The following is a 56,342-nucleotide window of genomic DNA, read 5'->3' on the forward strand; positions in this document are numbered from 1 at the left end:
CGTAACGATACGTTCGTCTTCAGCGATGTATTGAGACAAAGCGTTGAGCAACGTGGTTTTACCTGAGCCAGTACCGCCAGAGATCAATACATTAATTCGACAGCGCGAAGCGATCATCAGCACTCTTGCCATGTCTGGAGACATCGACCCAAAGCCAATCAAATCTTCAAAACCGATGTTCTGCTCTCTGAACTTACGAATGGAGATCGATGTGCCATCCAAAGAAATTGGAGGAATTACGATGTTCACACGACTACCGTCTTCCAACCGAGCGTCGACCGTTGGAGAGAGTTCATCGACACGTCTCCCGACGCGGGATGCAATACGCTTGGCAATAGCGAGCAGCTGCTCCTCATTCACAAACGAAACTTCGGATTTTTTGACCTTGCCGTGTCGTTCGAAAAAGATGTTGTTTGGCCCGTTCACCATGATGTCGGAGATAGACTGGTCTTCAACCAAAGGCTGTAAAGGGCCCAAACCAAACAGTTCATCGATAAGGCTTTTCACCAATCCCGACTTCATCATTGAAGTGATAGGTCTTTGATAGCTGTTCGCCAACAAATCTACCGCTGCTTGTATCTGAGATTCGAGGTCTCGACGGCTCATTTTCTGAACCGCTTCTGCGTCTAGGGCTTCAAATATCTGACCACGAAACGCGAGGTATAAGTCTTTATTAGAACTCATTTAGCACGCACCTTTTTCAGCCAAGAATTCATGCCCTTCTGATCCATAGGTTGACCATTAATCAGCTTCACCAGCTGCTCCATAGAACGACTGATATGGCGGTCGTGCTTGTGCCCGCGTTTACCATCAATAATGATGTGCGCTAACGCTTTGCAGTAATCCACTTCTAGATCGACATTGGCACCCAAATACTTGGTCAGGTCGGGCTTTTGTAAAACGTAAGCATTTTCCGGGCGGTGATAGTTCACCACTGTTATCACGCGCGTGCGTGAAGATAACGAAAGCTGTAAGTTGGACACTTTCTCAAACAATCGCTTCGCACTTCTTACCGAAGACACCGACGCATCTAAAACCAGTACCACCACATCAAAGTTTTCTACCAAGAGTTGAGGTTCAACTTTGAAGTCCACCCCACCTGAAAAGTCTTCAATAATGAAGTTAGCGTTACGCGCTAACAACTCACACAAAGTCTGGTTGTAATTAAGAACATCGGTTTGACTCATGTCGCCATCAATCGCCAACAGACGTAAATTCTTGCGAGCGTTAATTAAGTAACTCAGCGCTCCTTCTTCATCCATTTCATGCAATGGCGCAGTAAACTCATCAATGGTTCTCGGCTTAAAGTCTTTTAGCCCAAGCAAAACGTCAATATTGGTATCGGCATATTGATGGTCGACAAGAATCGTGTCCGAGCCTTGAGTCGACAACAGTGAACCCAACTCAGTAGTGATAAACGACGCACCTACGCCACCTTTAGCGCCGACAATCGCGACTCGCTTAGCTTTACGTTTTTGGCTCACACCAGAGAAAGTCTTAAGGTTCTTGCTCACGTGAGTTAAGAAGTCCGCAAACTCCTGCTTGTTCACCGGCCAGAAAACGTAGTAAAAACCCATGTCTTTGAGCGAACGCAGCGTAGAAATGGCGTCCTCTTTGCCAATCACCACGACCCCTTTGTGTGTAGGCAGTTTGCTAGCAAAGGATTTAGCATCTTCAACAACATTGGTTGATTCGTTTAGCTCTAGAATCACAATGTGGCTGCTTTGTTGCTCTGTCAGTTTGGTTAAACCGGCTTTGGCTTTGACACAAGCAGGATCATTCCATCCTTCAAATCGAAAGACTTCTTGAACAAGGTCTAAACACTCTTGAGATTGATAGAACAATGTACATCCGGCAACACCTGTCGCTCCGGTCTGAACTGGCTTGGCCTTGGTTGTTAATGCTTTCGTTAGGTCAAACATTATTGCTCTCCTACCAAACGAGACTTGTAAGCCACTTGCTTCAAACGCATCGATTCAGCAAAGCAATCTTGCTGCCTCAACCGAACGTGAATCTGCGCTGGTTTGCATTCTTGAGTCTTCAAACGCGTTAACGTCACCTGAATATTGAGATCAGTAGGCAACAATTGAGCGCTTCGATACGTCACTCTTTGTGGCGCGATAAGGTGTGAAGGATATTGTTTAAAGATCGCCTGCAACATCTGTTTGGTGCGGGGAGATTTGTAATCCACGACATAGGTCGCTTCTTTGTCCATCGACTCAATATCTTGAATTAAAGCAGTAATCTGTTTGGTCGTTTCAGCGCGGTTTTTCATCGCAAACTCAAAACTGTGGTGCTCTTTGTACACCAAGGCTTCAGAACCCTGTCCGACAAAGTATTGCTCAGAGGTGCAGCCGAAAAGTGACGTGGTAAATAACGCCATCAATAATAATTTCTTCATTGGATAAACCCTCCTTGCGACAACAGGCGAATCGTTGCATCAGATGACGTCACCGACTTGCCATCCCATTCGACGTTAAGCCAACGCGCCAATGTAGAGGTCTTTTTGATGTAAGGCAGCTGAATGTCTTTCGGCTTAATTGGTTCGACGAGATTCACGGTAGCAACGATGATCAGCTCAGTTCGCTTTCTTTCTGTGGTTGCTTTTCTGAATGCAGCACCAAGTACTGGAATATCGCCAACGAAAGGGATTTTTTGCATTTTTTCCAAATCAGCACTGCTCATCAAGCCACCAAGAACGAAGCTGTCGCCATCGGCCAGTTCAACGGTTGTCATGGCACGTCGTGAAGCCAATTGTGGGACTTTGATTCCTGCCGCTTCAACATAACCTTCGACTTCGCTCACTTCAGGCGCTAACTGCATTCGGATTTTGTCCTGGCTAAGCACTTTTGCAGTAAGGCCGAGTTTGATGCCGAACTCTTTGAATGAAATGTTGACGTTGCTGCTGGTAGACACGATAACGGGAACTTCGCCACCTACTAGAAAGCTTGCCGACTCACCGGATAACACGGTCAAGTTAGGCTCAGCCAATACCTCTGCAATCTGATCATTGCCTAACGCTGTGATTAACGTGCTGAGGTTTGCCGCATCGAACTGATCGAAAACAAACTCACCAACACTTGAGCCTACTGAGCTCCAATCAACCCCAACGGTTTGTCCAAACGATTCCGTTACCTGAGCGACTGAGATTTTGACATTGACTTGCTGAGTGGTCGCAACTTCAATACGTTCGATGATCCCTTCCCATGTCATATTGCGGGCAAATACCATGCTTTCGGGTTCTTCGTAATTTGAGCTATCAGATTTAAACTCTAACTTCTGAGTTTTGTCCCATTTCTCGGTTTTTTCGCGTCCCAATAGAGTCGCAACCAAACGATAGATGTCGTCACGAGTCGCTTCGGAATCAACAAGACCACTTACGGCGACTTGCTCGCCTACAGACTGAACCTTGACCTCAGCGTCAGGGAAATGAAATTTGAGTTGGCGCCTAATATCCGTTAGATCCAAATCAACAATAATGCGATCGGACAGCAATACATCGTCGTCAATTCCATAGACAATCAAACGCGATTGCCCAATGCTATTGGCGAAGACGACCAAGGTGTTGTCGTTGATCACTTTGTAGTCAACGATATCAGGATTGTTAATGAACACTCGACCAATCGGGCTTTTGAATTTGATGTGCTGACCATCGTTGAGCGTGATAGAACGATCGGCGGCAAAAGTGTTTGTTATAGAAAGAAAGCCAATCAACGCTGCTAAGATGGAAACACGCAGTGCTTGCTTGATTCGATGATGGAGCATCATTACAAAGCCTCTCTAGAGTTATTCTCATTACCACGTAGCTCAGCAATACCGGTATAGTTATCGATAATGTTGCGTACCTCCGCGACCTCAGGTTGCGTATAGGTTTGGCTTCGATAGATTTCGATGTGCATCGTGCGTTGTGCTAGCGCGAGTTTTGGTAATTCATCAGGCTTAACTTCGATGACCACCGTAGTCAGACCGTCCTCTTTGCTCGGCGCTCGAGCGGTAATTGAACTGTCGCCAGTTTCGTCATTTCCAATGTTGAGAACTTTGACATTTTTAAGAAACATCGAGGCCTTCACTCCTCGAAAGCGCTTCGGCTTATCGATATTTCCAGCCAAGTTAGCATTAGGAGAACTCACTGTGAGGATATCGATGTGCGAACCTGGTCGGATGTAATCGTTGATCAGGTTTTTGTCACTGACTTTAAGTGGGTATAACGTCATGCCTTCTGTTATCAAGAGATCAACATATCCAGGCTGACCTGGTGTTACTTGGTATTCAGGCAGTACTACCTCACTGGCGTTAAGGTCGCGATTTAGCAAAGTGGAAGGAGCAAAGCTGATTTGAGCATCTTCTCTAACACCCAGCGTTAAAGCTTCACTTAAAGGAAGTTGTTGTTTAACGACACCTTGTGCATCAATTGCACGCCCTTTTTCGTAGGCTTTGGTGGTCATCCAAACGGCAACATGTTCTTCATTTTTTTCAACGACCGTTTCAGCCGCTACTTTCGGTTGCGGCTCACTTTTGAATAGGTCGATAACGCCTAGTGCACCCACGATTAAGGCAGCAATGGCCACAAGTAATACCAGTCGGGATCTCATAATGTGCTCATTTTTTGGAGGTTTATATATGTGGCGTAGATTGAGTTAAAATTACTAAGTAAAATCCAATGCTAATTGCTATTCCATATGGAATACCCTCTTGCTTATGGGCATTTCCTCTTATTAATTTTTTACTTATTAGATAAGCAAGCGCTAAAATACCACCAGCAAAAGCCGTCAGAATATACGCCAATAATAAGTCATTAACAGGGATGGTAAGTGACAAAATAACGACGTATTTAATATCACCCGCGCCAATCCAAATCAGCTTATATAGAATAAGTCCTCCACCTAAAATCAGTAAGAAACTCATAATTTGGATATCTAATGGGGATATGAAACACTGCAAGAAGAGTAGTACGAACAAGGCATAATTTTGTATCTTACGATAGAGAAAATCAGTAGCCGACACATATATACTCAATATTGCCAAAGTCACTAAATACAATTCATGACTAAAAATTGGAAATACCACCTAAGTTTGGTTAAAACAAATCTTATTTCACATTGTAAATTAACCATGCCAGACCAATGTGGACATAGGTCTGGCATGAATATCTTTCGACATCGTTTACATAGAAAACCTATGGTGTCGGAGCGGCGCCAGCAGATTTTATCGTATCGGCAATCGTATCAAACGCATTTCCTAATTCCGTAATGAAGCCACCGCTCCCCACAGCTACACTGACTAATACAGCCATTGCAACACCGATTAGACCATATTCAATCGCAGTTACGCCGCGCTCATCGTTCTTGAATTGTGATAAAAACATGTTTGTTTTCACGTATAGCTTAGTAATCATTATTTGTTCCTATAAGGGCTGTTGAAAATTCGTCGCCATTATAATTAGCCCACCTACTCAGGGGAAAATACCCCCTATCGACTTTATCAATAGGTAGAACAAAAATTGATCAAAATAAAAATAGTGAAATTAATCAAAAAGATAATAAATCTATGTTAAACAATGAGTTACAGCCAAAATCACTATCAAAAATCTATATTAATTTAAATTTATAAACTTAAAAAGTAAGATGTAGCTCAATCTTTTTTGTTATATACGACTTATATAACCTTTAGATATAACCCAATTGATAATTTATTAGGCTTTATTATTCATTATAAAACTTGTTGAAATACAAGTATCATCACGCTATTGTTCTTCGAATCAACAGACAATAATAAATATAATTTCTTTGTCTCAAAGGTTAGTCGAATCATGAAACTACATTTCGAAAATATTGTTTCGTTCATAGCAGTAGTTGAAGAAGGTTCATTTAGCTCTGCTGCACGCAAGCTTGGAAAATCACAGTCAACAGTTAGCACAGCTGTTCAAAATCTTGAGTCAGACTTAGGTTTCAACGTATTTAATAGAGAGCACTCTAAAGTCTGGTTAACAAAGAAAGGAGAACGCCTATTCCAATTATCTTTACCTGTGGTATCAAAATATCGGGAATTAATCACCGTTGCGCAGCAGATGAATATATCTGACCAGATAGTTTACCGCGTGGGTATCGATCCATTGGTGTTCAATAAAAATGTAAAGAAGACACTACTAGCATTCTCGGAAGCATTCCCGAATGTCGACTTACTTGTAGTGACGAAACCCAGCTTCGTGTTAGGTAACTATATAAATGAAGGGAAGATAGACCTAGCGTTGGGTAATCCGTACCACAAGACCAATTACGACTTCAACATCGAGGAGCTATTCCACGTTAACTGCTGGTGGGTGGCCCATGAAGACTTAGTCACCTTGAAGTCTCAAGCACCGTCACAGCGAGTGCTATTAATGGACGGTTGTGAAGAGTTGCTTAACTTATCTAACATCGCAGCATACAACCTATGGCGACTGGATGATTTAGGAACCATCATCGATTTATGTAAAGCTCAAAAAGGCATCGCTTTTGTACCGGGGTTTCTTATTGAAGGTAATATCAAAGAACATAAACTTAAGGTTATTACCGATCACCCCGACTTTTTTGGTAAACGAGTTATTGCATCCCTTTTCTGGCAAATACATTCTGACTTTAGCTTGTTTAATCAGTGGATCAAAAAGGAGTTACAAACCAGTACTCAATATAAACAAACATTTGTTGCTGATTTAGCTCAATAACGCTCTCTTAAAATCTGGCAATCACGTTCTGGTACATTAGCCAACTTCGGGATTGATACTAATAAAAACATACATCTTGATATAGTTCCGAAACAAATTATAGATAATAAATATAATTGACGTCGTTATATTTTGTTTATTTTATAGCTCACCAATTAAAACTTAACGACAGCTATAACCTCTCATTGCTTCGATTTAATTGATAAAAATAACTTCAGAGTATTTATCGCCTTACTCGTCATTTGCTGACCGCGAAATCTAGGTTTAACTGCTTGGTAGTAAATCAAAGAGAGGGATTGTCGAATGGCCGTCCACAAGCTCACTAAGGGGGCTTAGGTAGATACGCATCTCTAGTCTGTCTGAGGCGACTTAGCTTTCGCGTAACCTCATACAGCGATATAGACGAGTAAAACTAGGCTGATTGGTTATTGACTATATTCATCCCTTTAATGCAGATACACACGAAGCCTCATTAGGTCTACAACGCCGTTTGGCAAGACACACAGGGACTCATAAGAACTGGAAGGTTGTATAGGAGTTATGAGAGGAATTTCAGGCACAAAAAAGCCCACGCTAGGTGGGCTCTTTCGTATAATGTGGTGCCCGCTACTGGACTCGAACCAGTGACACCTTGCATGTCATGCAAGTACTCTAACCAACTGAGCTAAGCGGGCAATGTTCTAATTTCTTATTACTACCATTGTGACAAACTCAATAGTTATGCAATAAAAATTAAAGAAGGAATGGTGCGTCCGAGTGAACTCGAATCACCGACCCCCGCCATGTCAAGGCGGTACTCTAACCAACTGAGCTACGGACGCATTCCTTTAGAACGAGGAAGATATTAACGACTGATTTATTGTGGCGCAAGTAGAAATTACACTTGAATCAACCGTTTGCTCTTATTCGCATCAATACGTTGAATTTTTAGACGTGAAACGTAAATAAAGTTGAGTTATATCACACTCAGAGATGCGCCCTACTTTACGCTATTCGTCATCCACATCGAATACAACGTTATAGTTTTCGGTATAAGTACAGTTAGGTTGGCGGCTACACGTAAAGAAACGTCGACCTTTATAATCACCTTGGCTTGCAAGCTTGATGATCATCGGGCTGCCACACTTCTTACAGAATCGAACCTCTTTGGCGGGCTCGATCAGATCGATGTGTGTCGCGAGCAGTCTCTTCAAACGACTTACTTGGTAACTGTGTTTTACTGACGCGCCAATGAGCGGCAAGCCCGCAGACTTACATACATGAATAAGCAGTTTTTCGCGGTCAACTTTGCCTTTGTTTAACTCTTTGCCGTTATCCAGTTCGATGATCACTCGTGGTTCTAATGTTCTTGGGTCGCAGACCACAAAATCAAAATAGCTACGCGATATCTTGTTGTTGGCAATAAACCAGTTCTTCTTGGTGTTTGTCTTGGCCGGCGCGAGTACATTCGCCATATTCACTTTAGCAAACACAACACCATGATTACCTACGGCCGAGGTCAAGGCATTGTAAAAAGTGGCTTGCTGCATATTGAGCAACGCCCCTTTCTTTTGATAGGCATGGTCTTTAGTGTCGTCATGTTTGAATACGTACTTCTGGATGAAGTAAAAGAAGACAACAAGCACTACTACAACGATAAAAATATTAGTCATTAATGAACACGGTCGCGTAAATAGGGAGATAGAAATAGTTTGTAGCGTAAGTAGAAAACGACCAAGTGGCAAGAAAAAGAGAATCAGTTGTTAACGCTAATCACGCCCTTTGGACAATACCAGTTCGCTAAGTGCTTGATTGTGAGTTTTGAGATCTAGACGTAGCTCTCCAATTTGAACACTCTTCGATGATTTAACCACCAAATTGATTTAGATCAAATTACGTTAATTTGTAATCAATTAGCCTAAAAACGTTAGCCAAATGTTAATAAGGACATTGATATGGAACTCAAACAAGACCCAAGATGTTATACCGACGTATGTGTAGATGGTAAGTGGTTCCACTATGACCACTGCGGAACTCAAGCTTATATGTTAAAGGGCGGATCTTCTGCGGTGATTGAACTCGCGAAAGAGCCTGCAACAGAAGGTGAACTGGTTGAGTTGCTGCAAGGTATTGCTAAGTAATTTAAATCAACAAGTACGAAAAGCGCTTAGGGACACGGCTAATCAAAATACCACGGTTAGCACAGAAGACACACCAAACAGCAACTAATACAGAACAAGTTGGCTCTCTGTTATTAGGCTAACATCGCCCTCTAGAAGTTAGCTGCCTTTTTATTCTGACTAGTTAGTTCTTATTCGCTCTATTCGTTATTTCTTAAAAGACACAACTTGGTTTCGACCTGATTCTTTCGCTTCATAAAGCGCATCATCTGCGGCTTTCAGGTGCTTTTATAGGTATCACTATTGAGTTGCTCAGGAGTGATATTGATCGAAGCCCCTATCGAGGTAGTAATGCTTAGGGGTTTAGATGACGTATCCACCGGTGTTTGAGCAATCGCTGCACGAATAATTTCTAGCTGCTGTTCAGGGTCTAGCGCTCCCGACAGCAGTAAAACAAATTCTTCTCCGCCCCAACGAGCGACAACATCATTGGGGAACAAATGTTGTTGAATGCGCCTTGCCACCTCAACCAACACTTGGTCACCCACATCGTGCCCATAGGTATCATTAACTTGCTTAAAGTAATCAAGGTCGAGAATAGCTAGGCTAATGCCAAACGATGTATCGTTGAAAGGCATAGGGTCAGCCAGCAATTGCTCCAAGTAGCGTCTATTGTACAACCCTGTTAACTCACATGTTGTCGATTGAGCCAACAACGCCTTGTTAGTCCTCTGTATAGACCGTAAACTAACAATCAATAACGCAGCGCTTAACTTTGGAAGCTTGTTAAGCTCTTTTGAGGCAAAAAGAGGATCACTGTGTGACAATTCGAGGAGATGAGTCAGCTTTTTCCCATATTCTGTTTGGGAAAGCTCTTTTTCTGGTGTGTAGACAGAGGTGTCATGAACTTGAGGCTTGCTCAAATCAACCTCATTTAAAGGATACAAAAGATAAAGACCAAGCACGGCACTCATTGTAACAACGAGCAGAAACGATCCTAAAACGTTGTTTTTATTCACATATCAATGCCACCATAGATTGCATGCTTATCTTAAGGCTCACTTATTGAAATGGGTTATGCAGTATACCCGAGCAATATACAGATTAAAATGTTGTCTATTGGTCGAACTGAATCGTGTTTTTCTCATTAATTGGAATAATCAGGCGACTTTCTTGATTTAACTCAGACAATCATCCTACAAAAAGGCGTTATAGTGATTTTCCTGTTCCTATAGCCGTGACTTCTAAGGAAAGAGCGGAACCATAATGAGAATTAACAATGACCCAAATTAATGAACAACGTCTTGTCGACCATTTCTGCGATCTTGTGAAAATCGATAGTGAATCACGCAACGAAAAAGCTATCGCTGAAGCGCTGGCTGAGCAGCTAGGCGAACTAGGCTTTGACGTACATAAACTGGCAGTTCCAGAAGAAGTATCAAACGGTTTCAACATCTACGCGCGTTTAGATGGCACACTTCCAGGTAGCACAGTATTCAGCTGCCACATGGACACAGTAACGCCAGGTATCGGCATTGAGCCAATCATCGAAGACGGTATCATCCGTTCAAAAGGCAACACGATCCTAGGCGGTGACGACAAGTCTGGTATTGCGGCTATCATGGAAGCGGTTCGCGTAATCCAAGCTGAAGGCCAAGCACACAAAACTATCGAAATCGCATTCACAGTATTCGAAGAAGGCGGTCTATTTGGTTCTTTGAACTTCGATATGTCTTACATCCAATCTGAGCACGCTATTGTACTAGATACAGGCGGTCCGATTGGCACTATCGTAAATGCAGCACCTGGCCAACAGAAAATCGTTGCGAAGATCAAAGGTCGCCCTGCTCACGCTGGTCTAGCACCAGAAGAAGGCATCAGCGCGATTCAAGTGGCAGCAGACGCTATCACTAAGATGAACCTGCTTCGCATCGATGAAGAAACAACAGCAAACGTAGGTATTGTTGAAGGCGGTCAAGCGACTAACATCGTAATGCCAGAGCTTAAAGTGGTTGCTGAAGCACGTTCTCTTAACGGCGAAAAGCTAACGGCACAAGTTGAGCACATGATCTCGACATTCGAAGAAAGCGCGAAGCAATTCGGTGCTGAGGTAGAAATCGAATCAACTCGTGCTTACGATGCATTCGTTATTGCTGATGATCACCCGCATATTCTTTCGATCAAATCGGCATTCGAGAAACTTGGCGTAACGGCAAACACCAAACGCACTGGTGGCGGTAGTGATGCAAACAACTTCAATGCTAAAGGTCTAACAACCGTTAACCTATCGACTGGTATGGCAAAAGTTCATACCACTGAAGAATACATCGCAGTGAAAGACATGGTCGCGATCACTGAGTTTGTTGTGGCTTACGTAACACAATAATCTTACTTGTGAGCTAGGTGGTCACTACCATTTAGCTGATATCAAAAAACCGAGTCTAGTATGGACTCGGTTTTTTTGTGCCTGTACTTAGACAAAAGTTCGAATCTAGAAACCCCTACGCTTCCAAAATTGCCCTTCATCTTTTGCTACTAAGTCGAATGTCTTGTCTGCAACAATGTTGCCCTTTAGTTCGACTGTCATACGCCATTTACCAAGCTTGTTTGAGACAGGAGCCCAAATAGTGTCGCCTAGGTAGAAATCCCAGTCATTGTTGCCAACGTATTCTTCGCCATCGAACGGTTCAAGTACTTCGCCTTTGTCGGTGGTGATGTTCGGGTGGTAGATGCAGTAACGAATCTTTTCGCCTTTGGCTTTTTTAATATTCAAGATATAGCCAAACTCAACGTCAATTTCAGCATCAACCGTTGTGGTAAATTCTTGGATTTTTGGAAGATCTTTAGATTTAGAATCCCATGTGGAGTAAATACCATAAGAAGTCATGTCGACCACAACAGAGCGCTTTGCCATTTGAATCGTTACCTTGGAGTTGTTCTATTAATTTAATCTATACGCCATTAAGCCACGCAAGCACGAGGCTATTCTTGCCAATCTTTCGCCATTCGCTTAATCACTGAAGGTTCAATATCGTGAATGCTGCCATATTGCTCTCGGCATACTTCAATAATCAAGTCCGCTTTGTATTTGAGTACAAGTTGGCGATAGGCTTTCATTTCCCACTGTTTGATGAAGGTATTTGAGACCACCACATCAAGACCTTGCTTTAGACCATCTTCAGCCGTGTTCTGACACCACTCATGAGCCTGCTGCAACTGCCTCGGATCGAAACGATACTCACCTTGTTCATTCACATAATACATGTCCGCCTCGACATGCAATGCATCGTAGGTTTTCGCTTTTGTGGACTTACCCGAACCGGGCAACCCTCGAATGAGTATTAACTTCATCAATCACTTTACAGACTTATTTTAAAACATGAGTTTATCTTAAATACTAACGGGCTGCTCTGAAAACTGCCCCTATCCTAACCACTTATACAACTCTCTAAGCATTATCCGAATCGACAAACAACGTGATGATCTGCCCTAAAAACCGATGTGTTGCTTCTGATAAAAAACACAAATAATTTACAACTATCCATTTTGTATATCGACAAGCGTATTAAACTACTATAGATTTAGATGTATAGACGTCTACATATCTAGCTTAGGGAGAAAGCTTTGCCTATTCGCATTCCAGACCAATTGCCAGCGTCCGATGTTCTTCGTGAAGAAAACATCTTTGTTATGCCGCTATCAAGAGCATCGACACAGGAAATTCGTCCACTTCGAGTCTTGATCCTCAACCTAATGCCGAAGAAGATTGAAACTGAAACTCAATTCTTACGCCTACTATCAAATAGCCCATTGCAAGTGGATGTTGAGCTGTTACGCATTGATGATCGACCAAGTAAAAACACACCAACTGAACACTTAGATAACTTTTACCGCCAATTTGAGATGGTAAAAAACCGTAACTTTGATGGACTGATCATCACGGGTGCGCCATTAGGTTTGGTTCAGTTTGAAGATGTTATCTACTGGGATCATCTGAAAACCATCATGGAGTGGGCTAACAAGCACGTTACTTCCACACTCTATGTATGCTGGGCTGCTCAAGCGGGCTTGAAGTTGCTGTATGATTTGCCAAAACGTACTCGTAAAGAGAAGCTGTCTGGTGTTTACAACCACGAGATTCATAACCCTTACCACCCTATTTTGCGTGGTTTTGATGATACCTTCTTAGCACCACACTCTCGCTATGCAGATTTCTCACCAGAGTATCTAGCAGAGCATACCGACCTTGATGTGCTTGCGACTTCCGACGTGGCTGGTGTGTATCTGGCGGCAACCAAAGACAAACGAAACGTGTTTGTAACAGGTCACCCTGAATACGATGCTCATACGCTTCACAACGAATACATTCGTGATTTGGGTGAAGGCATGGAGCCTGTGATTCCAATTAACTACTACCCAAACAACAATCCAGACAACAAACCTGTTGCGAGCTGGCGAAGCCATGGACACTTGCTGTTCTCAAACTGGCTAAACTACTGCGTTTACCAACAAACGCCTTACGATTTGGATCACTTCAGCGAAGAGAACTTCACTAAAGACGATTAATAACCGACTTTTAATCAGTCCCTTAAAGCTGCGCTCGGTAAGCTATTGATTAGTCGAACTATAACAATAGCCTATCGGACGCAGTTTTTTTATGGTGAGTGGGTCGCATTCCACCATTGATTTACCACCTTATGTTAGCCAATTTCATATGATTGTCTGGTGTTCATAAGGAGCTTCACATGTCTGCCAAGTCATTGTTTTCATATTCCCGATTATCAACAAGTGTTGCACTACTCGCCTCTCTATCCATCGTTGGCTGTGTTTCTGTCACCGAAGGCCCGCCCAAAATAGAAAGTGACCCTATCGCTATGTCTGAATCTCGTATTGAATTAGGCTTAGGCTATATGGGGCAAGGAAATATGGTAAGAGCGCGTGAGAACCTAGAGCTTGCCATCCAACACGCACCCAGCTATTACCGCGCTCGCCTCTCCATGGCGCATTATTATGAAAAAGTAGGCGAAGTCGATGAAGCGAGATCTACTTACCGAAAGGCGCTGAGTTTAGATTCAAGAAACGGAAATGTATTGAATAACTACGGCACGTTTTTGTGTAAACAAGGCGAGTATGAGCAGGCTGACAAATACTTCAACCGAGCCATCGACCAACCCTATTACTATTTAGTCTCTGCCAGTTATGAGAATGCGGCCTTTTGCGCGTTTAAAGCCGGGAATACTGACCAAGCAAAGTATTACTTCACACGTGCTATTGACCACGATCCGAATCGAGCAAAGTCGATATTGCAGCTATCAAAAATTGAAGTAAGTGAAGCAGATTATAACGACGCAAGGCTTCGTCTGTTCAAGTTCCACCAGCGCTATGGCTATCAAATTCCATCCCTTCAAATATTGGTAGAACTGGAAAACAAAGCCGGAAACAGTGCACTTGAGAAGAAGTACCAAACCAAGTTAGATGAGTTGCTCTCTACTTAGACTCACTAGAACATAAAGAACGGGCTTGTTGAATGAACAACAAGCCCGTTTTCTTATGTAAGCTATTAGATACTTTCTGGTATTGAAGTGTTATTTAAGTGCAATCCACTCTTGTCTTTGCTCGTCGTCCATAAAGGTCCACGCAACAAAGCGACTCACCTTTTGGCCTTGCGACATCTCTACCACTTTCACTTGTTTCGCTCTCAGCTTACCCAGCTCTGAACGAATCATGTCTACGTTGTCTTTCTTAGAAATCAGAGTGGTGAACCACAACACTTGAGTGGCAAACAGTTGGCTCTCTCTCGCCATTTTCATAATGAAAGCCGCTTCACCACCCGGACACCATAATTCCGCTTTTTGACCACCAAAGTTTAAGGTTGGCTTATCTTGCTTAGCCTGCGATTTTTTAGATTCTGGCTTGAATGACTTACCTGCTTTCTTAGCTCGGTTTGCCGCTAGATTATCAAGTTTACGTTGCGACCCTTTTTCCGCTTCTTCTAAAGAACCGTGGAATGGAGGGTTACAAATAGTGACATCGTAACGTTCATTATCCTTAATCACACCTTTAAAGATAGCTTCTGAGTCTGCTTGCAGGCGCGCTCGTATCTTACCTTTTAGGTTCACGTTACTTTCTGCAATGAAGTTTGCCGTTTTGATGGAAACAGGGTCAACATCTGTGCCCGTACAACGCCATTTGTATTCTGTGGTACCAATGATTGGGTAGATACAGTTTGCGCCAACACCAATATCCAACGCCTTCACAGAAGCGTGATGATAAGGTTCGCCTTGACCATCGCTGTTAAGGATGTCTGCCACTCTATGAATATAATCTGCTCGGCCTGGAATTGGCGGACATAGGTAACCCACGGGAATGTCCCAATGCTTAACACCATAGTGATGTGCTAGTAGTGCCTTGTTAAGTAGCTTAACCGCCAATGGGTCCGAGAAGTTGATCGTATCTTCATCAACAGGGTTCTTAATCAAGTGCTCTTTCAACTCAGGTAACGCAGCAACTAATAACTCGAAGTCGTAGCGACCTGTGTGCTGGTTTCTAGGGTGCAATCCGCCCGCAGGCTTAGCCATATTCTTGTTACGCTGTGAACCACCCGTTCGTTTCGAGCCAGAGGGCTTTTGCGAACCGCTCGATCTTTTTGGTGCGCTCTTATTCGAAGTGCCTTTATTAAACGGTGCTTTACCCGCTCCGCCTTTATTATTGGTTGGTTTACCAGAAACTCGCTTGGCTTTATCCTGTCCATCCGCTTTTGAATCCGCATTGTTACGGTTTTTATCAGAAGCGCTGTTTTTCGACAGGCTTAGCGTGGTTCTATTTTGTGATTGGCTCATTGGGCTACTTCTTTAAATCTAAATATATCATGAATAAACGGGCATCCAACTCAAGTTGGTGATAATCCGGTTCCATGTGACAGCATAGTTGGTAAAAGGCTTTGTCATGCTCTTTCTCTTTGATGTGCGCCAGTTCATGCACGACCAGCATTCGAAGCAAAGGTTCTGGTGCATTTCTAAAAACACTGGCAATACGAATCTCATTCTTCGACTTAATCTTTCCACCGTGGTTCTTGGCAACGTAAGAGTGAAGGCCTAATGCGTTATTGATTAGGTGTATCTTCCCGTCGTAAATCACTTTGCTGATCGGTGGTGTTTTCTTCATGTAGCGATTTTTAATCTCAATCGCATAATCAAACAGGGCCTTCTCGCTTTTTATTTCATGATTATTTGGATAGCGAGCTTCAAACCAAGGCACCAATTTACCCGACTCTACAAGTTGAGTTACAGGGTCGACAATGTGCTTAGGATAGCCTTGAATATAGCGTAAAGAAGGATGCATTCTGAAAGACCGTACAAGTTACGCCACGACAATACGTTGTGGTCTAGAAAATTGAGCCGCATAGTGTAACTGATCACACTTTTCTAATCACCTAGGATTCGTTACACTTTAGCGAGATTCACCAAGAGAATGAAAAAATGAAACGTGTTGTATTGTACGTCGCAGACAAATGCCCACACTGTAAAGATGCCCAACGCTATTTGGACTCTAAGAAAATTGTTTACCGCCTAACGAATGCAAAAATGCAGCGTGGCCGTAAAGAGTTACAGGCAATGGGTGCTCGCTCTATCCCTGTACTGAAAATCGGCGACCAAGTCATGGTCGGATGGAATCAGAAGAACTTCGATAAGATGTATAACTCTAAGAATACCTAACGTGTTCTAAGCCAGTCATACTTCTATACAACAAAGCCCGCAGCTCCGAATAAGGATCTGCAGGCTTTGTTTTATCTACTTCATCTTACTTAATTACACATACTGCTTCACAAAATCAATAAAGGTTCGGTCTGCTTTCGACAGATACCCTTCCTTTCTCCAAGCCAAAGATAGATTGAGTTTCACAGGATCTTTGAATGGCACGCCGACCACGTCTTCTTCGTACTCTGTGACCAAGCTGAGTAGTGCTGTTATGGCAAATTCTCGCTTCACGATAGATAAAATCATCGGTAGCAAATTGGTTTCGAATGCGATGGTCATATCTAGATTGTATTTCTTGCAGGTCGCATCAATAAAATCACGGTGGAAATAACCTGACTTGAACATGATCAGCTCTTGAGCGAAAAACTCTTCAAAGGTGATGGACGGTTGCGATGCTAGTGGGTGTTCTTTGCCTACAACAGCTAACATCTCAGAACTAAGTAGGTGGTCGGTTTCGAGATCATCTGGCACATTTTCATGATTGATAACCCCAATATCGAGTTCGCCGTTTAATAGCATCTCCCTAATTGACGCCGTACCCGCATCAATCAGCGTTAGCTTCAGGTTTGGGTACTGGCTTTTGAACGCCATAACGACTTGAGGAAAGAAGTAACTCCCCATCATACTTGGCGCCCCTAACCGCACTTCTCCTTTCTCTAACCCCTTTAACTCGTTCATCGCAAGCTGAGCATCATCAAACTGCTGGGCTATTCGCTTCGCATGCTCGAACAACACCTTACCCTCTTCGGTTAGGGTTACGGATTTGTCTCCGCGACGAAATAGAACTAACTCCAACGTTTGTTCGAGTTTTTTTATGGAGATACTCAATGCAGGCTGTGCAATATGCAGCGCTTTAGCCGCTTGCGTAAAGTTACCGAACTGAGCTACGGCAAGAAAATGTCGAAGGGGTTTTGATTCAAGCATGTCGATATATGAAATATATAGAGGTGATAATTTTAATATATTTCTTTAATCACGCTTGTACTGATAACTTGTTCACAAATAGCTTAATTACTCGCACAGGCGCTACGTAAATGTTTGATAAAGGCAGTTCTCAATACAAACGAATCACCCAATCATTGGCGATTGGTTCGTTTATCATTTTTTGCAACCTCTACCTTTTTCAACCTATCTTGCCGCACATGGCAGAACACTTCCAAGTATCAGAAACCCAAATAAACTGGTTGTTTGCTGCTACAACACTCGGCCTTTCGATTAGCTTGGTACCTTGGGCGATCGCCTCTGAAACCTTTGGTCGTAAACCCATTATTCTGTTCAGTCTGTTCGCTATACCATTAATAGGGTTAAGTATGGTGTTCACGACTACCTTGCTACAACTCGTAATTGCGCGCGCGTTCATGGGCATCGCAGTAGCAGCGTTTGCTGGAGTTGCAGTGGCTTATATGGTCGAAGAATTAACACCCAAAGCCTTTGCTGTCGCGATTGGCGGTTATATTGCGGCCAACTCATTGGGTGGTATCTTCGGTCGTGTATTAGGCGGCTTAATCACAGACTATTTCGATTGGCATGCAACTGTACTGTTTTTCGTTGTCGGTTCATTGCTTGGTGCACTCTTTATTGCCTATCGCCTACCTAACCAACAGAACTTCAAACCTCAAAAAGGGTTGTTCTTTCATCACAATCGTTCAGTCGTAATGCACTTAAGAAATCGTACTTTGTGGCTTGCTATGTTGATTGGCGGCGCTAACTTCGCCCTGTTTGTTAACCTGTACTCTGTAATGGGCTTTAGACTGGTATCCGAACCGCACTCAGTACCTGTTGGTTTGGCTTCACTCATATTCCTTTGTTACTTGGCTGGTACGGTAAGCTCTAAGCTATCCAACAAATGGACACTTCGTTTTGATCCTTTAAACGGAATTTTAATGGGTGTGTGTATCAGCCTAATTGGAATGCTGGTTTCTGCTTTTAATAAGGTTCCATTCATGCTCGCAGGTTTATTACTGATTAGTGGCGGAGCCTTCTTCGCGCATACCCTTGCCTACTCTTGGGTGAGTCAAAAAGCCCCGAGCGCTAAGGCTACAGCGACCGCGCTCTATCTGGTTCACTATTATATTGGCGGTAGTTTAGGTGGATTCTTGCTCTTGTACTGCTGGCAGTTATTTGGCTGGAACGGCGTGATTGCGGGCGGTTCTATCTTCTATGGCGCGATATTTGCTTGGGTCTATCAGTTAAAACAGCTTCAAGTATCGACCTCTAAGCTAGCTGAAGCTTAACTAAGACAAGGTATCCAGTGAATTATTGCTTTTGATTGACGTTCGTTCTGATATCCTACGCAAAATTTCATTTCGGAACCTGTTATGTCGAACACTCAAAACACAGATCTTCAAACCATCCATGACCAAGTAAAACAATGGTTAGACGATGTCGTTATTGGCCTAAACCTGTGTCCATTCGCAGCCAAGCCACAGCGTAATAAACAGATTAAGATCTTTGTGAGTGAAGCGAATACGGAAGAAGCGTTACTGGAAGACATCATGACGCATTTCGTAGAGTTAGATAACACGCCAGTCGCTGAATTAGAGACGACCTTGGTCGTGGTTCCTAACATGCTGCAAGATTTCTTTGACTACAACATGTTCATTGATTGGGTTGAAGCGTTGATCAAACAGCAAGACTGGGAAGGCGTTTACCAAGTGGCAACGTTCCACCCTGACTATTGCTTTGGTGGTGCGGCTCCAGAAGACGATGAAAACCTAACCAATCGATCTCCATATCCGGTTTACCATTTGATTCGAGAAGCAAGCATGGAAAAGGTACTGAAGCACTACCCTAACCCTGAAGCGATCCCAGATACCAACATCGCGAGAGTCGAATCTTTAACGCCAGAAGAGCGTCGTAAACTGTTCCCTTACCTATTTAGTTAAGCGATTCCGAATCGGAAAATGCAATACGTTTCCGTATTTACGAACTTGCACGTTCTTGATGATATGGACGAGATACAAACTGATCTCGTCCATTTTGTTTAGCGATATATAAACATTCGTCAGCCACTTTAATCAGAGAATCGAGCGCCGACATCCTTTCCCCTTTGCTATCACCTGTACTCAACTCAAAATGACACGCCCCAATTGATATCGTAACAGGCTTGCGATCGAGTGTAATTTTCTTCATATCTTCCAAAAGCGATCTGAACTTATCTTCAACACCACTTGGGTCACTATTTAGGTACCAAAGAATGAATTCCTCTCCGCCAAAACGTGCAACAAGCTCTCCTTCTTGAATGTTGTTACTCAGAACATTGGCCACTTTCTTCAACACAACGTCACCCATTTGGTGACCATATGTATCATTAACTTGTTTAAAGAAATCGATATCGACAACAGCCAAAGTGCCCTTTCCTAAAAATCCTTTGAGCTGCTCGACTTCTGCGTTGAGCGTTTTGAACAAACAACGCCTATTCGGTAAATGTGTGAGAGGGTCATATAAAGCTTGGTATTCTAGCTTCTCGTTCAGCTCTTGCAGCTTGTGCTCTTGTTGTCTTCGAACCAATTCCACCTCAATCCATGAGGCCATCAACTTCATTACATCAATATCAAACTCTTTGAACTCGCGATAATACGGATTACCACTCGAGAAATTTAGAGTGCCATAGAGCTCGTCGTCGACGAAAATTGGAATACCAATGTAAGATTCTAAGCCGAAGGAGTGGTAAGCAGGATGTCTCGCGTAGGTTTTGTGTTTACCACAATGTTCAATGCAGATAGGGCCACTCGATTTGCAAGTAATCTCGCAATAAGTCGAACAATATTCGAAGGTATCACCGCGATGGAGATCAACACCTTCAGGTTTAACACAGTGTTCAACAAAGTAAGTGTTACCATCAATTTTAGATAAGATACCAATATCTAAGTTGAAGCGTTCAAGGCCCATATTAAGCAACTGAGCAATCTGATTATCGAAGCCCTTTCGATAATCGTTGGTGATTTGATACAAGCGGCGTATAACAACTTCGCTTTCACTAGCTTGGTGCATAATGATATCCCACTGCTGCCGAAGTTAGTGACAACATTTACATTTCTAATATAAACAGAGTAAAAGGGAGAAAAGTATAATAATCAATGAATTTGTGTACAAAATGCCTCATTGATCCAATGAATAAAGGTCGAGTTCTTCGACTTTGCGTTAGCACCCTATTCCCAGCTTTGGTAAAATACCCCATTAACGAAACAGAATGGATAGGAAAATGAACCTTTCTCAACTAAGCCAAGAAATCTACGATCACCTTTACCGCGACATTGAAGAGTTCCGCAGTACTTTTGATCTGCCTGTTGCTGCTCCTGAAACAATGGACGAAAAAGGCGATACGCTACATACCTCTCTAGCGATCGAAGAACTGACAGAACTTGCAGAAGCTGACTCTAAAATCGAACAAGCGGACGCTATTGTAGACAGCGTTTACGTTTTGATGGGACGTTTGGTTCACCTTGGCCAAGCTAAGGTAGAAGATAACCTAGCAATCAGCTACCTGATCGACCTACTGTTGAATGTTTCTAAAAACCGTTCAATCGACTTTCTGCCTTGCTGGGACGAAGTACACTCAAGCAACATGAGCAAAGTGTGCCGTAACGAAACAGAATACGCAGAAACTGAAGCTTTCTATGCTGAGCAAAACATCAAGCTGATGGCTGTTCAGAAAGGCGAATACATCATTGCTAAGTGTGCGGAAGATTTCGTATCTGAAGGTAAGACAGTTCGCCAAGGTAAAGTACTAAAATCGGTACACTACCGTCCTGCGAACCTTGAGCCTCTAACGGCTTAAGTAAGGTTATAACTGAAGCGCTTTAAAACATCAGTTGACTGAAATAGAAAACGCCACGTTCTTGTCACGTGGCGTTTTATTATCTATTCGAGAACTCTAGCTGTGTTAGCTGTAGCCGTGTGTTAGAAACCGAGCGCTATACCAGTCGAGCCATGTGATAAGCCGCCACATATTCACCATTTCTAAAGGCAAACCCTGCTGACTCCCCTTCAATAACGAAACCAAACTTCTTATACAGGCTGATCGCTCTCTCGTTATCTGTATAGACCGTTAATTCCAGTCGTTTGATGTTAATCCAGTTATCACACAAGTCGATTGCGGTCGCAAGTAGCTGACTGCCGACACCTTTGCCTAATACATCGTCTTTAACACCCATACCAAATGAAGCAACATGACGCCTTCTTGGGTTTACACACACTTCCATTCCTAAATTACCGACAATTTCTCCATCAATTAACGCGACATAGGAGTACACGTTATCAGGGATATTGGAGATTCGTTTCTGCCAGCTTTCTAGAGACGGATTTGGGAGTTGCAGCGTACCGGTATAAGCATTAGTGCATTCGTAGATTTCTTTTATTCCCTTCGCATCTGACGGTTCAGACCGTCTCACTATAATACTCATCGCAACTCCTACTATTATTCTTCACTAATTGTGATGCACATCCTCAATGTGCATCTAGACACACTATCAAATAGTAAATATTTAACAATAGGTTAGATGAAATTGTTTTTATTTAACAATTTAGTAAGTATGGGCATAAACAAGGCGAGACAATGACTTTGAATGGGGCATTAATGATTGATGCTAAGGAGTTAAACTCAGGAAGGCTAAAGTGTGTTAATGATATATACACAGATGCTGCAACAAGGGCACAACTCTCTGTGCCCAGTTCTTGATTATGTATTGAGCTAGTCACGCTCACATTGAACTTGCATGACTTTTAAATCGGTAGTGTTTAACTTCTTAGCTAGAGCTGCACCTTCTTGGTTACATTCTTCAAGGCTCGTGAATTGTGTGTTCACCTCCATTTCAGCCGTACTTGGTGCGCCAGCCATCATTAAGCTAAGAATCAGTGTTAGTTCGTACATTATTAGTCCTCTTTCGAGTTAAATAAGCATCCATTCAAATAAGATAAGGTGACTCGTGTTTTTCCTATGCACTTGTCGCGTTTGAAATAATTCTAATCAATCCCCCAGTGAGTTTTACCATTTCGTGCCACGAGACGATAAACACCTTAAACAAAAAATGACGCTACATCTCTGTAGCGCCATTTACGCGGTAATAAACTCAACCCAAATGGAATCACCAGGTTGACAGTTAACAGGCCTTAGTTAGCTGGACGCCAAACGCCCCATTTGTCGTTTTCGTAGGTCGCTTCAGGGTTTGTACCGCCCTGAACCCACCATTGTGCTTTCCATGACTGGTTAGAGTAAGTCACGATTTCACCACCAAGGTAAACCTTAGACGAGTCCCACGTGCCTAGATCTGGGTCTGGAGTCGGATCTGGATCCGGCGTTGGATCTGGTTCTGGTGTTACGCCACTATCATCAGCAATCACTTCAAATGTGAAGGTTTCAACGCTCTCACTTTCAATAGAGCTAGCAATGAAAGACAATGTTTCGTTCGCTGTGATCGCTGTAGTATCAACCACAATTGAAGCCGTACCATGGTTTTGGATGCTTACTGCAGAACCTTGTGTTTGCGTAAGGTTTGCGGCTTCACTCGTGGCAATCACAACTTTGTCGCCCGCATTCACTACATTGTCACTCTTCACTAATTCGTATATGTCGCCTTTCAACGGCTCAACACCGCCGTCGCCACCGTCAATCAGCGTTAACTGACCTGAAGCACGGCTATCTTTTGAGTTAAAGAAGTTACGTGATGGATTGTTTTGGAAGTACATGTAGTGTTCCATTTCGGCATGCCAGTCACCGATGAAGATCGCACCGTCTTTAAACTCTTCGTGCCAACCGTTGATTTCAGAAGCGAGCAGACGAGCCCAATCGTTCACGTTGCTCGAATTAATCACTATGTCGAAGCTACGCGCGATTTCACCATACTTGTTGATGATGTCGTACTTAACTGTGTCGCCAATTTCTGGTGTACCAACCTGGTCAGATACGAACAAGTCGCCACGTACTAAATCAGGTTGTGGTGTAGGTTCAGGCGGAGGTGTTGTGCCACCTGTAATAGTGATGTCTGAACAGTTGTAGAAGCCTTCACCCGCAGCATCGTTGCGCTGCCAGCGTACATATAGGATCGCATCGCCAGAACGGTCAGATGGAATCGTCACGTTAATACGGTATTTGCCACCACTTACAGGAACATTGCCCACTGCTTGGATAAGATCTAAGTCACCCCACGCTAGGCCCTTGCTCAAGTCTGCGTTTGGTTTCGTTAGGTAGAACTCCCAAAATGAAGGATTGTGTGGTGCAGTCGCGTTGAATACATATTCAAACGTGCCTGTACTTAGCTCGGTACGAGTCCAACCAGTATGAGGCACACCCATACCGCGCTTTTGCGAATCGTTGGCATAACATAGCGTGCCATCAGGAATCGCTGCTTTCACAGCGTTGATGTTGTTGAAGTCCTGAATGTTTTTTGCGTATTCGTTACGTTGAACAAACGGGTACGAGCCAGAAATATCTTTCGCTTGAGCACATGCCGCATTTGGTGGTGTACCCGACCAAATCCCACCTTGCTCGTAACACGTGTTCTGACGTGCGCTTGGAAATTCAGACCAACCATGAGCGTTTGCCACTGAAGGCAAACTCGATAGCATAGCCATACCTACTGCTACTTTTAGAAGATTATTATTTATTGTTGTCACTTTCCCACTCTCTATTATTTTACCCTACACACAAGACCAACTGGTCAACAACCAATCAATATTGCAGTTCGAGGGTCTATAGTTCTTGTTCAAAGAACAACGAAAATATATACGTCAATTTTATCAATAACAGCGGGTTTTATATTGATAGGAATCAGAGTCACACAACTCATAGAAATGCGTTGTCGATAGATGATGTTGCTTCGAATTATTGGATCTCAGTATTCCATCTTGATTGAGGAAACAATATCCAAAGTGAATAAAAAAGCGGCTTAATGAGTAAGCCGCTTTTTGGAGATACATTATATGTACAGTAGAAATGTACTTAGATAAATAGTGATTAGCGAACTAATAGCGGCTATTCATGCCCATGCGATGTGACATGTCGTCGTCCATGCGACCGCCCTTCCAACCGCTGGCACCTAAAAGGTTTAGAACGTCGCGTGCGTTGTAGCCTTCACCACCAAAGAAATCGTTAGATACATCATTTCTCAGCAATTGAATGGTGGGTGCGAGTTCAGCATCAAGATCTTGTGGATCAGCAAACAAAGCCAATGCAATTTGTTGTTGGCACTTACTCAGTTCTTTAGAACTGGTTTCAACTTGTCCGATAGAGAAGAAATCGCGGCTCCCGTAACTCTTAACCATCTTTGCAGAAAGGAGTTTGATTACCTTTTTTATTCTTCGTCTTTGGATATATCTAAACATATTTGACCCATTTACTAGCTCGTCTTTAACCCAACAATCCGCTTAAACAAACAACAAATAAGTTTGATTATCGACTGAGATACTTTTGACTTCAGTATTGAACACGGACTCTAGCAGTTCAGGCATAAGAACTTGTTCAGCACTACCAGACGATTGAAGTACGCCTTTGTCGAGCATCAACACCTGGTCAGCGTGTCTTAGAGTTCTGTTCAAGTCATGGTTTGCCATGATCACCGCAATGCCCTTCTCAGCCACTCGTTCAATGAGCTTGTAGAGTAAAGCTTCTTGAGCAATATCCAATGGCGCTGCTGGCTCATCGAGAATCAACAACTTCGCGTATGGGTTAAGTGTCGGCCAAATTTGCAAGCACATGCCCGCCAAGCGAACGCGTTGCCACTCACCACCAGACAGTGTCTGAATTGAACGATGGAGTTTGTCTGTGATGTCCAACATCTGGCTGATTTCTTCCAAAGCAGCATTGATTTCAGCATCAAGTCCTTGTGAAGAGCTTGGCAGAGACAACGCAAGGTATTGGAACACTTCTAAGTTAAAAGCCGGTCTTGCGCTTTGACACAAATAAGCGCGATGCAGTGACAAGTCTTGCAGCGACAACTCTGATAAGTCTTGCTCATCGAGCTTGATATCGCCTTTATAACCATCACCAATACCCGAGATGGCCTCTAGTAAGGTGCTTTTACCACTGCCATTGGGGCCGATAACGTGAGTCACCTGCCCTTGCTTGAGCTCGAATGAGAGCGGTAATAAACGAGCGCCGACGCTCAGGCTCTTAATTTGAATCATGATTTTTAATTAACATCCAAATGAAGATAGGCGCACCGATACTTGTGGTCATCACACCCAAAGGTAACTCTGCAGAGTCCAGTAAAGTACGCGCGCAAATATCAGCAAACACCAACAATGCAGCACCCGCAACAGCAGACAAAGGAAGCAGGTATTTGTTGTCAGTACCAATCGCTAAACGAAGTAAGTGTGGCACAACCAAGCCCACAAAGCTGATTACGCCGCCTAATGCCACGGCACAGCCGACCAAAATAGACACGGCGAAGATCAAGCGCCAACGTAACTTAGGCACATTCACGCCCAGCTGAGCAGCGTGTGTCTCACCTATCATCATTTTGTCTAGCTTACTGCCTTGCAAGCACAACCAAATAATCACCGGGATCATCACTAACGTTAGCGAGTGCTGATACCAAGTCACGCCACCTAAGCTGCCCATTAGCCAATACATCAATAAGCGAAGGCTAAGATCGTCACTGAAATAGAAGGCCCATGTCACCATCGCGCCAGAAAGAATGCCTAACGCAACACCCACCAGCAGCAGTTTGGCAGTGGTCAGTCGCATCGCTTTTACCATGCTCACCAGAATCACGGTGAAACAGAGCGAACCTAACACGGCGGCAATCATGAAGAGTTCTGGAGTCGGAGCAAACGGCAAGAAGAACAGTACAATCACCATGGCTAAGCTTGCACCGCCAGAAATGCCGAGCACACCTGGCTCTGCCAATACGTTGCCTAATAAGACTTGTAAGCTTGCGCCAGATACTGCTAGCCCTGCCCCAATAGCAATAGCGGCCAATAATCGAGGTAAGCGTAAATCAATCAGTAGTTTTTGTTCTAACGTGGACAAGGTGCCCAGAGGGGAAATGAAGAGATCGCCAACCATTAGGTAAATTGCACTCAGCGCGACAAGCAGTGCTGCCATCAGATAAATGGCTCTCATCCATTTGCGCTGTTTTTGGTGAAGAAGTTGTTGGAAATCCATATCAAGCTACTTTGAAAATGTTCGCGTAACCTTACCTGTATCCCCAAATAAACTCAAGGCTCACACCGTAATGTGAACCTTGATATTTCAACCAGTTGAGCGGTTGTTTTCGTCGTTTAAACCCGAGTCGATATTAATCGTACACAAGCTGACCATGGTCGAATCGCGTTTCAACTTCACACACCATTAAGGCCGCTCGTTGACCAATCGCAACATTACGATTTGGGAACACCACAGCTTCGTTTTCATTCTTCGCCATTAACGGTTTATCACCATCATGTCCGAAAACTTCACCGTGTTTAAACGCGGTAAAGTTCTCGACAGAATCAGAGAACATGAAATCGAAATCATCATGCAAACGAACAATGGTTCGGCTCACACGATAAGTAATGGTTCGCTTAGGTAAATGCTCTGGCTCAACTTCAGCAATCAAGTTACGCATCGCCAAGTCAAAAGCCGTTAGCTTATCAAGTTGGTTCTCACCAATTCTCGCTACTTGCCCTAACTCCATTGTCAGCGCTTGCGCTTCGAAATTCTCAGCGCTATACCAACTGAATGTGCTGGTTGGTGCATTTGACAGCAACACTGCTTCAACGTGCGCACTGTTAATGAAATCAAACAGCTCTTTGCTGCGTACTTCGTGGCGAACTTTAGGGCTCACTGCAAACGAGTAATGCTTAGATAAACGGATTGCACAGTGCAAATCTAGATGCCAACGAGTGGCAGGTTCCGTTTCCTTGTAAAACTCAGTCACCAAGAACTTCAAGTTCTTCGCGATATCCACTTCTCGATTGCTCTCGTACTGCTTTTCATCAAACAGACGATTCATGTTCACATCAAGAAAACGAGTATGCGCGTTAGTGGCTTCCGGGTGAGCGATGATAAACAAGCATCTCGCGTTTACTACTTGGAAGCCTGTTTCAATATCCTCAATGAGCTTATCGATCAGCTCCATTGGTGAAGTTTCGTCGCCATGAACACCGGTTGAAAAAATGATGTTCTTGGTTTCAGAATTAAAATCCGCGGGAATGACTTCCAAGACACCGCGTTGATGAAGCTTAATTTGAACACCGTTACTCAGTACGGTCTGTCCTGCAAACACTTCTTGCTCAAGATCTAGGCTGTCAAAAAGAAATGATTGGCGAAAGAGGGTCTTCGTCATGCGCTACTCCTTAATTGCACGGCCGTATGTTAATAAATTGTACATAGAAATTGTGTTGCTAGGATCGCACTTATCAACAGAAACTCCGTTATCACTCACAAATACTACCCATATATTTTTATATTACCTGCTGACCTTACGAACCGACATCTGTTCCAAATAACTTTCTCTATTTAAAGAGACTTTTGGTTGTTTCGGCTTTTCTCAGGTTATATCAGCAAGATAAGAGCCACGTAAGCTAACACAGCTCTTACCTGCCATGAACAGATTGAGATCAATTAATCTTCCTGATCGAGCAATCTTTCAAATTCATCGATTTGAACTTTGACCATGTCGATACTTTGTTGCCAGAATTCAGCCTGAGTCAGATCCATTCCCAAGTGTTTTTGAACCACGTCTTCCGCCATCATGCTGCCCGTATCACGCAGTAGAGACACATAATCACCGTAGAACTGCTCGCCTTTCGCGTCACGCTGCGCGTAAACACCTTTGCTGAACAGATAACCGAATAAGTATGGGTAGTTGTAGAAGCTAACTTGAGAAATACTGAAGTGCAATTTGCTCGCCCAGAAATAAGGATCAGCTTCAGTCATTGCATCGCCGTACCACTCTTTCCAAGTGCTTTCCATCAGGTCACATAATTGCTGAGCCGTCAGTTCGCCTTTTTCACGCTGCTCGTAAAAGGCTTTTTCGAATTCGAAACGCACTGGAATGTTGACCATTAAAGCCAACGAAGAAGACAGCTCTTCCCATAGCATCTCAAGTTTCTCGTTACGTGTTTGAGCTTGCGTTAACAAGTGATCACGAACGATGTTTTCAGCAAAAATAGAAGCCGTTTCTGCAAGCGTCATTGGGTAGCGAGTCTTACACAACGGCATGTCTTTCATTACCCAGTTGTGGAACGCGTGGCCCAGCTCGTGTGCCAGTGTCATTAAGTCAGATCGGCTGCCGCTCCAAGTCATGAACACAAGCGGTGTGCGTGTCGCGGCAAACTTAGTGCAGTAAGCACCTAAACGTTTATTCGCTGCTGGTGCGGCATCAATCCAACCATTCTCAACCATCAAAGCGACAAAGTCAGCCATCTCTGGATTCACTTCAGCGAAGGCGGTTTTGATCACTTCAATCGCTTCATCAAATGGGTAAACCTTAGATTCAGCGTCACCAAGTGGCGGCATTGCAGCTAAGTGATTCCATGGCTTCATTTCGTCTAAGCCGTGAACTCTTGCCATCAACAGGCCCGCTTTCTGGCCTACTGCGCGATTGGCTTTCGCCACAGACATCATGGTGTCTAGTGTTTCAGGCACAATTCGGCTGCCGTGTAGGCTTGGATCTAAGAAATGCACATCTGCGATTTTCGAGCGCTTTTTGTTTTCAGTCAAACGCCAACCTGCAAGCGCATTTAGAATCGAAGCAAACGACTCTTGATGCGTTTTCATAGCACCTTGAACCCCGCGCCATGCAGGCTCTTGTTTGTCGAATTCGCTGCCGTACAACAAGCTCGCAGCCTGCGAGAAACCAAGCGCTTCTTCTTCACCATCAAGTTTTAACGACAGTTTCAAAGAGCCGGTTAGGTTATCGTATAAACGCCCCCACGCATCACGGCCATCGACTTTCATGGCTGCTAAAAGCTGCTCTTCAGCAACACTAAGTCGGCTGCTTGATAACTTACGTGAGCTTTCAATCGCGAAACGTTGGCCTGCAACATCTGCACTCTCGTGTTCTAAAACCGCATCAATAAACTCTGGTTCAGCGTGAATCAGCGTGTCTTCATAAGGGCTGAATGCTTGAGACATTTCAGAGTTCAGCTTTGCGACACGTCCAAGCAGTGCTTTGGCTTCTGTGTGAGTCGCGTCTACCGAAGCGTGGCAGTTAGCAAAGGTGTTAATTGTACTCAGTAACGTGCCTGCCGCTTCTGAGGTCTGGATTGCGTTTTGCATTGCCAGAATGATGTGACGCTTTTCAACATGCAGGTACAAGAGTTCAATACACTGTTGAATGAGTTCGATGTCTTGTTCGATTTTTGCATCATCAAGATCGCGATAAGCAATGCTTAGATCCCAACTCGGTGTTGTCATGACTAAATTCCTTTCACGTAGGTAGTAATACCAATCTGGTATAGCGGTTATCGACACCGCTTTATACTTCTAATACTTTTTCTATTTACAGATCTAATTAGATGTTAATTCTTAAAACTGTGTTTTGAACACTCAGAGAACAGGCTGCCCTATCGCTTTGACGCTAATAAAGCTCTGCGCGAACTGAGTGACTTGAATATGGGTTATCGACGCATTCTCTATCGATAGCTTCGAGTACAAGCTCGGATTTTTCCAATCAATATCAAGGTAGTGAGCCAATAACATTCGAATTACGCCACCATGAGTAACCAGCAATAGATTGTCACTTGGATTGTTCAAAAGTTGCGACCAAGCTTGAGTTACTCTGTCGTGGAAGCTCTGTAAACTTTCTGCACCAGTCAGCTGATGATTTGCCGGGTCTTGCCAAAAGGTGTCTAGCATCGCCCACTTATCTTCAAGTTCATCAAACGCGATGCCGTCCACTTCACCAAAGTTCATTTCTTGAAATTCTGGTGCAATCGACAAAGGTACCGACACACGCTCTGAATATAAGTTTGCGAGATCGCTACATCGTCTTAATGGCGAGGTAACCACACCATCAAAAGCCACACCGTGTTGCACCAAGGCTTCACATATTTGATGTTGAAGCTTCGGATTGACTAACACGTCAGATACACCGTTTAGCGCCGCCTTCCCTTCCACCTTGCCGTGTCTTAGCAAATAGATATTTTTGGTTGTTCCATTGACCATGTATGTGACCTAGCCTTGAGCATCAAACGAATGATTTGAGGGTTTTAAATTCAACGGTAATCCTGCCGCTATCAGCGTAACTCGTTCGACAACGCGAGCGAGCGCTTGGTTCATTCGTCCTGCATTGTCGACAAACAAGCGTGACACTTTACCCAGAGGCACAACGCCTAAACCCACTTCATTAGAGACCATAATGATGTGTGCAGGGCTTTGTTCCACGCTTCTGACCAAAGCTTCAACCTCAGCTTCGACTTGCTCATTGGTCGCTTCATCACCCAGTTCAAAGATAATGTTGTTGAGCCAGAGTGTGAGGCAATCAATCAGTACAACATCGTCTTGATTAAACGACTGCAGTTTCGTAGCTAAATCGACAGGCACTTCATGCTCAATCCACTCTCCACCACGACGATCCTTATGATGGGCGATTCGTTCACGCATTTCATCGTCTAAATAGGTCGCAGTCGCTATGTAATGCAGACGCCCATTTGAACATGCTTCAATTGCATATAATGCTTGTTGTTCTGCAAAACTCGACTTGCCTGAGCGCGCGCCACCTAAAATAAGATGGCGATGACTCTGATACGTTTGATTATTGGTTGTCATGTGTTGCCTCTAATCCTGAATGCATTACATAAAGCCGTTGTAGAAAGCAGCGGCGAACACAACGTAAATCAATAGTTCCATCAATTGTTGAGCCGCGCCCAAACAGTCACCAGTAAAGCCACCAATGCGTGCAATTAACCACTTTTTGAAGCCCATTCTAAACAGGTAAGCAATCACAGCTAAAACACACGTAAACGCCAATCCAAACCACAAGCTTGGTAACAGGCCAATCAACATAAGGAAGACAAGTTCACCCTTGGTTTGTTTGTTGGCTAGAGGCTTACTCTTGCTCGTGTCCAAGTCGCTGACATAAGGCGTGTCGTAAATAAGGGATGCCGCGATCGCTCGGCTAACGGTGTAGCTCGTCACGATGACCATAAACAATCCAGTCATGCTAACGAGTTCAGTAAGCAGAACCCACTTGCCAAGTAACGCCATGATCAGCGCAGACGCGCCGTATGTACCTATTCGGCTGTCTTTCATGATGGTCAAGCGGCGTTCCAATGTCATGCCGCCACCGATGCCATCCGCCATATCGGTTAAGCCGTCTTCATGGAAAGCACCGGTCAGCATCAAGCTGAAACTCATCATCAAAAAGATGGCAATCGAGCTCGGCAACACAGTATCAAGCAACAGGAACAAACCACCACACAAGGCACCAAGCAACAAACCGACTGTTGAGAAATAACGACCAGAACGGTTCATACGCTCTTCTGAATAAGGCGTATTCTTCGGCATGGGCAAACGGGAAAAGAAGCCCATTGCCAACGAAAACAGTTCCCATTGATAAGCAGCGCGATCTTTCCAAGATCTTTGTGGCGTATCGCTCATTAAACTGTGACTCCAGCGCTCTCGAAGCTCGCCATATTGTTATAGAACTCGGCTGCCGCTCGGATGATTGGCATAGCTAAAGCTGCGCCCGTGCCCTCACCTAATCTCAAGCCAAGGTCGAGCAACGGTTCAGCGTCTAGCAACTCTAATAAGATTTTGTGCCCTGACTCTTCAGAGCGATGCGCGAAGATCATGTAGTCACGGCAATTCGGTTCAATTAAGGTCGCGACATACGCTGCGGCTGACACAATAAAACCATCGACCAATACTGGAGTCCTGTTTTGATAAGCTCCAAGGAAAGCACCGACCATTTGCACTATTTCGTAACCACCGACTTGAGCTAAAATCGATTTAGGATCGAGTCCTGCGCAGCGTGCAACACCTTGTTCAACCACCGCGACTTTTCGTGCAAACTGTTCATTGTTGATACCAGTGCCTAGGCCAACACATTCAACTGCAGTGCGATTTGCTAATGCACTTAAAATTGCTGATGCACTGCTGGTATTGCCGATACCCATTTCACCAAACATGATGATATTCGTACCATTCGAAATGGTTCTGGATACAAGCTCCACGCCCAGTTCAATCCCACGTTCAACTGTTTCTATGCTCATTGCAGCTTCGTTGGCAAAGTTATTGGTTCGTGTACCCAAACGCTGGGAGATCAGCATTGGGCTATCAGATTCGATTGGTAACAATATTCCTGTGTCGACCACGGTAATATCGATGTTGCTCACTGCGCAAAAACAGTTAATCGCCGCGCCGCCGTTTAAGAAGTTCAATACCATCTGTTGTGTGACGGCACTCGGGGCAATACTCACGCCTTCATCAGCAATACCATGATCACCGGCAAAAATGATGATGCTCGGTTTATTTAATTCAATATGTTCAACCGCAGCTTCTTTTCCTTGGCTTTGAATCAGAGCCAGTTGATGAGCAACCTTTTCCAGTAAACCAAGCGCGCCTAGCGGCTTAGTTTTTTGGTCAATGCGATGTTGGATGTACTGCGAGTATTTTGTATCTAACATAAAATTATGTGGTACTTAGATTGAGGAACGGGGTTTAACGATCTTATTCGCTGAAGCTAAATAGTTAACGCTTACTTAGGACGAGCGACAGAGAACACATTGGACAGCGTGGCGTATTCGCCTCCACCTAGTCGAGATAAAGGATCAAGTGCTAGTGCATCAATCTTCAAGCGTTCGCTCTCTTTATCGATCACACCTTCAGAGATATACACCTGTTCAACTTGAGCAAAGACAAGGCTTTGCGGTACTTCACCGACTTCTTTAACTTCATACAATGTGCAACCAAAAGTCACAGCGCACTCCTTCACTCTAGGTAAAGAAAAACCTTCAAACTCAACCAACTCGATATTATTCGCGGTTACTTCAGACTCACCATGATCGAGCGTGGCTGCTGTCGCCGTCATCACCTCGGCAGAACTGGCTGACGCGATATGAATGACCAACTTACCCGTTTCAAGGACATTACGAGTGGTGTCTTTGAGTTCGCCCGATGGCTTCTTCCCGACCGATAACATCAGTAGCGGCGGATTGCTGGAAACAGGCGTGAAATAAGAGAAAGGCGCTAGGTTGTACTCTTGGTCAGAAGATTCCGTCAATGCCCACGCTATCGGGCGAGGAACGACGGTTTGTGTCATCAGGTGATAAATCTGAGTGGGAGCGAGAGTATCAAGCTTGAGGTTCATAGCACATCCTTGGTCTATGTGAATTACGACTCAGTTTACGTGTTAAGCAAAGCTGTATCTATGCCTAAGTAGCAGAAACCGCAGAGAGTGTTCGTAATTTAAACAGTTCAGCTTCTTTTCTGAACAAAACAATCACAAAACATAAAATTCATACCAACTAACCACAAATCTCAATCACTTACCTTTGTCACTTTTATCTCTGATACAAATAGCTCGCATGAATCATAATATCTCTATTAATAAGCACTCTATAAATAAGCTCGAAATTAATAAAAGCTCACACCTTAACTCCCGGCAGTCTTTTGGCTTTCTATCTCACCACATTTTTTAAAATCTGGTTTACTTATCAAGCAACCTTCAAAAATTATCTTTAAATTTTATTCGCTTAAAATTAAAACACTGTTTATATTAAACAAGCACTTGCAAGCAGGTTAAGGATAGCTATGAGCATTTCTGGAGATAAAACATCGGTCGTAGTGGCTGGTGCGACTGGGCTAATTGGTCGTCATGTGATGAGCCTACTCATCGATGAACCCGCAGTTGATCATATTTATGCCTTATCCCGAAGAGCGCTAGATTCGCAGTTTCATTCCGACAAACTCCACACGCTCATTCACAGTGATCTCCAAGTCACCAGTTGGGACGATACCCAAGCCACACCCAATCTTGGGGTGATCTGTTTAGGTACGACCAAAAAAAAGGCAGGTTCGAAAGAAGCATTGCGCAAAGTCGATGTAGAGTTGGTCAGCCACGTGGCTCAGTCGATGAAATTTCTTGGGGTTCAACGTGTTGCGGTTGTGTCCAGTTACGGCGCGTCCGTTGATTCCTATTCGCACTACCTCAAGTGTAAAGGGCAGATGGAACAGAACTTAAAGCGAATCGGTTTTAAGCAACTGTTCATTGCACGCCCTGGGCCACTGTTGGGTGAACGAGAAGAACCAAGAGTCGATGAAAAACTGCTACAGAGCATCTTTCCTCTGCTGTCACCATTTATGTTTGGCAAGTTCAAAAACCTGCGCCCGATTCAGTCGAAAGACGTCGCACAAGCCATGTTATTCCGATTGTTCGAAAATAATTTCCATAATATCGAAATTTACTCGTCAAGCGACATGCTTGATTTATTGGCAAAATATCGCTAAAAAGCTCATCTATTCACCACAATGTTGGATATCCACTCATTCTATTCAGTGGATATTACCTATCGTTCTATTTAATTACTTTTCCTTATTTTACGTTTTGTTACAGGTCGCTACTGTAGCTAACAGTATTTGCGCCCATATATCTAAGCGCCCTATCGATTTAAAGAAATTCATAAGGAAAACAAATGTCACTTTCAGCTATCGCTGCCTTAGCGGTATTCACTGGTATCCTCTTCTTTCTCTACGGACAGCAGAAAAAAGAAAACACGTTATCGCGCTTAGTTCTATTAGGTTTAGTTTTTGGTAGTGCTTTCGGCCTAGGTCTTCAGCTTTTATTTGGTGAAGGCAACCCGGTTATTAAAGAAACGCTAGACTGGGTAAACATTGTTGGTCGTGGTTACGTTGGCCTACTGAAAATGGTGATCATGCCATTAGTATTGGTTTCAATGATTGCTGCGGTAGTGAAGCTTGAAAAAGGCGGTTCACTGGGCAAAATTTCTGGCATCACAATCTCTGTATTGTTAGCAACCACAGCGATTTCTGCGATTGTCGGTATTGTCGTAACTCAAGCATTTGGCTTATCTGCTGAAGGTTTGACAGAAGGTGCTCGCGAAACCGCACGTATCGCAACGCTAGAAAGCCGCATTGGTACTGTTTCTGACTTAACGATTCCACAAATGCTGGTTAGCTTCATTCCAACCAACCCATTTGCAGACCTAACGGGCGCTCGCTCTACGTCTATCATCGCGGTTGTTATCTTTGGTGTGCTAACGGGTATTGCTGCACGTAAAGTAATGGCAGAGAAAGAAGAGCTAGAATCTCCAATTCGTACCTTTGTTGAAGCGGCTCAATCTATCGTGATGCGCTTAGTTAAGATGATCATGGCACTAACGCCATACGGCATCGCAGCGTTAATGGCGAAAGTAGTAGCAACATCAAGCGCTTCTGACATCTTAAGCCTACTAGGTTTCATCGTAGCGTCTTACGTTGCAATTCTATTGATGTTCGTTGTTCACGGTGTGTTGGTTTCTTTTGTTGGTGTAAACCCGAAAGAGTACTTCCAAAAAATCTGGCCTGTTCTAACGTTCGCTTTCACTTCGCGTAGTTCTGCTGCAACGATTCCACTGAACGTTGAAGCTCAAATCACGAAGCTAAACGTACCACCAGCAATTGCTAACCTATCTGCATCTTTCGGTGCGACAATTGGTCAAAACGGTTGTGCGGGTATCTACCCTGCAATGCTAGCAGTCATGGTTGCACCTACGGTTGGTATCGACCCAATGGACATCAATTTCATTCTGTCTCTGATTGCAATTATCACGGTGAGCTCTTTCGGTATCGCAGGTGTGGGTGGCGGTGCAACGTTCGCAGCACTTATCGTACTTCCAGCGATGGGCCTTCCTGTAACGATTGCAGCACTGCTTATCTCTATCGAGCCACTTATCGATATGGCTCGTACAGCGCTTAACGTATCAGGTGCAATGACAGCTGGTACGATTACAAGTCGCCTATTAGGTAAGAAAGACAAGCAACAAGATCTGGAACAAGCGAACGCTTAATTCTGAATCAAACTTCTCGACCAACAAAAAAACCGATGCCCATGCATCGGTTTTTTATTATCTGTCTTATGTCAGACCCACGGTGTAACCAGTAGAACTTAAAGCACCAATCGAATCACTTTCTCAGCTAATGCTTCATCGTCGTCTTCACTTAAGCCACTGATACCAATAGCGCCAATCACCTGCCCTTGATGTTCAATTGGAACACCACCTTTGAAGCCAGTGATCTTTGAATCGGTCCAGTAACTGAGGTCTTTCCCTGTTTCTCTTGCCCAAGCACCCAAGTTACCACTCGGTTGTCTGTCTCTAGCAGAGGTATAAGCTTTGTTTTGAGCCAACAAACCCGCCTGCACGCTAACGTTGTCCATTCGGGAGAACGCCAACAGTTCACCATGTGTATCACATACACTCACAGCGATGGCTTGATTGTTGTGCCCTGCAATGTCGAGTGCACTGTACACAAGTTGCTGTACTATTTTTTGATTCAACATGTTCATCCCCTATGGCAATGCTTGACCACGTGAGTACACGTATAAGTTGTACCACTCTTCACGAGTGAGATTAATCTGAGTCGCAACTGCAGACGCCTTGATTCGGTCTAGATTGGTAGTGCCGATGACAGGTTGAATACCTGCTGGATGACGAAGTAAAAACGCCAGCACAATCGCTTCACTTTCTACGCCATATTGATTCGCTAACTGCGCGACATAATGTGCGGTCTTTTTCACGTTCTCGTGTTCTGAATACAAGCCTTGCTCTGCAAAACGACCTTGTGCCAAACAGCCCCAAGCTTGCAATTGAATGCCCTTCATTTGGCAATGCTCAAGCGTACCTGCAGCAAAATCAGATTGATGGTGCCCTTGCGAGTTAATCATCACGCCATCATTAAGCCAATCAAGCTTTGCCAAGCTCATTTCAATTTGATTCGCGACAATAGGCTGACCAAGCGCCGACTGTAGATACTGGATTTGGTGACTGTTCATGTTAGACACACCGAAGAAATCCACCTTGCCTTGAGCTTTCAGGTTCTCAAGCGTTCTTGCCAGTTCATCCAATTCCATCAGGGGATCAGGGCGATGCAAAAGCAACACGTCGAGCTTTTCGGTATTCAGACGGTTCAGAATGCCTTCTACCGATTGGCTTACCCAATCTGCCGAGAAATCATAGCGGCCCACGTTGCCCTCACCTTCAAAGCGAATACCACACTTGGATTGAATGAACATCTGGTCACGCAGTTCAGGTGCTTGTTGTAACGCTTGACCAAAGGCTTGCTCTGCCTTATTGAAAGTATAAATGTCAGCATGATCAAACAGGTTGATTCCCGACTCCAGTGCTGTGTCGATTACGCTACGTGTTTGAGCTACATCTGCAGTCGTGACCGGGGTGTCGTTCCAACCACCTCCAAGCCCCATGCATCCATAGGCGATTTGCCCAACACCCTCTAGGTGGTTTGATAGTGGGATGTTCTTTTGATTATCGTTTTTGTTTGTTGAATCAATGCTGTTCGTCATACCTGATCTCGCTTAGAAGGTTTGATACCAATAAATATGCCCCTATCATATTGTTCTTTTGGAAAAACAGAATATGCTAGTTACGAAATAATTGTTTGATATAGCGAACAATGAAAATAGACAGCTTTGAAGGAATACGCGAATGAACGAGCACAAAAGAATAGAACGATTGATCCTATTTGTAGAACTTGCTCAACAACTTAACTTTACCAAGGCAGCGGAAAAGCTTGGTATATCCAAGAGCTACCTTTCAGAACAAATTAAACGACTAGAAAGCGACTTACAGTGCCCTCTTCTTGTAAGAACCACCCGCAGTGTTCGACTAACCCAAGAAGGCGAACGTGCCCTAAAGCAAGGTTTAACGATCCGCTCTCAAGTATTGCAGCTTGAGCGCAGTGTTTCAGAACAACACGACATCGTCAAAGGCACGTTACGCCTTACTGCACCAAAGATGTTTACAGAGGTGTTCCTGTTCGATATCTGCCAGCAATTTAGACAGCAATACCCTGAGGTTCGCTTTGAGATTAATAGCAGTTACACCAACTTCAATCTCAACCAAGATGATATCGATATCGCCTTTCGTGCCACCAATACCCCACCAGATAACATGATCGCGAAACGATTGATTACCTACCAACACGATTTGGTTGCAACGCCCAGCTATCTTAATCAATTTGGTCGCCCCACCAGCGTGAGCGATTTAAGTCATCATCAATGTTTAGCGACACTGCATCAAACCGAATGGCCTTTAAAATCGGCGAATATCGATGTGTCAGGCTGGCTATCAAGTAATGACAATCACTTACTCAAGCAGCAAGCCATGGTAGGAAGCGGCATTATTCGTATCGCGAGTTATTACGTAGACAAAGAAGTTGAGCGTGGCGCACTAGAACGAGTATTACCTGATGAGTGCCTGCAGCAAGGGAACAGTATTTACCTGTTCTATCCGCAAGTCATCTACCCAGCTAAAAAGCATCAAGTGTTTATTAAGTTTGTTCAGAATTACTTTGAAAGTTTAAGTCGATAAAATGATGGGTTAGTTAACTCGATCGATACATAAAAAATGCAGCAACAATCGAAGGTTGTCTGCTGCATTTTTTGATCCTACCGGTCGATAACTTCTCTTACACACTTGATAGCACGGCATTTTCTCATGGTGAGGTTAGCGAACCAAAACAAGCGCTGATTAATACAGTGTCGGCTTACGCGATTAATGACGGCGACGAACCGAAGCAGATCATCGTTGACCTTCACTTTGAGCAATCTACCCAGTGGCGAAAAACCAACAGCTTTGACCTCTCAGAATCAGTAACGATCAACGAGAACTTTACTTGGTCTCAGGTTGGGAAAACAGATGTAACAGTAGTGCTTGAACAAGACCAACGTTTCTCTGACACCAACAATGGTTCTCACTCTGAATCTACAGAGCGACAAGCGATCATCACTGTGCCTGCTAGTTCTGTTTTGCCGTTTAGAGTCGAGTTTTATCGCTCAAGTATCTCTTACCCGTACCGCATCAAAGCGAACATAAGCTACGATGTCAATTTCACCGGATTCTTACGCTATAGCGGCAATGCACTAAGTTCACACCCAACAAACCGTCCAACAATCTCACACACCTTCACCATGGGTGCTAACAGCGAAGAACAAGCGAACATTCGCTATCAATGGGATCACCGTTACATTCCTGGTGAGATGAAATGGTGGGATTGGAGTTGGGCGATTAACGCGAATGGGTTAACACTGACTTAAAAGTGAAATCACAACGAAACAAAAGTTTGCGCTAATGGGGTCGATTATCGACAGGGATTCCATCAGGAGGATCTATGAAGCACTGCCCATTTTGTTCAACAGAATTGATCGTGAGAGACGATGTGAAACTGTGTCCACGACATGACATCGGCGACTGCTATTTTGATGGCTACGAGCAGCACCAGCTTGAGCATCATCAATTTTTGTCCAACCAACGAGAGCCCGCTTTTGACATCGTAGAGCTGTCGCTGACTGATGCAGAGAAGCACTAAACAAGTCATCATATTCAGCCTAAATTTGAAAGCCCCAATGTCTAAGACATCAGGGCTTTTTATCTTTACGTCACCTGACGCAGCGAATCAGGGTATGGTTAAATCAAGAGTTACCACATTAGATCATCTGGGATCACGAAATCTTTGTACGGGTCATCTTCGTCTACTTCATCAGATGTTGCTGCTTGAGTATCAACGATTGACTCTTCATCGCGCATCGCAATCTTGTTCGCTACAGATGTTGGGATAACAACATAGCTCTCGCCTTGACGTGCAATACTTAAGATACCTTTACTTAGTTGCTTTTGAGTCAGCTCTTCTACGTATAGGTATTTCACTAAAGTACCATCGGTGAAGTTGTATTTGATGTCGCCATCCTTCGATTCGATTTTGTTCATCTCAATCAGCTGTTTCACTTGAGCTTTGATTTCTTTGCTCAACTGTTGGTCTTTCAGCTGTTGGTTTAACTCTTTATCTTTCGCTTGCTGCGCCAGTTTGGTTTCTTCTGCTGCCGCTTTTGCTTCACGTGCTTGAACGCGAGACTTTTTCGAGCCTTTCTTCGCCTTCTTTAATTTTTTCTCATTTACCAAGCCAGCTTTAAGCATCTGCTCTTGGAGTGTTAACTTTGCCATGACTTTCCCAGTTCAGGATTAAAAACGGGACCATCATACCTGTTTTTGAGGAATCTGTTTACTGAACAATGGCAAAATTTATGCTGATAGAGCAAGGCGGTTAACGTTATCCCTTATCGTGATTCACAGCATCCATTTCTGGTTATTTCACGACCTATGATGTCCACGAAAACACACCGCTAGTGACTTACCCTCAAATCCAAATCGTTCATCTATTTGTTTGCGTGCGCGCGTATCACTTATCATTCCGACAAAGCAATATGTTAGTTTTCAATGATTAATCAAATTTATAAAACCATGGCATATATCTAATATTTGGATAATTCTGATAGAGTTATAACTCCAATGTCATAACTCTTTACTACGTTATTCTTTAAATCAACCAGTAAGGATAACGTGAAAATGAAAACTCAATGGACTTGCCTGAGTGCATTACTTGCATCAGCTTCATTCATTTCAACCTCGGCGATTGCAGATACCGATGTGTACCTGACCAATAACACCAACCAAGTGATGACGATTCAAGCCAACCATAGCGGCACTGATCTACTTCAACTTGGCGACGAGTGGCAACAGCATGTTGAGCAGATTGGCCCGTGGGAAACGAAGAAGCTGATCAGTTTCAATCGTTGGACAGGCGTAAAATCCGGTAAGACGTACGAGTTTGACACCGTGGTATCAAACTCTATTGGCGAAAGTGTCACACTCAATCAAACCATGAAGGGGCACTGGTACAACTCAACACTGCAACACGGTTTGAGCGCAGCAGACGTGAATTTAACACTACATGATGATCGCAATATTCATCGTAGCTCGACCAATGCTTTTGATGTGAATACTGAGCTTGCCTTCAAAGCTGATAACACCGCTCGCTACGATGATATTTACTACACCATCACCCCACAGAAAGTGGACGAACAACCAGAGCCAGACGCCAACACGCTGAAAGTCATGACCTACAATATCTGGGCCCTCCCCGCTATCGCTTCACACATCGGTGATCGTTACGACCTCATCCCTCAATACGTTAAGGGCTACGATGTATTAGCTCTTCAAGAAGTGTTTGCCAACGGACGAGATGAATTCCTGCGTGAACTGGCAAAAGAGTATCCTTACCAAACTAAGATGCTCGATAAAGATGGCATCAACATCTATGACGGCGGCGTGATCATTGTGAGCCGCTACCCTATTGTCAACGAAGCACAATACGTATTCCCTGATTGTACGGGCACAGATTGTTTTGCCGATAAAGGCGTGAATTACGCTGAAGTCATCAAAAACGGTCAGGCTTACCATGTGTTTGGTACGCACACCGCCTCATTCGATACGGACACGGCGCGTGATTATCGTCAGCGTCAATTTAGACAGATGCGTGAGCTAGCTCAATCACTGAATATACCAACTTCTGAAACGGTGATTTACAGCGGCGATTTCAACGTCAACAAACTTAAATTCCCAAGCGACTACCAACAGATGTTCGCCAACCTGCAAGCCACTGAGCCTGAGTACTCAGGTTATACAACTTCAACCTTTGATCCTCGCATCAATAACTTTGCTGGTGAACCCATGTCTGGCGGAGAAAACGTCGAATATCTCGATTACGTGGTGGTGAGCTCGGAATACGGGCAAAAAACTCACAACAATAACCGTGTTGATGTTCCTCGCTCGACTAGCGGTGAATTATGGAAACACTACAACCTTTCCGATCACTTCCCTGTTAGTGCTGTCATCAAGTAACGCGGTGAACGAATAATGTATCGAGTTATATTAATCCTAATGCTCGTCGCTGTGACGAGCATTGTTGGTTATTCATGGTCATCAAGATCGATTGAAACACCGCAATCCTCTGTCCAACATACAGAAGAAAAACAGCGGGTTTCTAAAACGACTGATGAAGATAGTCCCACAACAAATACGGCAGGCTTTTCAGACAATCACGTTTCGCAAGGTAAACAAGACCAAGCTGAAAACCTGAACGGAAAAGCGTATGCAGAAAACCTAACTGAACTCGAAGGAAAGGCGCTACAAAATCAGCTCGATGAGTTTTGGACGCTTTGCCAACAAGCGGACAATTGCACGGAACAACTCGCTCAGTTGAAATCTGAGTTATCGATGGAATGGTTTGAACTATTAAGTGATTACCCAAATCTCGCTGCCGATTGGCAAGTAAGGGAAAGCACAATGCCACTCGAATCTGTAGACTCTTTAGAAGCACGAGTGGAACTGTTTAAGCAGTCTGCACAAGAGGTTTGGGGAGAGTTAGCCCACCAGCTGTTCGCCGATCAATTTGCGCATTTGGATTTTACGCTTCGCGCGAACACACTTGAGGAAATTGAGCCCACTGAGTTTGTCTCACACTATGAAGCTTTGCTCTCGGAATGGGAAAGTAAAACGGGAACGATAGACGCAGAAACTCAGGCTCAAAAATACGAGCTTGTTGTGTCACTACTGCCAAACAGTTACAGTTCTGCCGAGCTGGCGACCATCAAGGCTGAACTTCAAGAAACATATTTAGATGCAGAACAGGCCGATAATATCGCTGAGCGTGAACAACAAGTGGCGCAACAACAGCAGACAGTGATGACGTATCACGAACAACTGGATCAATTGAAATCGACCTTAGGCTCTCAACGTTCTGCAAATCATGCTAATTGGGATACACAACAATGGAACGACCACTATCAACAACAAATAACTGAATTTCGTGAGCAGTTCTTTGAATAATATAGGGTCAGACAGTCAAGCTAAGTTAAACCGTCACGAAACTGCGCGGGCGTTTTACTCAACCAACCTTTAAACGCCCTTCTGAAGTTAGCAGGATCGTTATAGCCAAGCCTTTCACCGATGTCATCAATACTCATGCTTGTGCCAAGCAATAGCTCTTTGGCTAATACGACCCGAACTTCAGTAAGTAACGCTTGATAACTCGAATTGTGAGAGACCAGTTCTCGTCTGAGTGTGCGTGAACTGCAACCAAACTCTACCGCGAGTTGTTCTATAGTCGGGAAGCTACCTGCAGTTTGATAAAAGATCGTTTTGATCTGATCAGTTAATAGATGTTCCGAATCCAACGTCTCCACTATCGACTGACAAGAAGCGAGATAGCGTTTTAGCGTTGCGGCATCATGGGTGGCTAATGTTTGTGATAAAACCGAGGCGTCGAAGTGCAGTTCGCAAAAGGTCTCTCCAAAAGCCACCGGACACTGAAAGCGTTCATCATAAAGCTTGACATAACTTGGCTGAACATAAGGGAAAGACAATGTTTGAATGGCTAATTCGTCTCCCGTTAACTCCTTGAACAAAGAAACAATCGAACTAAGGAAATACTCGTTACAGAATGGAAGCAGCTCTCCTACCTCCAAGGTGTTTTCAATTTGGATGACCGCGTGTTTACCATCAACAATCAGCTTAACCGAGAAGATAGGCCCGTTTAAACGCAGGTATTTAAAGCCCGACTTAATCGCCTCACCTACATTCTGACTGGTCGACAGCGCATAGCCCAACACACCGAAGTGGCTCAAGCTGGCATGTTCTCCTAACCATAGCCCCAAACCATCGTGAGGAAAGCTCTGGTTAGCCGCACTAAAGATGGACAGCTTATCCGCGTAAGTCAGCTTCCCATTTGGGTTTTGCCAATCTAGGCTTTCTAACCCGGCACCAACAAGCAGTGTTTCAATATCCACGCCTCTTTGCGCCAATGTATTCAGCAATAACGCGACATCCAATGTGCCCAATTGGTGGCGATGCTCCGTTGGCATGTACTCCGCGATAACTTCCAATTAAATCCCCTTATACTGAGCCTATTCCCACGCTCATCACTACCCAGCTTCAACAACCCAAGCTAACAAAATCGTGATTGACAACCTACTCTTGTCCGATTATGACCTCCCAATTCTACGCAACTCGCCGCACAATGCTGTTAATTGTTAAATTTATGTGAACCATCGCAATGATAAAAACAAACCCTGCTCCACACAGTTTGATTGATTCTAATGGTCAGCCAACCATTGGGCATTTCGATGGCATTCCAAAACATCTCAACATAGAAAAATTCGACTATCGAAACGCCATGGACGCAAAAGCAAACCCGTGGCAAAAGTACTTCCATTACAAGCAGTTTCAGTTTGTCAGCATTGTTACCGAGACTCACATAATCGGCGTAGCCATTGCTGACATTCGTTATCTGAGTTCGGCGTTTTGTTACGTCTACGACATCCAGAATAACGAGTTAGAAGAGGGCTCATGGTTACGACCTCTGGGCTTTGATAAACAAGTAACGAGCTCACCATTTGAAGGTACGACAAACATCGCAGGACAAAGCATCGTGTTTGATATTGAGAACGGACAATGGAATGTTTCACTGAACACGAAACTCATTAAAGGCAAAATTTGCTTAGAGCCAGAAAGCGACAGCTTACCCATGGCAATGTGCAGCCCTACGGGTTACTCAGGCTGGACCTATACCCAAAAGCATAACGCGTTAAAAGTAACGGGCAGCCTTGAAATTAATCAACAGCCTATCTCCCTAGAGCAAGCTCGTACTGGGTATGATTTCTCTGCGGGATACATGAGGCGCGAAACCAGTTGGCGCTGGGCAAGCATCAATTCACTTGCCGGACAGAAAAGTATTGGCTTAAACCTCGCAGCGGGCGTGAACGAAACCGGTACTTGCGAGAACGTATTGTGGGTTGATGGCTCTAGACACCTACTTAACCCCGTGCACTTTATGTTTAACCGAGATGATATCGACCGCCCTTGGACAATCACATCGCAAGATGGGCGCATCAACCTGACGTTTACCCCTATTAACCAACGCAGTGAAAAGCTCAATTTATGGGTACTTAAAAGTAACTTCCGTCAGTTCATCGGCCGCTTTTCAGGTTCAATTCAAGACAACGATGGGATCATCCATCAGATAGAGAATGTGCTTGGTCTTACCGAAGATCATTTCGCTCGTTGGTAGCGCGCCTAGTCACGAAGAAAAAAGGAACAAGAAATGAATATCAACGCATTAATCAATCACCCAGAATGGCTGCTGCTGGTATTGGCTCCTTTGTTCATTATCTGCATGTTGGCCGAGTATTTCATTGGCCAGAAACAAGGCCGATTGCCTGAGAATTCTAGCTACAAATTGTCAGAAGTGATTTGTAATTTCACGTTAGCAGGCATGCATCAACTCTCCGATTTATTAACCGGACTCGTGATCGTTCAGCTTTATCTGTGGCTATTTGGTTGGCACTTCTTGGACATTGAGATGGGCGTGTTGAGTTTCATTGTGTTAATGGTTCTGCAGGACTTTTTTTATTACTGGTTCCACAGAGCAAGCCACCGCGTTCGCTGGATGTGGGCGGCACACGTGGCACACCATAGTTCAGAAAGCATGAACTTCAGTACGGCTTTCCGTCAAAGTCTAATGTACCCATTTGCAGGTATGTGGCTATTTTGGGTGCCGTTAGTCATTATAGGTTTCGATCCTAAATGGGTGATCTTTGTGGTGCTTCTGAATCTGGGTTTACAGTTCTTTGTACATACTCAATGGGTACGAAGCTTAGGGCCACTGGAATACCTCTTCAACACCCCCTCTCACCATCGCGTACATCACGGTAGAAACCCTCAATACATCGATAAAAACTACGCCGGTCTTTTGATCATTTGGGATAAGTTGTTTGGTACGTTCGAGCCTGAAGTGGAAACCGTTCGTTACGGCGTCACTAAACCTGTAGACAGTTTCAACCCGATAACGGTGACCTTTCAAGAATGGAAAGTTATTTTCAATGATTTGAGTAACCGAGAGTTAACCGTAAAACAGAAAGTAAAATTAATACTCTCACCTCCATCGGATTAAACGAATAAGAGACAGGTTGTATTAACTAAGAAACCGCCTCAACTGGATTCAAAAGCTTCCCTGCCGACTCGATTGAATAGTAAAGCACCGTTTTCCAGCAATTTATTTGTGATCTGGGTTGCACGCGTACCGCATACTATCAGATACTGAACAAAACTAACCTTCAGCCACAGTAAACGTAATCCGTTTACTGTTCAGGAAATTCAATGAGTTCAGATAATCAGCCAACCTACTTCTTTTTCGATTACGAAACATGGGGCGTGAGCCCAGCGAAAGATCGTCCGAGTCAATTCGCAGGTGTTCGTACCGACCAAGATTTCAATGTTATCGGAGAGCCTTTGGTTATCTACTGCCAACCTCCTGCTGATTATCTTCCTGCACCTGAAGCTGCGCTGATCACTCGCATCACACCGCAAAAAGCCATGTCTCAAGGCCTACCTGAGCCTGAGTTTATCGCCAAAATTCATGCAGAGCTTGCAAAGCCAAACACCACAAGCCTTGGCTACAACAGCATTCGATTCGATGACGAAGTAACGCGATACACTTGTTATCGCAACTTCATAGACCCGTACGCATGGAGCTGGCAAAACGGTAACTCACGCTGGGATCTACTCGACGTGATGCGCGCCGTACACGCACTTCGCCCTGAAGGTATTGTTTGGCCAGAGAATGAAGAAGGTTACCCAAGTTTCAAACTGGAACACCTATCTGTGGCAAATGGCATTGAACACGAAAACGCGCACGATGCGATGGCCGATGTTATCGCGACTATCGAATTAGCGAAAAAGCTGAAAGCCGCGCAACCTAAGATGTTTGATTACCTCTACAACATGCGCCACAAGCGTAAGTTGAATGAGCTTGTGGACATCGTAAATATGACACCTCTTATGCACGTGTCAGGCATGTTTGGTCGTGATTGTAATTACACAAGCTGGATTGTTCCTATGGCTTGGCACCCGACCAACCAAAACGCCGTTATCGTTGTGGACTTAGCGAAAGATCCTAGCCCACTGCTTGAACTAGATACCGACGAGCTAAGAGACAGGCTCTACACCAAGCGTAGCGAGCTAAATGAAGATGAGTTGCCAGTGCCGATTAAACTGGTACAACTCAACAAGTGCCCTATTCTCGCACCAGCAAAAACCCTGACGGCTGAAAACGCGGAAACGATCGGTATCGACCGTCAACAGTGCTTGAAGAACCTTGCACTATTACGTGAACACCCAGAGATTCGCGAAAAGCTGATTGGCTTGTACTCGCAAGAGCGTGAATACGAAAAAAGTGATGATGTAGACACACACCTTTACGATGGCTTCTTCTCTCCAGCAGATAAAACCGCGATGAACATCATTCGTGAAACTGACCCGAACAACTTGGCTGCTTTGGACATCACTTTCAGTGACGAGCGTATTAAGCCGTTGTTGTTCCGTTACCGCGCTCGTCATTTCCCATGGACACTTGATGAAGCTGAGCAACTAAAGTGGGCGAACCATTGTCGTGAGTTTTACGAGAGTCGCTTAGAAGAGTACATGCTGAATCTAGAAAACCTCGCACATGAAAACGAAAGTGACGAAAAGAAAATGGCTATCTTGAAAGCGGTTTATCAATACGTAGAAAAGCTAGCTAGTTAATTCATTATCAAGAGATGTGACACTTTGAAAGAAAGATTGATCAAACTCGTTTACTGCTTAATCTCCTTCACCTTAATCATAGGTGCTCTCACTGCAGGCAACGCGTTACAACAATATCTAGAGACCTCAATTCCAGGCAGTATTTTTGGCATGTTGATTCTGTTTACTGCCATGGTGATAGGTATTGTTCCATCACACTGGGTACAACCCGGTGCCAGTCTGATTATTCGTTTGATGATCTTATTGTTTGTCCCAATCAGTGTTGGGTTAATGGATCACTTCGATATGCTTATTGCCAATGCATTGCCAATCATGGCCAGTGCCGTTGGCGGCACGCTCATCGTATTGGTGTCTTTATCATGGTTCTTAGACCGCTTGCTTTCGAGAGGTAAATAATCATGTGGATTCTACTGACCATCGTGGTGTTCCTGTTTGCTCGCTGGGTAAGCCAAAAAGTGAACTCACCACTGTGTAACCCGTTATTGATCAGCATTGGCATCATTATTCCCATTCTGTTGTTCTTCAAAGTGCCTTTCGAGACTTACTACGCAGACAACACTTGGATCACTTACATGCTTCAACCTGCGGTTGTGGCTCTTGCTTACCCTCTTTACGAGCAATTGCCTCAAATTCGAGCTAACTGGCGCATTATTACCTTTGCCTGCACCTTAGGCAGTGTGATGTCGATGACCACAACGGCAATCATTGCGGTTGCGTTTAAAGCCGACCTTAGTTTGATTGCGAGCCTGTTAGGTAAATCAGTGACGACGCCGATCGCGATGGAAGTATCGAGCCATTTAGGTGGTGAAGCAGCCATTGCCGCAATACTGGTTTTGATAGTAGGTCTATTCGGGGCGATTTTTGCCTATCCTATCTATAATCTGATTGGTATTAAGAGCCCAATCGCCAGAGGTTTAACCATGGGTACGGTTTCTCACGCTTTGGGCACCGCGACTTGTGCGGAAAAGAACCAAGAAGATGCCGCATTCAGTTCGTTGGCTTTGGTGCTCTGTGGCGTTATCACCTCAATCATTGCACCTAGCGTGTTTTCAGTTGTGATTTGGTTTTATTCTTAACCTAAACGATCACTACGCGATTCAGCCCAACCAGAATGCTGTTTATTACAGTGTCTGTTTGGGCTTTTTATTCGCCTTTATTCAGCAATAGCTGTCAAGTCACGGTCTTTTACGAGCAATAAGTGCGATATCAGCTGTATAAATGGCTCTTGTAATCGATTTCAAGTGTGACCTCACTCTAATTATGCAAACCAATGTAACAACAACAATTCAATAGCGATCTTTATCACAGAAAATTCCTGAGCATTGCATAAACTTAAAGCCTAAGGTCAATTAAGGATTCAACATGAACAGTCGTATTACCCTGGCGCTGGAAAGTGCTCCATCATCAATGAAAGTGCTTTTGAGTGACATCGTATTAGCAGACAACTTTGACGCGACATTGTCTCCAGAACAGTTCTCTAGCCTGCTTCAAGCAAGTGGTTTAGCAGATGACGAACTACGTATCGCACTACTTCCTTTTGCTGCTGCGTATTCATACGCTCCATTATCTGACTTTTACGTTGGTGCAATCGTGCGTGGTTTGTCTGGTACTTTGTACTTTGGTGCAAACCTTGAGATCGCTGGCGCACAACTTGGCCAAACAGTACACGCTGAGCAATCTGCAATCAGCCATGCATGGATGAAAGGCGAGCAAGGCATCTCAGATATCACCATCAACTTCAGTCCTTGTGGTCACTGTCGTCAGTTTATGAATGAGTTGACTACAGCGAAAGAGCTTAAAGTTCAGCTTCCGCAACGCGATGAGATGTCACTACAAGAATACCTGCCAGACTCTTTCGGCCCTGCTGATTTAGGTGTGACGACTGGGCTAATGACTAAGCTTGATCATAAGTACACGACGGAAGAGACCACCCCTATTGTTGTAGAAGCATTAGCAGCGCTTAACCGCAGCCATGCGCCATACACCAAAAATTTGAGTGGTGTGTCACTTCAGCTAACAACTGGTGAGATCTTTACTGGTGCTTACGCTGAAAACGCAGCATTCAACCCTAGCCTGCCACCGCTACAAGTTGCGTTGATTCAACTAAAACTTGCGGGCTTCGACTTTGAACAAATTGAAAGTGCAGCATTGGTTGAAATCGCTGAAGGTAACATCAGTCACCTAGCGGATACGCAATCTACATTAGAAGCGATTAATCCCGACATTCCAGTGACTTACTTAGCAATCTAAGTACATCTAGTTAACAAAAATTCAAATAAGCAGCCCTATTAAACGGGGCTGCTTTTTTTATGCTTGTAATTAACGCCACAAGTTGCGCAAACGTTTGCTTTTGTCGTTTAAATAAGTATGATCACCCCGTTTTCAATCAATCGTTCAAAAGATCGGAAGGAATTTCTATGTTTGGTAATGCTACTCGCGAAAATGCTACTCGTGTACTTCTATTAGGTTCAGGTGAACTAGGAAAAGAAGTTGCTATCGAGTGCCAACGTTTAGGTTTAGAAGTTATTGCTTGTGACCGTTATGCAGACGCACCAGCAATGCAAGTTGCACATCGTAGCCATGTATTAGACATGTTAGATGGTGATGCTCTTCAAGCTATCATTGAGCTAGAAAAACCAGATTATGTGGTTCCTGAAATTGAAGCTATTGCCACAAGCAAGTTAGTTGAACTTGAAGCACAAGGCTTAAATGTTGTTCCAACGGCGAATGCAACCAAGCTAACGATGAACCGTGAAGGAATTCGCCGTTTAGCCGCAGAAGAGTTGAAACTAAGCACTTCACCTTACCGCTTTGCAGACACCTTCGAAGACTTCGCCGCTGCTGTTGAGTTCGTGGGTATGCCTTGCGTTGTTAAGCCAGTAATGAGTTCTTCAGGCAAAGGCCAAAGCGTTATCAGAACCGAAGAAGATATCCAGAAATCTTGGGACTACGCACAAGAAGGCGGTCGTACTGGCGCGGGTCGTGTGATCGTTGAAGGCTTCATCGACTTTGATTACGAAATCACTCTTCTAACCGTTCGTGCAGTCGACGGTGTTCATTTCTGTGCGCCAATCGGTCACCGCCAAGAAGACGGTGATTACCGTGAATCATGGCAGCCACAGGTCATGTCTGACAACGCACTGAAAGCGGCGCAATACACGGCAGAGCAAGTGGTTAACGCACTAGGCGGTCACGGCATCTTTGGTGTTGAACTGTTCGTTAAAGGCGACCACGTAATCTTCAATGAAGTCTCCCCTCGCCCACACGATACTGGCTTAGTGACTCTGATGTCTCAAGACTCATCGGAATTTGCACTACACGTACGCGCATTTACAGGTATGCCGATCAAATCAATTACTCAGTATGGCCCTTGTGCCTCTGCGGTAATCCTTGGCCAAGGCACATCAACGAATATCCGCTTTGAAGGCCTTACAGAAGCGCTAGACGCACCACAAACGCAGGTTCGTCTGTTTGGTAAGCCTGACATTGATGGTCGCCGTCGTCTTGGTGTGGCGCTAACTCGTCGCAATAGCACAGAAACAGCAATTGAAGCCGCCATTGAAAGCGCTTCAAAAGTAAAAGTGATTTACTAGTCCGCTACTCAACTCTGAACAATCGCGAGTTCAAATCTGAACAATAAAAAAGACGGGCTATCGAGCCCGTCTTTTTGTTGGTGTTATCTGTAGGCTTAACTAAGCAGACTGAACTTAAGCGTCTGACTCAATCAAATACACTTCTTCACAGAAGCGAGACAACCCTTTCTTCGCAATCTTAGGATGTTCATCGTCTGCGATGTCCTGATTCAACAGTGTGATCTTATAACCTGCGAACAACTGATCGATTTCTAGCTTAGGTACACTAAACGGAGGCCCTGCCATTTCGCTTTGATCATAATCCAGCGTCACCAGAAGGATCTTACCGCCCGGTTTCAGTAATTGTTTCAAACGCTCGACATACTGCACTCGCATCTCTTCAGGCAATGCCACTAAAGAAGCGCGGTCATAAATAATGTCGACAGGCTGAATAGGTGCGGTGAAGTAGTCACCCGTGTAAACACTCAGTTCATCGAATTGGTAAAGCTCATGCTGACCATTAATTTGAGTCACAGTCGGCGTGTAAAAATGCTCTGAGAAAAATGCGCGTACCGCGATCTGGCTAAGCTCAACCCCTTGAACCTCTTCATGCTTAGACGCTAACCAAATCAGATCTTCGCTTTTGCCACAAAGTGGTACAAACACACTCTTCTCGTAGCTAGGGTCGGTTTTTTTCCAAAATTCAATCAGAAGTGGGTTTACATCTTCAAGGTGGAAACCAATTTGGTTGGCTGCCCATTTATTGTGCCAAAATTCAGGATTATTCATCTTTCGTTCATGTTAAACAGTCATAATGCAAGGGTACAGTATAGAGAGGTAAGAGCAACCTTCGCTTGGTTTAAAGTTCCAAATTGGTTTCAATAAAATCAGAAACTGGCCGAGTTCAAAGTTCTTAAAATTCGGGAACAAACGCTTGAATTATTTGTCTATATGTTCACATTTTAAAGCAATATTAAACGTTAGAGTTGGTTTCTGCCTTAGCTAGCCCCATTTAATATGTAGTGAGTTTAGTTAAGCTGTTTTTACTCTTATGCGTTACTGGTTACCCCTTTTGACTACCCGTTTTTGTAACCTTGTATTTTGGAGTTTGAATGAGTGTATTTCTCCGTACGACGGCCCTAATGCTTCTAGTATTGAGCCGAGCGCCTGCATTCGCAGCAGCACCTGTTTCAACGAGTTCAACTGATCAATCGCGCACTCCAGCGCAAAACCAAGTTTCATCAAACGTATTCCGCCATAGCCTAAGCGGTCTATATGGCATTAAAGCATTCGACTCACGTCCGACTCAGCCTTATACCGATTTCGACATCCTTTACAGCAAAGCTCACCAAGCACAAGCTGAGCTAGAAACTATCTGTAAAAGTACTGCCCTACTAACCAATTCAGAAGCCCTGTTCGCAGGTGTTAAATCTCAAGCTCGTGCAGAAGAGAAAATTGACCTTGAGCTTGATGGCGACGTAACAAGAATTACCGACTTAGCTCGTGCAACGATTATCGCAAACGACGTAGAGAGCTTGGTTGAAGTGTATGAATCACTAAGCCGTGAAGCGGACGTTGTGAAATTGAAAAACAAGTTTAAGTCACCTGCTGATTCTGGCTACCGTGACCTTAACCTGTTAGTTCGTTTGCCTAAAACCAACATCATTGCTGAAGTTCAACTTCACTTGAAAGCGATTGCTGATGTGAAAAGTGGCCCAGAGCACGAACTATACGAAATCATCCAAGGCATTGAGCGTCACGCAATTGCAGAAAAACGCCCAATCAACGACATCGAAGCGGCGCAAATCAATAGCCTAAGACGTCAATCTTTAGAGCTATACCAACAAGCATGGCAGCCGTACATTACGACTCATATTAAAGCGGCATAACGAGCGTAATATCTAATCAAAGGGCTGCATTAATTTGGAGCCCTTTCTTTTTGGCGATATTGCATTCAGGAGATGAGTGAGGCAGCGTGGCCAGCCGAAAAGCTCAAAGTAAATCTATCGGCTTATAGCTCTAGAAATATAGACGAGATAGAGATAGAGATAAGAATAAAGTGAACCGTTTAATTCAGTTTAAAATTAAACGTCACATACAAAAAGACCACGCTAGGCGTGGTCTATTGCTTGGCTACTTCTCGATTTTAATATTCTCGACACGGGCCTTTAATTTTTGTCCCGGTCTAAAAGTAACAACACGTCGAGCAGAAATTGGAATGTCTTCACCAGTTTTCGGGTTACGACCAGGTCGCTCGTTTTTCTCGCGAAGATCAAAATTACCAAAACCAGACAGTTTTACCTGTTCGCCATTTTCGAGCGCTTTACGAACTTCTTCGAAAAACACTTCCACCGTTTCCTTGGCATCCCGCTTGCTGTATCCGAGTGTCTCAAACAGGTTCTCAGCCAAATCGGCCTTCGTGAGTGCCATAAAACTTTCCTCAAAGCTATGTTAAACATTGCTACCATCGCCAGTAGCGCCAAAGCATTTACCCTATTCAATCAATGAGATAAGGTCATTTACAAGGAAAGTGTATGCCAAGCTTCTGATTTTCGCCAACTTTTTTATCTGAACTATTGAATTATTCTTTCAAATCAGAAAGATAACTCGCTCCTAAATTCACACATATAGCTAAAAAACCTCTACTTCACAGCCATCAAACAGAGTTATATTCCAACCAAGCCAACTTAACCAATATTTAAAACTTTAGTTTTCTAAATATTAATTTCTGAGACTTTTCTCCGATACCCAATAAAATCAGCTACTTGATTTGATATCGAACTCAACAGAGGTTACTAAATAAGCGTTATTAAATATGAGATTCGTATCATTTCAGCATTTAATTCGATTGGGTCAATATCGAACTGAGATATGTGCCGCGCTCGTCGACGTTTTAAAACGGTATTGCCCAGCTGAACCTCCGTTTCCAATCTTAAAAACGTCGCGCTTCCTTACTTCATTTAAAACTAATAGTAGTCACACTTAGTACTAACAAAATCAAAAGTACGTTTCACCGCTCAAATTGTTATGTTATAACATCTCTATATTATTTTTAATTTAGTGGATTGAATGAGAGACGTCGAAGCGATCATTAAGCATGTAAAACAAGGCTGCAAAACCAATGGCAAACAGTTTACGGCAAAGAGGCTGTTGATATTGCGTGCGTTGGTACACGCTGACAAAGCACTGTCTGCCTATGAAATTGTCGATTACTGTAAAGAGCACTTTGATCAGAATGTTCAGGCGATGTCGGTTTATCGAGTGTTGGAGTTCCTAGAAGAGCACCACTTGGCGCATAAACTGAAAGTCTCCAACAAGTTCATACTTTGCGACCATATTCTTTGCGAACATGAACATGGCATCCCCCAATTTTTGATCTGCTCCAAGTGCGACAAGATCAGCGAGCAAACCATCCACCCTGCCATTATTCGTGACCTTCAATCTCATGCTAAACAAGAAGGCTTCACCGTTGTTAGCCCTCAGTTAGAGATAAGCTGTGTGTGCGACGAATGTGCGAACCAAAATGAGTCCGCTTCCACTCAATGATGCTCCTACTCTCTTAAACACTCTCAACAGTATTAGCCCCATCAACAAGGAGAAAGTGAAACGCTATGTCTGCAACGCTCATAAAGAATGCCCGCGTGGTTAACGAAGGCATCGTCACCGAAACAGATGTATTGGTCGTCGACCAGCGAATCGAAAAGATCGCAAACCACATTTCACCAAGCCCAAACGATGAGGTCATTGACGCGCAAGGCTGTTACCTAATTCCTGGAATGATTGATGACCAAGTTCACTTTCGTGAGCCGGGTTTAACACACAAAGGCTCAATCGCCACTGAGTCACGAGCTGCGGTCGCAGGCGGTATTACCAGCTATATGGAGATGCCAAACGTAAACCCTGCAACAACAACCATTGAAGCCTTAGAGAAAAAGTTTGATATTGCATCACAAAGCTCGCTAGCGAATTACTCATTTTATCTCGGAGCGACCGAAGACAACCTCGAACAAATTAAACGTCTCGACCCAACTAAACACTGTGGTGTAAAGGTGTTTATGGGCGCTTCAAAGGGCAACTTGTTGGTTGAAGATCCTCAAGCACTCGATGCCATATTCCGTGATTCTCCCGTCCTGATTGTCACCCATTGTGAAAGCGGGCCTGTTATCGCCAAAAACCAAGAACAATTAAGAAAAGAGAAAGCGGTTTTCACGATTGAAGATCACCCCATTCTAAGAGACGACAAAGCTTGTTATGCCTCTTCTTCTTATGCGATTGAGCTAGCTAAAAAACACAACAGTCAACTTCATGTGCTGCACATCACGACAGAAAAAGAACATCACCTTGGTAGATGCTCGCAAGCTGTCTGACACACGCTACTCTGAACACGATACCTTCAATCAGCAAATTACCATTGCGGATACGATCGTCGGCAATAAAGTAGACCTTTATAACAAGGGGGATGCCGAAAAGCTTGCCGAGTACGTTGCACAGGTTTGCCACCCAGACACCAAACTCATATTTGCTCATCACGGTAAGATCCCTTTCGGTGAGTTTGATGGAGACACAAACTTTTACCATCATCAAGCTCATGGGCACCATCATCACCATCATCACCATCATCATAAACAAGACA

57 protein-coding genes, 2 tRNA genes and 4 pseudogenes (2 of these 63 cut by a window edge) are annotated in these 56,342 nt (G+C 44.0%); 27 read left to right on the forward strand and 36 right to left on the reverse strand.

Annotated elements, in window-relative coordinates; translation table 11 throughout:
• The 7 genes from L1D22_RS08510 to L1D22_RS08540 all read right to left on the reverse strand — a co-directional run.
• A protein-coding gene (locus L1D22_RS08510; RefSeq protein WP_123487204.1) for a CpaF family protein crosses the window boundary here: on the reverse strand, window positions 1-684 show its 5' portion. The gene continues 588 nt to the left of window position 1, outside the view; 684 of the gene's 1,272 nt are visible here — the first part of the coding sequence; the start codon lies at window positions 682-684; its stop codon lies off the left edge, out of view.
• Complete coding sequence (locus L1D22_RS08515; protein ID WP_048658589.1) at window positions 681-1,922, reverse strand: chromosome partitioning protein ParA; 1,242 nt, start codon at window positions 1,920-1,922, stop codon at window positions 681-683. Before L1D22_RS08515 ends, L1D22_RS08510 begins: the two co-directional genes overlap by 4 nt.
• A complete protein-coding gene (locus L1D22_RS08520) occupies window positions 1,922-2,401 on the reverse strand; it encodes a hypothetical protein (protein ID WP_239829415.1) in 480 nt (159 codons plus the stop codon). Before L1D22_RS08520 ends, L1D22_RS08515 begins: the two co-directional genes overlap by 1 nt.
• Entirely contained in the window at window positions 2,398-3,768 is a 1,371-nt protein-coding gene (locus L1D22_RS08525; protein WP_239829416.1) for a pilus assembly protein N-terminal domain-containing protein, read from the reverse strand. The genes L1D22_RS08520 and L1D22_RS08525 overlap by 4 nt, the downstream gene beginning before the upstream one ends.
• Complete coding sequence (gene cpaB / locus L1D22_RS08530; protein ID WP_210468277.1) at window positions 3,768-4,592, reverse strand: Flp pilus assembly protein CpaB; 825 nt, start codon at window positions 4,590-4,592, stop codon at window positions 3,768-3,770. The genes L1D22_RS08525 and cpaB overlap by 1 nt, the downstream gene beginning before the upstream one ends.
• 22 nt (window positions 4,593-4,614) lie before the next feature.
• Window positions 4,615-5,040 carry a prepilin peptidase gene (locus L1D22_RS08535; protein ID WP_239829553.1) on the reverse strand — a complete coding sequence of 142 codons (426 nt, stop codon included), beginning with the start codon at window positions 5,038-5,040 and terminating at the stop codon, window positions 4,615-4,617.
• Window positions 5,041-5,176: 136 nt separating this feature from the next.
• Window positions 5,177-5,395: a Flp family type IVb pilin gene (locus tag L1D22_RS08540; protein WP_239829417.1), complete on the reverse strand. Its 219-nt coding sequence runs from the start codon at window positions 5,393-5,395 to the stop codon at window positions 5,177-5,179.
• 414 nt (window positions 5,396-5,809) lie between these two features.
• Here L1D22_RS08540 and L1D22_RS08545 point away from each other — a divergent pair, with 414 nt between their 5' ends.
• A complete protein-coding gene (locus L1D22_RS08545) occupies window positions 5,810-6,703 on the forward strand; it encodes a LysR family transcriptional regulator (protein ID WP_239829418.1) in 894 nt (297 codons plus the stop codon).
• A gap of 597 nt (window positions 6,704-7,300) precedes the next feature.
• Here L1D22_RS08545 and L1D22_RS08550 read toward each other — a convergent pair.
• The 3 genes from L1D22_RS08550 to L1D22_RS08560 all read right to left on the reverse strand — a co-directional run bounded on the left by L1D22_RS08550 (window position 7,301) and on the right by L1D22_RS08560 (window position 8,355).
• A tRNA-Val gene (locus tag L1D22_RS08550) sits at window positions 7,301-7,377 on the reverse strand.
• Window positions 7,378-7,447: 70 nt separating this feature from the next.
• Window positions 7,448-7,524, reverse strand: a tRNA-Val gene (locus L1D22_RS08555).
• Between the two features lie 168 nt (window positions 7,525-7,692).
• Window positions 7,693-8,355 carry a DUF2726 domain-containing protein gene (locus L1D22_RS08560; protein ID WP_239829419.1) on the reverse strand — a complete coding sequence of 221 codons (663 nt, stop codon included), beginning with the start codon at window positions 8,353-8,355 and terminating at the stop codon, window positions 7,693-7,695.
• Window positions 8,356-8,637: 282 nt separating this feature from the next.
• Here L1D22_RS08560 and L1D22_RS08565 point away from each other — a divergent pair, with 282 nt between their 5' ends.
• The gene (locus tag L1D22_RS08565) at window positions 8,638-8,823 is read left to right on the forward strand and encodes a hypothetical protein (protein WP_239829420.1); all 186 of its coding nucleotides are present in this window, start codon (window positions 8,638-8,640) and stop codon (window positions 8,821-8,823) included.
• Between the two features lie 186 nt (window positions 8,824-9,009).
• Here the strand turns inward: L1D22_RS08565 and L1D22_RS08570 are convergent.
• Window positions 9,010-9,575, reverse strand: a pseudogene (locus L1D22_RS08570) (GGDEF domain-containing protein); the annotation flags it as partial.
• Window positions 9,576-10,081: 506 nt separating this feature from the next.
• Here L1D22_RS08570 and L1D22_RS08575 point away from each other — a divergent pair.
• Complete coding sequence (locus L1D22_RS08575) at window positions 10,082-11,188, forward strand: M20/M25/M40 family metallo-hydrolase (RefSeq protein ID WP_019824125.1); 1,107 nt, start codon at window positions 10,082-10,084, stop codon at window positions 11,186-11,188.
• Between the two features lie 105 nt (window positions 11,189-11,293).
• Here the strand turns inward: L1D22_RS08575 and L1D22_RS08580 are convergent, their stop codons facing one another.
• Together L1D22_RS08580 and L1D22_RS08585 are read right to left on the reverse strand one after the other, a co-directional pair.
• Window positions 11,294-11,716: a DUF3859 domain-containing protein gene (locus L1D22_RS08580; RefSeq protein ID WP_048617234.1), complete on the reverse strand. Its 423-nt coding sequence runs from the start codon at window positions 11,714-11,716 to the stop codon at window positions 11,294-11,296.
• Window positions 11,717-11,784: 68 nt separating this feature from the next.
• Complete coding sequence (locus L1D22_RS08585) at window positions 11,785-12,153, reverse strand: ATP-binding protein (RefSeq protein WP_239829421.1); 369 nt, start codon at window positions 12,151-12,153, stop codon at window positions 11,785-11,787.
• Between the two features lie 273 nt (window positions 12,154-12,426).
• Between L1D22_RS08585 and metA the strand changes: the two genes are divergently transcribed.
• Together metA and pilW are read left to right on the forward strand one after the other, a co-directional pair.
• Window positions 12,427-13,368, forward strand: a complete 942-nt coding sequence (gene metA, locus L1D22_RS08590; protein WP_004739682.1) for a homoserine O-succinyltransferase — start codon at window positions 12,427-12,429, stop codon at window positions 13,366-13,368.
• Window positions 13,369-13,547: 179 nt separating this feature from the next.
• Entirely contained in the window at window positions 13,548-14,297 is a 750-nt protein-coding gene (gene pilW / locus L1D22_RS08595) for a type IV pilus biogenesis/stability protein PilW (RefSeq protein ID WP_239829422.1), read from the forward strand.
• 90 nt (window positions 14,298-14,387) lie between these two features.
• Here the strand turns inward: pilW and rlmF are convergent, their stop codons facing one another.
• Entirely contained in the window at window positions 14,388-15,641 is a 1,254-nt protein-coding gene (rlmF, locus tag L1D22_RS08600; protein ID WP_239829423.1) for a 23S rRNA (adenine(1618)-N(6))-methyltransferase RlmF, read from the reverse strand.
• Between the two features lie 4 nt (window positions 15,642-15,645).
• The gene (locus L1D22_RS08605; RefSeq protein ID WP_239829424.1) at window positions 15,646-16,143 is read right to left on the reverse strand and encodes a M48 family metallopeptidase; all 498 of its coding nucleotides are present in this window, start codon (window positions 16,141-16,143) and stop codon (window positions 15,646-15,648) included.
• Window positions 16,144-16,280: 137 nt separating this feature from the next.
• On the opposite strand from L1D22_RS08605, the gene L1D22_RS08610 reads away from it, so the two are divergent.
• Window positions 16,281-16,517 carry a glutaredoxin family protein gene (locus L1D22_RS08610; protein WP_016786183.1) on the forward strand — a complete coding sequence of 79 codons (237 nt, stop codon included), beginning with the start codon at window positions 16,281-16,283 and terminating at the stop codon, window positions 16,515-16,517.
• Window positions 16,518-16,610: 93 nt separating this feature from the next.
• On the opposite strand, the gene L1D22_RS08615 is transcribed toward L1D22_RS08610, so the two are convergent.
• Window positions 16,611-17,483, reverse strand: a complete 873-nt coding sequence (locus L1D22_RS08615; protein WP_239829425.1) for a LysR substrate-binding domain-containing protein — start codon at window positions 17,481-17,483, stop codon at window positions 16,611-16,613.
• A gap of 110 nt (window positions 17,484-17,593) precedes the next feature.
• Between L1D22_RS08615 and L1D22_RS08620 the strand changes: the two genes are divergently transcribed.
• Window positions 17,594-18,793 carry an MFS transporter gene (locus L1D22_RS08620; RefSeq protein WP_239829426.1) on the forward strand — a complete coding sequence of 400 codons (1,200 nt, stop codon included), beginning with the start codon at window positions 17,594-17,596 and terminating at the stop codon, window positions 18,791-18,793.
• Between the two features lie 84 nt (window positions 18,794-18,877).
• Window positions 18,878-19,444, forward strand: coding sequence for a DUF1415 domain-containing protein (locus L1D22_RS08625; RefSeq protein WP_239829427.1), 567 nt, complete (start codon window positions 18,878-18,880; stop codon window positions 19,442-19,444).
• A 37-nt stretch (window positions 19,445-19,481) separates the two neighbouring features.
• Here the strand turns inward: L1D22_RS08625 and L1D22_RS08630 are convergent, their stop codons facing one another.
• Window positions 19,482-20,552 (reverse strand): diguanylate cyclase, encoded by a 1,071-nt coding sequence (locus L1D22_RS08630; protein ID WP_239829428.1) that lies wholly within the window; start codon window positions 20,550-20,552, stop codon window positions 19,482-19,484.
• 211 nt (window positions 20,553-20,763) lie between these two features.
• Here L1D22_RS08630 and L1D22_RS08635 point away from each other — a divergent pair, with 211 nt between their 5' ends.
• Window positions 20,764-21,339, forward strand: a complete 576-nt coding sequence (locus L1D22_RS08635) for a nucleoside triphosphate pyrophosphohydrolase family protein (protein ID WP_017059167.1) — start codon at window positions 20,764-20,766, stop codon at window positions 21,337-21,339.
• Between the two features lie 136 nt (window positions 21,340-21,475).
• Here the strand turns inward: L1D22_RS08635 and L1D22_RS08640 are convergent, their stop codons facing one another.
• From L1D22_RS08640 to L1D22_RS08700, 13 genes are all read right to left on the reverse strand, one after another.
• A complete protein-coding gene (locus tag L1D22_RS08640) occupies window positions 21,476-21,964 on the reverse strand; it encodes a GNAT family N-acetyltransferase (RefSeq protein WP_239829429.1) in 489 nt (162 codons plus the stop codon).
• Between the two features lie 287 nt (window positions 21,965-22,251).
• Complete coding sequence (locus tag L1D22_RS08645) at window positions 22,252-22,431, reverse strand: hypothetical protein (RefSeq protein ID WP_239829430.1); 180 nt, start codon at window positions 22,429-22,431, stop codon at window positions 22,252-22,254.
• 239 nt (window positions 22,432-22,670) lie between these two features.
• Window positions 22,671-24,125 (reverse strand): lytic polysaccharide monooxygenase, encoded by a 1,455-nt coding sequence (locus tag L1D22_RS08650; protein ID WP_239829554.1) that lies wholly within the window; start codon window positions 24,123-24,125, stop codon window positions 22,671-22,673.
• 396 nt (window positions 24,126-24,521) lie between these two features.
• Window positions 24,522-24,881, reverse strand: coding sequence for a DUF6559 family protein (locus L1D22_RS08655; protein ID WP_239829431.1), 360 nt, complete (start codon window positions 24,879-24,881; stop codon window positions 24,522-24,524).
• A gap of 42 nt (window positions 24,882-24,923) precedes the next feature.
• Complete coding sequence (gene btuD, locus L1D22_RS08660; RefSeq protein WP_239829432.1) at window positions 24,924-25,682, reverse strand: vitamin B12 ABC transporter ATP-binding protein BtuD; 759 nt, start codon at window positions 25,680-25,682, stop codon at window positions 24,924-24,926.
• Window positions 25,669-26,664 (reverse strand): vitamin B12 ABC transporter permease BtuC, encoded by a 996-nt coding sequence (gene btuC, locus L1D22_RS08665; protein ID WP_239829433.1) that lies wholly within the window; start codon window positions 26,662-26,664, stop codon window positions 25,669-25,671. Before btuC ends, btuD begins: the two co-directional genes overlap by 14 nt.
• Before the next feature lie 133 nt (window positions 26,665-26,797).
• Complete coding sequence (locus tag L1D22_RS08670; RefSeq protein ID WP_017059157.1) at window positions 26,798-27,826, reverse strand: succinylglutamate desuccinylase; 1,029 nt, start codon at window positions 27,824-27,826, stop codon at window positions 26,798-26,800.
• Window positions 27,827-28,104: 278 nt separating this feature from the next.
• The gene (locus L1D22_RS08675) at window positions 28,105-29,901 is read right to left on the reverse strand and encodes a M3 family oligoendopeptidase (RefSeq protein WP_239829434.1); all 1,797 of its coding nucleotides are present in this window, start codon (window positions 29,899-29,901) and stop codon (window positions 28,105-28,107) included.
• Window positions 29,902-30,033: 132 nt separating this feature from the next.
• Window positions 30,034-30,651 (reverse strand): alpha-ribazole phosphatase family protein, encoded by a 618-nt coding sequence (gene cobC, locus L1D22_RS08680; protein WP_239829435.1) that lies wholly within the window; start codon window positions 30,649-30,651, stop codon window positions 30,034-30,036.
• Between the two features lie 9 nt (window positions 30,652-30,660).
• Complete coding sequence (gene cobU / locus L1D22_RS08685) at window positions 30,661-31,254, reverse strand: bifunctional adenosylcobinamide kinase/adenosylcobinamide-phosphate guanylyltransferase (RefSeq protein ID WP_239829436.1); 594 nt, start codon at window positions 31,252-31,254, stop codon at window positions 30,661-30,663.
• A gap of 24 nt (window positions 31,255-31,278) precedes the next feature.
• Window positions 31,279-32,085 carry an adenosylcobinamide-GDP ribazoletransferase gene (locus L1D22_RS08690; protein ID WP_239829437.1) on the reverse strand — a complete coding sequence of 269 codons (807 nt, stop codon included), beginning with the start codon at window positions 32,083-32,085 and terminating at the stop codon, window positions 31,279-31,281.
• Entirely contained in the window at window positions 32,085-33,113 is a 1,029-nt protein-coding gene (cobT, locus tag L1D22_RS08695; RefSeq protein ID WP_239829438.1) for a nicotinate-nucleotide--dimethylbenzimidazole phosphoribosyltransferase, read from the reverse strand. The genes L1D22_RS08690 and cobT overlap by 1 nt, the downstream gene beginning before the upstream one ends.
• Window positions 33,114-33,184: 71 nt before the next feature.
• Window positions 33,185-33,796: a flavin reductase family protein gene (locus tag L1D22_RS08700; RefSeq protein ID WP_239829439.1), complete on the reverse strand. Its 612-nt coding sequence runs from the start codon at window positions 33,794-33,796 to the stop codon at window positions 33,185-33,187.
• 443 nt (window positions 33,797-34,239) lie between these two features.
• On the opposite strand from L1D22_RS08700, the gene L1D22_RS08705 reads away from it, so the two are divergent.
• Complete coding sequence (locus L1D22_RS08705; protein WP_239829440.1) at window positions 34,240-34,935, forward strand: NAD(P)H-binding protein; 696 nt, start codon at window positions 34,240-34,242, stop codon at window positions 34,933-34,935.
• A 185-nt stretch (window positions 34,936-35,120) separates the two neighbouring features.
• Window positions 35,121-36,494: an L-cystine transporter gene (locus L1D22_RS08710; RefSeq protein WP_132968460.1), complete on the forward strand. Its 1,374-nt coding sequence runs from the start codon at window positions 35,121-35,123 to the stop codon at window positions 36,492-36,494.
• A gap of 98 nt (window positions 36,495-36,592) precedes the next feature.
• Here the strand turns inward: L1D22_RS08710 and L1D22_RS08715 are convergent, their stop codons facing one another.
• On the reverse strand, window positions 36,593-36,985 hold the full coding sequence (locus tag L1D22_RS08715) for a heme-binding protein (protein ID WP_017629759.1): 393 nt from the start codon (window positions 36,983-36,985) through the stop codon (window positions 36,593-36,595).
• Between the two features lie 9 nt (window positions 36,986-36,994).
• Complete coding sequence (locus L1D22_RS08720) at window positions 36,995-38,005, reverse strand: aldo/keto reductase (protein ID WP_239829441.1); 1,011 nt, start codon at window positions 38,003-38,005, stop codon at window positions 36,995-36,997.
• A 142-nt stretch (window positions 38,006-38,147) separates the two neighbouring features.
• Between L1D22_RS08720 and L1D22_RS08725 the strand changes: the two genes are divergently transcribed.
• From L1D22_RS08725 to L1D22_RS08735, 3 genes and pseudogenes are all read left to right on the forward strand, one after another.
• A complete protein-coding gene (locus L1D22_RS08725) occupies window positions 38,148-39,032 on the forward strand; it encodes a LysR family transcriptional regulator (RefSeq protein ID WP_239829442.1) in 885 nt (294 codons plus the stop codon).
• 77 nt (window positions 39,033-39,109) lie between these two features.
• Window positions 39,110-39,748: pseudogene (locus L1D22_RS08730) on the forward strand (aerolysin family beta-barrel pore-forming toxin); the annotation flags it as partial.
• 83 nt (window positions 39,749-39,831) lie between these two features.
• Complete coding sequence (locus tag L1D22_RS08735; RefSeq protein ID WP_239829443.1) at window positions 39,832-40,029, forward strand: hypothetical protein; 198 nt, start codon at window positions 39,832-39,834, stop codon at window positions 40,027-40,029.
• 110 nt (window positions 40,030-40,139) lie between these two features.
• On the opposite strand, the gene L1D22_RS08740 is transcribed toward L1D22_RS08735, so the two are convergent.
• Complete coding sequence (locus L1D22_RS08740; RefSeq protein WP_017629753.1) at window positions 40,140-40,661, reverse strand: DUF2058 domain-containing protein; 522 nt, start codon at window positions 40,659-40,661, stop codon at window positions 40,140-40,142.
• A gap of 402 nt (window positions 40,662-41,063) precedes the next feature.
• Here L1D22_RS08740 and L1D22_RS08745 point away from each other — a divergent pair, with 402 nt between their 5' ends.
• Window positions 41,064-42,398, forward strand: coding sequence for a sphingomyelin phosphodiesterase (locus tag L1D22_RS08745; RefSeq protein WP_239829444.1), 1,335 nt, complete (start codon window positions 41,064-41,066; stop codon window positions 42,396-42,398).
• A 39-nt stretch (window positions 42,399-42,437) separates the two neighbouring features.
• Window positions 42,438-43,385, forward strand: a complete 948-nt coding sequence (locus L1D22_RS08750; protein WP_239829555.1) for a chromosome partitioning protein ParA — start codon at window positions 42,438-42,440, stop codon at window positions 43,383-43,385.
• A gap of 20 nt (window positions 43,386-43,405) precedes the next feature.
• Here L1D22_RS08750 and L1D22_RS08755 read toward each other — a convergent pair whose 3' ends face one another.
• Complete coding sequence (locus L1D22_RS08755; protein ID WP_239829446.1) at window positions 43,406-44,440, reverse strand: AraC family transcriptional regulator; 1,035 nt, start codon at window positions 44,438-44,440, stop codon at window positions 43,406-43,408.
• A gap of 170 nt (window positions 44,441-44,610) precedes the next feature.
• Between L1D22_RS08755 and L1D22_RS08760 the strand changes: the two genes are divergently transcribed.
• The 7 genes from L1D22_RS08760 (at window position 44,611) to purT (ending at window position 51,730) form a co-directional block, all read left to right on the forward strand.
• Window positions 44,611-45,624: a DUF2804 domain-containing protein gene (locus L1D22_RS08760; RefSeq protein WP_239829447.1), complete on the forward strand. Its 1,014-nt coding sequence runs from the start codon at window positions 44,611-44,613 to the stop codon at window positions 45,622-45,624.
• 33 nt (window positions 45,625-45,657) lie between these two features.
• On the forward strand, window positions 45,658-46,506 hold the full coding sequence (locus L1D22_RS08765) for a sterol desaturase family protein (protein ID WP_239829449.1): 849 nt from the start codon (window positions 45,658-45,660) through the stop codon (window positions 46,504-46,506).
• 206 nt (window positions 46,507-46,712) lie between these two features.
• Window positions 46,713-48,137, forward strand: coding sequence for an exodeoxyribonuclease I (sbcB, locus tag L1D22_RS08770; protein WP_176681394.1), 1,425 nt, complete (start codon window positions 46,713-46,715; stop codon window positions 48,135-48,137).
• 24 nt (window positions 48,138-48,161) lie between these two features.
• Entirely contained in the window at window positions 48,162-48,533 is a 372-nt protein-coding gene (locus tag L1D22_RS08775) for a CidA/LrgA family protein (protein WP_017080643.1), read from the forward strand.
• Between the two features lie 2 nt (window positions 48,534-48,535).
• A complete protein-coding gene (locus L1D22_RS08780; protein ID WP_017629975.1) occupies window positions 48,536-49,213 on the forward strand; it encodes an LrgB family protein in 678 nt (225 codons plus the stop codon).
• 286 nt (window positions 49,214-49,499) lie between these two features.
• Window positions 49,500-50,387: a cytidine deaminase gene (cdd, locus tag L1D22_RS08785; protein ID WP_239829450.1), complete on the forward strand. Its 888-nt coding sequence runs from the start codon at window positions 49,500-49,502 to the stop codon at window positions 50,385-50,387.
• A 167-nt stretch (window positions 50,388-50,554) separates the two neighbouring features.
• Window positions 50,555-51,730 (forward strand): formate-dependent phosphoribosylglycinamide formyltransferase, encoded by a 1,176-nt coding sequence (gene purT, locus L1D22_RS08790; protein WP_239829451.1) that lies wholly within the window; start codon window positions 50,555-50,557, stop codon window positions 51,728-51,730.
• Window positions 51,731-51,844: 114 nt separating this feature from the next.
• On the opposite strand, the gene L1D22_RS08795 is transcribed toward purT, so the two are convergent.
• Window positions 51,845-52,498 (reverse strand): thiopurine S-methyltransferase, encoded by a 654-nt coding sequence (locus tag L1D22_RS08795; protein ID WP_239829452.1) that lies wholly within the window; start codon window positions 52,496-52,498, stop codon window positions 51,845-51,847.
• Between the two features lie 323 nt (window positions 52,499-52,821).
• Here L1D22_RS08795 and L1D22_RS08800 point away from each other — a divergent pair, with 323 nt between their 5' ends.
• Window positions 52,822-53,598, forward strand: coding sequence for a RelA/SpoT domain-containing protein (locus tag L1D22_RS08800; RefSeq protein ID WP_055318633.1), 777 nt, complete (start codon window positions 52,822-52,824; stop codon window positions 53,596-53,598).
• 244 nt (window positions 53,599-53,842) lie between these two features.
• Here L1D22_RS08800 and ihfA read toward each other — a convergent pair whose 3' ends face one another.
• Complete coding sequence (gene ihfA / locus L1D22_RS08805; protein WP_004734853.1) at window positions 53,843-54,139, reverse strand: integration host factor subunit alpha; 297 nt, start codon at window positions 54,137-54,139, stop codon at window positions 53,843-53,845.
• Window positions 54,140-54,778: 639 nt separating this feature from the next.
• Here ihfA and L1D22_RS08810 point away from each other — a divergent pair.
• The 3 genes and pseudogenes from L1D22_RS08810 to L1D22_RS08820 all read left to right on the forward strand — a co-directional run.
• On the forward strand, window positions 54,779-55,255 hold the full coding sequence (locus L1D22_RS08810) for a transcriptional repressor (protein WP_239829453.1): 477 nt from the start codon (window positions 54,779-54,781) through the stop codon (window positions 55,253-55,255).
• Window positions 55,256-55,320: 65 nt separating this feature from the next.
• Window positions 55,321-56,043, forward strand: a pseudogene (locus tag L1D22_RS08815) (dihydroorotase); the annotation flags it as partial.
• Window positions 56,039-56,342 (forward strand): annotated as a pseudogene (locus tag L1D22_RS08820) (GTP-binding protein); its annotated part runs 323 nt beyond the window's last position; the annotation flags it as partial. The pseudogenes L1D22_RS08815 and L1D22_RS08820, both read left to right, overlap by 5 nt.

The organism is Vibrio sp. Isolate34, assembly GCF_022397915.1.
GTDB lineage: Bacteria > Pseudomonadota > Gammaproteobacteria > Enterobacterales > Vibrionaceae > Vibrio.

What these genes read in the sequence shown, in the direction of transcription:
- L1D22_RS08690 (WP_239829437.1), bottom strand. Translation starts at nt 32,085, where the DNA reads ATGAGCGATACGCCACAAAGATCTTGGAAAGATCGCGCTGCTTATCAA.
- cdd (WP_239829450.1), top strand. Translation starts at nt 49,500, where the DNA reads ATGAACAGTCGTATTACCCTGGCGCTGGAAAGTGCTCCATCATCAATG.
- L1D22_RS08670 (WP_017059157.1), bottom strand. Translation starts at nt 27,826, where the DNA reads ATGACGAAGACCCTCTTTCGCCAATCATTTCTTTTTGACAGCCTAGAT.
- L1D22_RS08610 (WP_016786183.1), top strand. Translation starts at nt 16,281, where the DNA reads ATGAAACGTGTTGTATTGTACGTCGCAGACAAATGCCCACACTGTAAA.
- L1D22_RS08795 (WP_239829452.1), bottom strand. Translation starts at nt 52,498, where the DNA reads ATGAATAATCCTGAATTTTGGCACAATAAATGGGCAGCCAACCAAATT.
- L1D22_RS08615 (WP_239829425.1), bottom strand. Translation starts at nt 17,483, where the DNA reads ATGCTTGAATCAAAACCCCTTCGACATTTTCTTGCCGTAGCTCAGTTC.
- L1D22_RS08705 (WP_239829440.1), top strand. Translation starts at nt 34,240, where the DNA reads ATGAGCATTTCTGGAGATAAAACATCGGTCGTAGTGGCTGGTGCGACT.
- L1D22_RS08630 (WP_239829428.1), bottom strand. Translation starts at nt 20,552, where the DNA reads ATGCACCAAGCTAGTGAAAGCGAAGTTGTTATACGCCGCTTGTATCAA.
- L1D22_RS08585 (WP_239829421.1), bottom strand. Translation starts at nt 12,153, where the DNA reads ATGAAGTTAATACTCATTCGAGGGTTGCCCGGTTCGGGTAAGTCCACA.
- L1D22_RS08545 (WP_239829418.1), top strand. Translation starts at nt 5,810, where the DNA reads ATGAAACTACATTTCGAAAATATTGTTTCGTTCATAGCAGTAGTTGAA.
- L1D22_RS08525 (WP_239829416.1), bottom strand. Translation starts at nt 3,768, where the DNA reads ATGATGCTCCATCATCGAATCAAGCAAGCACTGCGTGTTTCCATCTTA.
- L1D22_RS08605 (WP_239829424.1), bottom strand. Translation starts at nt 16,143, where the DNA reads ATGCATCCTTCTTTACGCTATATTCAAGGCTATCCTAAGCACATTGTC.
- L1D22_RS08720 (WP_239829441.1), bottom strand. Translation starts at nt 38,005, where the DNA reads ATGACGAACAGCATTGATTCAACAAACAAAAACGATAATCAAAAGAAC.
- L1D22_RS08700 (WP_239829439.1), bottom strand. Translation starts at nt 33,796, where the DNA reads ATGAACCTCAAGCTTGATACTCTCGCTCCCACTCAGATTTATCACCTG.
- L1D22_RS08710 (WP_132968460.1), top strand. Translation starts at nt 35,121, where the DNA reads ATGTCACTTTCAGCTATCGCTGCCTTAGCGGTATTCACTGGTATCCTC.
- L1D22_RS08540 (WP_239829417.1), bottom strand. Translation starts at nt 5,395, where the DNA reads ATGATTACTAAGCTATACGTGAAAACAAACATGTTTTTATCACAATTC.
- L1D22_RS08745 (WP_239829444.1), top strand. Translation starts at nt 41,064, where the DNA reads ATGAAAACTCAATGGACTTGCCTGAGTGCATTACTTGCATCAGCTTCA.
- L1D22_RS08640 (WP_239829429.1), bottom strand. Translation starts at nt 21,964, where the DNA reads ATGAGTATTATAGTGAGACGGTCTGAACCGTCAGATGCGAAGGGAATA.
- L1D22_RS08515 (WP_048658589.1), bottom strand. Translation starts at nt 1,922, where the DNA reads ATGTTTGACCTAACGAAAGCATTAACAACCAAGGCCAAGCCAGTTCAG.
- L1D22_RS08620 (WP_239829426.1), top strand. Translation starts at nt 17,594, where the DNA reads ATGTTTGATAAAGGCAGTTCTCAATACAAACGAATCACCCAATCATTG.
- L1D22_RS08675 (WP_239829434.1), bottom strand. Translation starts at nt 29,901, where the DNA reads ATGACAACACCGAGTTGGGATCTAAGCATTGCTTATCGCGATCTTGAT.
- purT (WP_239829451.1), top strand. Translation starts at nt 50,555, where the DNA reads ATGTTTGGTAATGCTACTCGCGAAAATGCTACTCGTGTACTTCTATTA.
- L1D22_RS08725 (WP_239829442.1), top strand. Translation starts at nt 38,148, where the DNA reads ATGAACGAGCACAAAAGAATAGAACGATTGATCCTATTTGTAGAACTT.
- L1D22_RS08650 (WP_239829554.1), bottom strand. Translation starts at nt 24,125, where the DNA reads ATGCTATCGAGTTTGCCTTCAGTGGCAAACGCTCATGGTTGGTCTGAA.
- sbcB (WP_176681394.1), top strand. Translation starts at nt 46,713, where the DNA reads ATGAGTTCAGATAATCAGCCAACCTACTTCTTTTTCGATTACGAAACA.
- L1D22_RS08575 (WP_019824125.1), top strand. Translation starts at nt 10,082, where the DNA reads ATGACCCAAATTAATGAACAACGTCTTGTCGACCATTTCTGCGATCTT.
- cobU (WP_239829436.1), bottom strand. Translation starts at nt 31,254, where the DNA reads ATGACAACCAATAATCAAACGTATCAGAGTCATCGCCATCTTATTTTA.
- L1D22_RS08810 (WP_239829453.1), top strand. Translation starts at nt 54,779, where the DNA reads ATGAGAGACGTCGAAGCGATCATTAAGCATGTAAAACAAGGCTGCAAA.
- btuC (WP_239829433.1), bottom strand. Translation starts at nt 26,664, where the DNA reads ATGGATTTCCAACAACTTCTTCACCAAAAACAGCGCAAATGGATGAGA.
- pilW (WP_239829422.1), top strand. Translation starts at nt 13,548, where the DNA reads ATGTCTGCCAAGTCATTGTTTTCATATTCCCGATTATCAACAAGTGTT.
- rlmF (WP_239829423.1), bottom strand. Translation starts at nt 15,641, where the DNA reads ATGAGCCAATCACAAAATAGAACCACGCTAAGCCTGTCGAAAAACAGC.
- L1D22_RS08735 (WP_239829443.1), top strand. Translation starts at nt 39,832, where the DNA reads ATGAAGCACTGCCCATTTTGTTCAACAGAATTGATCGTGAGAGACGAT.
- L1D22_RS08625 (WP_239829427.1), top strand. Translation starts at nt 18,878, where the DNA reads ATGTCGAACACTCAAAACACAGATCTTCAAACCATCCATGACCAAGTA.
- L1D22_RS08715 (WP_017629759.1), bottom strand. Translation starts at nt 36,985, where the DNA reads ATGTTGAATCAAAAAATAGTACAGCAACTTGTGTACAGTGCACTCGAC.
- L1D22_RS08740 (WP_017629753.1), bottom strand. Translation starts at nt 40,661, where the DNA reads ATGGCAAAGTTAACACTCCAAGAGCAGATGCTTAAAGCTGGCTTGGTA.
- L1D22_RS08565 (WP_239829420.1), top strand. Translation starts at nt 8,638, where the DNA reads ATGGAACTCAAACAAGACCCAAGATGTTATACCGACGTATGTGTAGAT.
- btuD (WP_239829432.1), bottom strand. Translation starts at nt 25,682, where the DNA reads ATGATTCAAATTAAGAGCCTGAGCGTCGGCGCTCGTTTATTACCGCTC.
- L1D22_RS08560 (WP_239829419.1), bottom strand. Translation starts at nt 8,355, where the DNA reads ATGACTAATATTTTTATCGTTGTAGTAGTGCTTGTTGTCTTCTTTTAC.
- L1D22_RS08800 (WP_055318633.1), top strand. Translation starts at nt 52,822, where the DNA reads ATGAGTGTATTTCTCCGTACGACGGCCCTAATGCTTCTAGTATTGAGC.
- L1D22_RS08520 (WP_239829415.1), bottom strand. Translation starts at nt 2,401, where the DNA reads ATGAAGAAATTATTATTGATGGCGTTATTTACCACGTCACTTTTCGGC.
- cobC (WP_239829435.1), bottom strand. Translation starts at nt 30,651, where the DNA reads ATGGTCAATGGAACAACCAAAAATATCTATTTGCTAAGACACGGCAAG.
- ihfA (WP_004734853.1), bottom strand. Translation starts at nt 54,139, where the DNA reads ATGGCACTCACGAAGGCCGATTTGGCTGAGAACCTGTTTGAGACACTC.
- L1D22_RS08635 (WP_017059167.1), top strand. Translation starts at nt 20,764, where the DNA reads ATGAACCTTTCTCAACTAAGCCAAGAAATCTACGATCACCTTTACCGC.
- L1D22_RS08750 (WP_239829555.1), top strand. Translation starts at nt 42,438, where the DNA reads ATGCTCGTCGCTGTGACGAGCATTGTTGGTTATTCATGGTCATCAAGA.
- L1D22_RS08760 (WP_239829447.1), top strand. Translation starts at nt 44,611, where the DNA reads ATGATAAAAACAAACCCTGCTCCACACAGTTTGATTGATTCTAATGGT.
- L1D22_RS08580 (WP_048617234.1), bottom strand. Translation starts at nt 11,716, where the DNA reads ATGGCAAAGCGCTCTGTTGTGGTCGACATGACTTCTTATGGTATTTAC.
- cpaB (WP_210468277.1), bottom strand. Translation starts at nt 4,592, where the DNA reads ATGAGATCCCGACTGGTATTACTTGTGGCCATTGCTGCCTTAATCGTG.
- cobT (WP_239829438.1), bottom strand. Translation starts at nt 33,113, where the DNA reads ATGTTAGATACAAAATACTCGCAGTACATCCAACATCGCATTGACCAA.
- L1D22_RS08645 (WP_239829430.1), bottom strand. Translation starts at nt 22,431, where the DNA reads ATGTACGAACTAACACTGATTCTTAGCTTAATGATGGCTGGCGCACCA.
- L1D22_RS08780 (WP_017629975.1), top strand. Translation starts at nt 48,536, where the DNA reads ATGTGGATTCTACTGACCATCGTGGTGTTCCTGTTTGCTCGCTGGGTA.
- L1D22_RS08765 (WP_239829449.1), top strand. Translation starts at nt 45,658, where the DNA reads ATGAATATCAACGCATTAATCAATCACCCAGAATGGCTGCTGCTGGTA.
- L1D22_RS08655 (WP_239829431.1), bottom strand. Translation starts at nt 24,881, where the DNA reads ATGTTTAGATATATCCAAAGACGAAGAATAAAAAAGGTAATCAAACTC.